At 27.9% G+C, this 57,671-nt stretch carries 60 protein-coding genes (2 of these 60 only partly in view); 23 read left to right on the forward strand and 37 right to left on the reverse strand.

Going from position 1 to position 57,671, the window contains the following annotated elements:
• Positions 1-212, reverse strand: the beginning of a protein-coding gene (gene prpB / locus AACT_RS02405) for a methylisocitrate lyase (RefSeq protein WP_172124642.1). Its footprint begins 673 nt before the window's first position; 212 of the gene's 885 nt are visible here — the first part of the coding sequence; it begins with the start codon at positions 210-212; its stop codon lies beyond the left edge, outside the window.
• Between the two features lie 174 nt (positions 213-386).
• On the opposite strand from prpB, the gene AACT_RS02410 reads away from it, so the two are divergent.
• The 4 genes from AACT_RS02410 to AACT_RS02425 are packed head-to-tail and all read left to right on the forward strand — an operon-like array spanning position 387 to position 3,733.
• A complete protein-coding gene (locus tag AACT_RS02410; RefSeq protein ID WP_172124644.1) occupies positions 387-1,364 on the forward strand; it encodes a hypothetical protein in 978 nt (325 codons plus the stop codon).
• Positions 1,365-1,415: 51 nt separating this feature from the next.
• On the forward strand, positions 1,416-2,279 hold the full coding sequence (locus tag AACT_RS02415) for a thymidylate synthase (RefSeq protein WP_172124646.1): 864 nt from the start codon (positions 1,416-1,418) through the stop codon (positions 2,277-2,279).
• A 19-nt stretch (positions 2,280-2,298) separates the two neighbouring features.
• On the forward strand, positions 2,299-2,802 hold the full coding sequence (locus tag AACT_RS02420) for a dihydrofolate reductase (protein WP_172124648.1): 504 nt from the start codon (positions 2,299-2,301) through the stop codon (positions 2,800-2,802).
• A gap of 4 nt (positions 2,803-2,806) precedes the next feature.
• A complete protein-coding gene (locus AACT_RS02425) occupies positions 2,807-3,733 on the forward strand; it encodes a D-2-hydroxyacid dehydrogenase (protein WP_172124650.1) in 927 nt (308 codons plus the stop codon).
• A 108-nt stretch (positions 3,734-3,841) separates the two neighbouring features.
• Here AACT_RS02425 and AACT_RS02430 read toward each other — a convergent pair whose 3' ends face one another.
• Both AACT_RS02430 and AACT_RS02435 read right to left on the reverse strand, forming a co-directional pair.
• Complete coding sequence (locus AACT_RS02430; RefSeq protein WP_172124652.1) at positions 3,842-4,915, reverse strand: OmpA family protein; 1,074 nt, start codon at positions 4,913-4,915, stop codon at positions 3,842-3,844.
• 6 nt (positions 4,916-4,921) lie between these two features.
• Positions 4,922-6,142, reverse strand: coding sequence for a MotA/TolQ/ExbB proton channel family protein (locus AACT_RS02435; protein WP_172124654.1), 1,221 nt, complete (start codon positions 6,140-6,142; stop codon positions 4,922-4,924).
• Positions 6,143-6,307: 165 nt separating this feature from the next.
• On the opposite strand from AACT_RS02435, the gene AACT_RS02440 reads away from it, so the two are divergent.
• Together AACT_RS02440 and AACT_RS02445 are read left to right on the forward strand one after the other, a co-directional pair.
• Positions 6,308-7,630, forward strand: coding sequence for a L,D-transpeptidase (locus AACT_RS02440; protein ID WP_172124656.1), 1,323 nt, complete (start codon positions 6,308-6,310; stop codon positions 7,628-7,630).
• A gap of 67 nt (positions 7,631-7,697) precedes the next feature.
• Positions 7,698-8,288 carry an EF-hand domain-containing protein gene (locus AACT_RS02445; RefSeq protein ID WP_172124658.1) on the forward strand — a complete coding sequence of 197 codons (591 nt, stop codon included), beginning with the start codon at positions 7,698-7,700 and terminating at the stop codon, positions 8,286-8,288.
• A gap of 400 nt (positions 8,289-8,688) precedes the next feature.
• Here AACT_RS02445 and AACT_RS02450 read toward each other — a convergent pair whose 3' ends face one another.
• Positions 8,689-9,672 (reverse strand): HTH domain-containing protein, encoded by a 984-nt coding sequence (locus tag AACT_RS02450; RefSeq protein ID WP_172124660.1) that lies wholly within the window; start codon positions 9,670-9,672, stop codon positions 8,689-8,691.
• Positions 9,673-9,808: 136 nt separating this feature from the next.
• Here AACT_RS02450 and recQ point away from each other — a divergent pair, with 136 nt between their 5' ends.
• The gene (gene recQ / locus AACT_RS02455; RefSeq protein ID WP_172124662.1) at positions 9,809-11,914 is read left to right on the forward strand and encodes a DNA helicase RecQ; all 2,106 of its coding nucleotides are present in this window, start codon (positions 9,809-9,811) and stop codon (positions 11,912-11,914) included.
• Between the two features lie 50 nt (positions 11,915-11,964).
• Here recQ and AACT_RS02460 read toward each other — a convergent pair whose 3' ends face one another.
• Positions 11,965-12,192, reverse strand: coding sequence for a hypothetical protein (locus AACT_RS02460; protein WP_172124664.1), 228 nt, complete (start codon positions 12,190-12,192; stop codon positions 11,965-11,967).
• Between the two features lie 214 nt (positions 12,193-12,406).
• On the opposite strand from AACT_RS02460, the gene AACT_RS15445 reads away from it, so the two are divergent.
• Positions 12,407-12,613, forward strand: coding sequence for a hypothetical protein (locus AACT_RS15445; protein ID WP_216658214.1), 207 nt, complete (start codon positions 12,407-12,409; stop codon positions 12,611-12,613).
• A gap of 37 nt (positions 12,614-12,650) precedes the next feature.
• Here AACT_RS15445 and AACT_RS02465 read toward each other — a convergent pair whose 3' ends face one another.
• From AACT_RS02465 to AACT_RS02475, 3 genes are all read right to left on the reverse strand, one after another.
• Positions 12,651-13,214, reverse strand: a complete 564-nt coding sequence (locus tag AACT_RS02465) for an HPP family protein (protein WP_172124666.1) — start codon at positions 13,212-13,214, stop codon at positions 12,651-12,653.
• 98 nt (positions 13,215-13,312) lie between these two features.
• Positions 13,313-14,425 (reverse strand): glycosyltransferase, encoded by a 1,113-nt coding sequence (locus AACT_RS02470; RefSeq protein WP_172124668.1) that lies wholly within the window; start codon positions 14,423-14,425, stop codon positions 13,313-13,315.
• Positions 14,426-14,503: 78 nt separating this feature from the next.
• Positions 14,504-14,995 carry a YgjP-like metallopeptidase domain-containing protein gene (locus AACT_RS02475; protein ID WP_172124670.1) on the reverse strand — a complete coding sequence of 164 codons (492 nt, stop codon included), beginning with the start codon at positions 14,993-14,995 and terminating at the stop codon, positions 14,504-14,506.
• A 59-nt stretch (positions 14,996-15,054) separates the two neighbouring features.
• Between AACT_RS02475 and AACT_RS02480 the strand changes: the two genes are divergently transcribed.
• Positions 15,055-15,609 carry a PhnA domain-containing protein gene (locus tag AACT_RS02480; protein WP_172124672.1) on the forward strand — a complete coding sequence of 185 codons (555 nt, stop codon included), beginning with the start codon at positions 15,055-15,057 and terminating at the stop codon, positions 15,607-15,609.
• 21 nt (positions 15,610-15,630) lie between these two features.
• On the opposite strand, the gene AACT_RS02485 is transcribed toward AACT_RS02480, so the two are convergent.
• The gene (locus AACT_RS02485) at positions 15,631-16,419 is read right to left on the reverse strand and encodes a hypothetical protein (RefSeq protein WP_228720518.1); all 789 of its coding nucleotides are present in this window, start codon (positions 16,417-16,419) and stop codon (positions 15,631-15,633) included.
• 270 nt (positions 16,420-16,689) lie between these two features.
• Between AACT_RS02485 and AACT_RS02490 the strand changes: the two genes are divergently transcribed.
• Entirely contained in the window at positions 16,690-18,291 is a 1,602-nt protein-coding gene (locus AACT_RS02490; protein ID WP_172124149.1) for an IS1634 family transposase, read from the forward strand.
• Here AACT_RS02490 and AACT_RS02495 read toward each other — a convergent pair.
• The 20 genes from AACT_RS02495 to AACT_RS02590 all read right to left on the reverse strand — a co-directional run bounded on the left by AACT_RS02495 (position 18,288) and on the right by AACT_RS02590 (position 41,500).
• On the reverse strand, positions 18,288-19,502 hold the full coding sequence (locus tag AACT_RS02495) for a dynamin family protein (RefSeq protein ID WP_228720519.1): 1,215 nt from the start codon (positions 19,500-19,502) through the stop codon (positions 18,288-18,290). The two genes, AACT_RS02490 and AACT_RS02495, sit on opposite strands and share 4 nt — an antisense overlap.
• Positions 19,502-21,856 carry a dynamin family protein gene (locus tag AACT_RS02500; protein WP_172124674.1) on the reverse strand — a complete coding sequence of 785 codons (2,355 nt, stop codon included), beginning with the start codon at positions 21,854-21,856 and terminating at the stop codon, positions 19,502-19,504. Before AACT_RS02500 ends, AACT_RS02495 begins: the two co-directional genes overlap by 1 nt.
• Before the next feature lie 95 nt (positions 21,857-21,951).
• Positions 21,952-22,683, reverse strand: coding sequence for a fumarate reductase iron-sulfur subunit (locus AACT_RS02505; protein WP_172124676.1), 732 nt, complete (start codon positions 22,681-22,683; stop codon positions 21,952-21,954).
• Positions 22,683-24,668, reverse strand: a complete 1,986-nt coding sequence (locus tag AACT_RS02510; RefSeq protein WP_172124678.1) for a fumarate reductase flavoprotein subunit — start codon at positions 24,666-24,668, stop codon at positions 22,683-22,685. The genes AACT_RS02505 and AACT_RS02510 overlap by 1 nt, the downstream gene beginning before the upstream one ends.
• Positions 24,668-25,468 (reverse strand): fumarate reductase cytochrome b subunit, encoded by an 801-nt coding sequence (locus tag AACT_RS02515; protein ID WP_172124680.1) that lies wholly within the window; start codon positions 25,466-25,468, stop codon positions 24,668-24,670. Before AACT_RS02515 ends, AACT_RS02510 begins: the two co-directional genes overlap by 1 nt.
• Before the next feature lie 211 nt (positions 25,469-25,679).
• Positions 25,680-27,200, reverse strand: coding sequence for an NADH-quinone oxidoreductase subunit N (locus AACT_RS02520; RefSeq protein WP_172124682.1), 1,521 nt, complete (start codon positions 27,198-27,200; stop codon positions 25,680-25,682).
• On the reverse strand, positions 27,197-28,684 hold the full coding sequence (locus AACT_RS02525; RefSeq protein WP_172124684.1) for a complex I subunit 4 family protein: 1,488 nt from the start codon (positions 28,682-28,684) through the stop codon (positions 27,197-27,199). The genes AACT_RS02520 and AACT_RS02525 overlap by 4 nt, the downstream gene beginning before the upstream one ends.
• A gap of 1 nt (position 28,685) precedes the next feature.
• Complete coding sequence (gene nuoL / locus AACT_RS02530) at positions 28,686-30,572, reverse strand: NADH-quinone oxidoreductase subunit L (protein ID WP_172124686.1); 1,887 nt, start codon at positions 30,570-30,572, stop codon at positions 28,686-28,688.
• On the reverse strand, positions 30,572-30,883 hold the full coding sequence (gene nuoK / locus AACT_RS02535; RefSeq protein ID WP_172124688.1) for an NADH-quinone oxidoreductase subunit NuoK: 312 nt from the start codon (positions 30,881-30,883) through the stop codon (positions 30,572-30,574). Before nuoK ends, nuoL begins: the two co-directional genes overlap by 1 nt.
• A complete protein-coding gene (locus tag AACT_RS02540; RefSeq protein WP_172124690.1) occupies positions 30,880-31,407 on the reverse strand; it encodes an NADH-quinone oxidoreductase subunit J family protein in 528 nt (175 codons plus the stop codon). The genes nuoK and AACT_RS02540 overlap by 4 nt, the downstream gene beginning before the upstream one ends.
• The gene (locus AACT_RS02545; RefSeq protein ID WP_172124692.1) at positions 31,400-31,906 is read right to left on the reverse strand and encodes a NuoI/complex I 23 kDa subunit family protein; all 507 of its coding nucleotides are present in this window, start codon (positions 31,904-31,906) and stop codon (positions 31,400-31,402) included. The genes AACT_RS02540 and AACT_RS02545 overlap by 8 nt, the downstream gene beginning before the upstream one ends.
• Before the next feature lies 1 nt (position 31,907).
• Positions 31,908-33,185, reverse strand: coding sequence for a complex I subunit 1/NuoH family protein (locus AACT_RS02550; RefSeq protein WP_172128489.1), 1,278 nt, complete (start codon positions 33,183-33,185; stop codon positions 31,908-31,910).
• Positions 33,186-33,187: 2 nt separating this feature from the next.
• A complete protein-coding gene (locus AACT_RS02555) occupies positions 33,188-34,624 on the reverse strand; it encodes an NADH-quinone oxidoreductase subunit G (protein ID WP_172124694.1) in 1,437 nt (478 codons plus the stop codon).
• A 32-nt stretch (positions 34,625-34,656) separates the two neighbouring features.
• Positions 34,657-35,943, reverse strand: coding sequence for a citrate synthase (locus tag AACT_RS02560; RefSeq protein ID WP_172124696.1), 1,287 nt, complete (start codon positions 35,941-35,943; stop codon positions 34,657-34,659).
• A gap of 34 nt (positions 35,944-35,977) precedes the next feature.
• Positions 35,978-37,228, reverse strand: coding sequence for an NADH-quinone oxidoreductase subunit NuoF (gene nuoF / locus AACT_RS02565; protein ID WP_172124698.1), 1,251 nt, complete (start codon positions 37,226-37,228; stop codon positions 35,978-35,980).
• Positions 37,225-37,704, reverse strand: a complete 480-nt coding sequence (locus AACT_RS02570; protein WP_172124700.1) for an NADH-quinone oxidoreductase subunit NuoE family protein — start codon at positions 37,702-37,704, stop codon at positions 37,225-37,227. The genes nuoF and AACT_RS02570 overlap by 4 nt, the downstream gene beginning before the upstream one ends.
• A complete protein-coding gene (locus AACT_RS02575) occupies positions 37,704-39,338 on the reverse strand; it encodes an NADH-quinone oxidoreductase subunit D (protein WP_172124702.1) in 1,635 nt (544 codons plus the stop codon). The genes AACT_RS02570 and AACT_RS02575 overlap by 1 nt, the downstream gene beginning before the upstream one ends.
• Entirely contained in the window at positions 39,331-39,846 is a 516-nt protein-coding gene (locus AACT_RS02580) for an NADH-quinone oxidoreductase subunit B (protein ID WP_172124704.1), read from the reverse strand. The genes AACT_RS02575 and AACT_RS02580 overlap by 8 nt, the downstream gene beginning before the upstream one ends.
• A complete protein-coding gene (locus tag AACT_RS02585) occupies positions 39,837-40,199 on the reverse strand; it encodes an NADH-quinone oxidoreductase subunit A (RefSeq protein WP_172124706.1) in 363 nt (120 codons plus the stop codon). The genes AACT_RS02580 and AACT_RS02585 overlap by 10 nt, the downstream gene beginning before the upstream one ends.
• 128 nt (positions 40,200-40,327) lie before the next feature.
• Positions 40,328-41,500: a MalY/PatB family protein gene (locus AACT_RS02590; protein ID WP_228720520.1), complete on the reverse strand. Its 1,173-nt coding sequence runs from the start codon at positions 41,498-41,500 to the stop codon at positions 40,328-40,330.
• A 90-nt stretch (positions 41,501-41,590) separates the two neighbouring features.
• Here AACT_RS02590 and AACT_RS02595 point away from each other — a divergent pair, with 90 nt between their 5' ends.
• On the forward strand, positions 41,591-43,402 hold the full coding sequence (locus tag AACT_RS02595) for a menaquinone biosynthesis decarboxylase (protein WP_172124708.1): 1,812 nt from the start codon (positions 41,591-41,593) through the stop codon (positions 43,400-43,402).
• 58 nt (positions 43,403-43,460) lie between these two features.
• Here the strand turns inward: AACT_RS02595 and AACT_RS02600 are convergent, their stop codons facing one another.
• Both AACT_RS02600 and AACT_RS02605 read right to left on the reverse strand, forming a co-directional pair.
• A complete protein-coding gene (locus AACT_RS02600) occupies positions 43,461-43,928 on the reverse strand; it encodes a threonine/serine exporter family protein (protein WP_172124710.1) in 468 nt (155 codons plus the stop codon).
• A 1-nt stretch (position 43,929) separates the two neighbouring features.
• Complete coding sequence (locus tag AACT_RS02605; protein ID WP_172124714.1) at positions 43,930-44,703, reverse strand: threonine/serine exporter family protein; 774 nt, start codon at positions 44,701-44,703, stop codon at positions 43,930-43,932.
• A gap of 126 nt (positions 44,704-44,829) precedes the next feature.
• Here AACT_RS02605 and AACT_RS02610 point away from each other — a divergent pair, with 126 nt between their 5' ends.
• Genes AACT_RS02610 through AACT_RS02630 form a run of 5 tightly spaced genes read left to right on the forward strand, consistent with a single transcriptional unit; the run spans position 44,830 to position 47,724 of the window.
• Positions 44,830-45,162, forward strand: a complete 333-nt coding sequence (locus AACT_RS02610; RefSeq protein ID WP_172124716.1) for a hypothetical protein — start codon at positions 44,830-44,832, stop codon at positions 45,160-45,162.
• A complete protein-coding gene (locus AACT_RS02615; protein ID WP_228720521.1) occupies positions 45,140-45,775 on the forward strand; it encodes a type III pantothenate kinase in 636 nt (211 codons plus the stop codon). Before AACT_RS02610 ends, AACT_RS02615 begins: the two co-directional genes overlap by 23 nt.
• A complete protein-coding gene (hisG, locus tag AACT_RS02620) occupies positions 45,753-46,361 on the forward strand; it encodes an ATP phosphoribosyltransferase (protein ID WP_172124718.1) in 609 nt (202 codons plus the stop codon). Before AACT_RS02615 ends, hisG begins: the two co-directional genes overlap by 23 nt.
• On the forward strand, positions 46,361-47,059 hold the full coding sequence (locus AACT_RS02625; protein WP_172124720.1) for a class I SAM-dependent DNA methyltransferase: 699 nt from the start codon (positions 46,361-46,363) through the stop codon (positions 47,057-47,059). Before hisG ends, AACT_RS02625 begins: the two co-directional genes overlap by 1 nt.
• A 59-nt stretch (positions 47,060-47,118) precedes the next feature.
• Complete coding sequence (locus AACT_RS02630; RefSeq protein WP_172124722.1) at positions 47,119-47,724, forward strand: FmdE family protein; 606 nt, start codon at positions 47,119-47,121, stop codon at positions 47,722-47,724.
• A 33-nt stretch (positions 47,725-47,757) separates the two neighbouring features.
• On the opposite strand, the gene trpS is transcribed toward AACT_RS02630, so the two are convergent.
• Positions 47,758-48,720 (reverse strand): tryptophan--tRNA ligase, encoded by a 963-nt coding sequence (gene trpS / locus AACT_RS02635; RefSeq protein ID WP_172124724.1) that lies wholly within the window; start codon positions 48,718-48,720, stop codon positions 47,758-47,760.
• 48 nt (positions 48,721-48,768) lie between these two features.
• Complete coding sequence (locus tag AACT_RS02640; protein WP_172124726.1) at positions 48,769-50,052, reverse strand: TAXI family TRAP transporter solute-binding subunit; 1,284 nt, start codon at positions 50,050-50,052, stop codon at positions 48,769-48,771.
• A gap of 146 nt (positions 50,053-50,198) precedes the next feature.
• On the opposite strand from AACT_RS02640, the gene AACT_RS02645 reads away from it, so the two are divergent.
• The 3 genes from AACT_RS02645 to serS all read left to right on the forward strand — a co-directional run bounded on the left by AACT_RS02645 (position 50,199) and on the right by serS (position 52,773).
• Positions 50,199-51,188, forward strand: coding sequence for a cation diffusion facilitator family transporter (locus tag AACT_RS02645; protein ID WP_172124728.1), 990 nt, complete (start codon positions 50,199-50,201; stop codon positions 51,186-51,188).
• Between the two features lie 64 nt (positions 51,189-51,252).
• Positions 51,253-51,459 carry a hypothetical protein gene (locus AACT_RS02650; protein ID WP_172124730.1) on the forward strand — a complete coding sequence of 69 codons (207 nt, stop codon included), beginning with the start codon at positions 51,253-51,255 and terminating at the stop codon, positions 51,457-51,459.
• A 75-nt stretch (positions 51,460-51,534) separates the two neighbouring features.
• Positions 51,535-52,773, forward strand: a complete 1,239-nt coding sequence (gene serS / locus AACT_RS02655) for a serine--tRNA ligase (RefSeq protein WP_172124732.1) — start codon at positions 51,535-51,537, stop codon at positions 52,771-52,773.
• A 323-nt stretch (positions 52,774-53,096) separates the two neighbouring features.
• On the opposite strand, the gene AACT_RS02660 is transcribed toward serS, so the two are convergent.
• The gene (locus tag AACT_RS02660; RefSeq protein ID WP_172124734.1) at positions 53,097-53,465 is read right to left on the reverse strand and encodes a hypothetical protein; all 369 of its coding nucleotides are present in this window, start codon (positions 53,463-53,465) and stop codon (positions 53,097-53,099) included.
• Positions 53,466-53,637: 172 nt separating this feature from the next.
• Here AACT_RS02660 and AACT_RS02665 point away from each other — a divergent pair, with 172 nt between their 5' ends.
• From AACT_RS02665 to AACT_RS02675, 3 genes are read left to right on the forward strand one after another with little or no spacing between them, the layout of a single operon-like run.
• Complete coding sequence (locus AACT_RS02665; protein ID WP_172124736.1) at positions 53,638-53,982, forward strand: hypothetical protein; 345 nt, start codon at positions 53,638-53,640, stop codon at positions 53,980-53,982.
• A 4-nt stretch (positions 53,983-53,986) separates the two neighbouring features.
• Positions 53,987-55,222 (forward strand): hypothetical protein, encoded by a 1,236-nt coding sequence (locus tag AACT_RS02670; RefSeq protein ID WP_172124738.1) that lies wholly within the window; start codon positions 53,987-53,989, stop codon positions 55,220-55,222.
• A 4-nt stretch (positions 55,223-55,226) separates the two neighbouring features.
• Complete coding sequence (locus tag AACT_RS02675; protein WP_172124740.1) at positions 55,227-55,526, forward strand: metal-sulfur cluster assembly factor; 300 nt, start codon at positions 55,227-55,229, stop codon at positions 55,524-55,526.
• 30 nt (positions 55,527-55,556) lie between these two features.
• Here AACT_RS02675 and AACT_RS02680 read toward each other — a convergent pair whose 3' ends face one another.
• Positions 55,557-56,135: a helix-turn-helix domain-containing protein gene (locus AACT_RS02680; RefSeq protein ID WP_172124742.1), complete on the reverse strand. Its 579-nt coding sequence runs from the start codon at positions 56,133-56,135 to the stop codon at positions 55,557-55,559.
• A gap of 166 nt (positions 56,136-56,301) precedes the next feature.
• On the opposite strand from AACT_RS02680, the gene AACT_RS02685 reads away from it, so the two are divergent.
• Positions 56,302-56,892 carry a LysE family translocator gene (locus tag AACT_RS02685; RefSeq protein ID WP_272953569.1) on the forward strand — a complete coding sequence of 197 codons (591 nt, stop codon included), beginning with the start codon at positions 56,302-56,304 and terminating at the stop codon, positions 56,890-56,892.
• 17 nt (positions 56,893-56,909) lie between these two features.
• Here AACT_RS02685 and AACT_RS02690 read toward each other — a convergent pair whose 3' ends face one another.
• Positions 56,910-57,524 carry a LysE family translocator gene (locus AACT_RS02690; protein WP_172124744.1) on the reverse strand — a complete coding sequence of 205 codons (615 nt, stop codon included), beginning with the start codon at positions 57,522-57,524 and terminating at the stop codon, positions 56,910-56,912.
• A 10-nt stretch (positions 57,525-57,534) separates the two neighbouring features.
• On the reverse strand, positions 57,535-57,671 hold the 3' end of the coding sequence (locus AACT_RS02695; RefSeq protein WP_283241285.1) for an amino acid ABC transporter ATP-binding protein. 610 nt of this gene lie beyond the right edge of the window; the window shows 137 of its 747 coding nt (coding positions 611-747); the start codon falls outside the window, past its right edge; it ends in the stop codon at positions 57,535-57,537.

Here is a 57,671-nt window from a genome sequence, read left to right on the forward strand (position 1 = left end):
ATTCTTCTAACATCAATACATACGTCCTCGATCATAGTCATACCTAAATCTGGTAAACCATAAGAAGCATTTGCAATCCCTCCACCTGATAGGTAAATTGCTTTATGTCCTACTTTTGTTGCTTGTAATGCTTGGTAAGCATTAATAGTTCCTACGATTTGTAAAGGAGACTCTTCTTTCAAGGCTTCTCTAAATTTTTTTCCTGCGCTCATACACATCCTTTAAATTTAAGTTGTAAGTTATTATACATAATTTTGACATAGTAGTAGTGTATGATATTTGTAAGATAAAATACAATTTTTTTATATTTATTGATAAAATGTACAATATTTGATTATTTCGTAAAAAATGGTACAATATTAAAAAAGTTATAATAAGGTGTTATTATGAATTATAAAAATTCTATAGAAAAATTTATAGAGATATTTAAAAGATCAAATTTGAGCATATCAAAATTTGCATCTCTTATAAATAAAGACAGACGTACGGTTACATCGTGGATTGATAAGATAACTGACATAGAACCAAATAAGGATATCAAAGATAAAATTTGTCAAACATTTAGATATCCTGATTATATTTGGGAAGAGGGTTGCAACGGCGAAGAGTTTTTAAAATCTATTACGCAAATACCTCAAAAAGAAGTAAGAATCATAGATGAAGATTATTATGGAAGACTAAAATATATAATGGAACAGGAACAAAATAGAAGATTTGTAATACAAGCACAGTTCCCAGGACCTATGTATAGGGATTCTGCTGTACAAAAAGTGTACAAGACTACTACTAGTAATGATATAGAAGAATTAAAACAAAGTAGAATAAGTCAGATGCTAAGATATGATTATGATACTACTGAATGGTATTCAATCAAATCAATTTTAACTTTTTGTTTTGCAAGTATTGGAAATTTTTATACAAAAGATGAAAAATTAAAAATCTTAGAATTGATTTATGAACTATTTAACAATAACTATAATAAAAAGCTTTTTTTATTTGATTCTTTTTCAAGAAAAATATATGGAATGGAAACAACATATATATCAATAAATGTTAAGCAAAAAGTTCTTTTCTTTAAATCACCAATTGAATCTGTATTTATAGAAATAAGAAATAAATCTTTAGTTGAAAGAATGCATAAATATTATTCTTCACCAATTGAAGCTCCTTCTCATGTTAACTTTTTAGAGTCTGTAAAAATCATAAAAATATTACAAGAAGCTTTAAAATATGGAAATGACATAAGACAAGCATATGAAACAATAAATAGACAGACTGATTATGGTGAACTTTTTTATAACAACCTAAGTATTGATTTGCAAAAAGAAGTTAGTAATCCAAAATCTGGGCAAAGAAGAAATTAAAAGATATAAGATGTTAGAATAAAAAAATAAAAAATATGTGAAGGAAAACCGTTGAAACAATATTTAGATTTATTACAACACATACTAGATAATGGAATAGTAAAAGAAGATAGAACAGGAACAGGAACTAAATCCGTGTTTGGATATCAAATGAGATTTGATTTAAGTAATGGTTTTCCATTGGTTACTACTAAGAAAACTTTTTTAAAAGGTATTATCTCTGAGCTTTTATGGTTTATTGAAGGAAGTACAGATGAAAGAAGACTTGCAGAAATTCATTATGGTGATAAGCGTGAAAATATTATAGGTAAAAATACAGTTTGGACTGCAAATGCAGACGCACAAGGTAATGCTCTAGGTTACACAAATACTGAAACTATAAAAGAACTTGGACCTGTTTATGGAGCTCAATGGAGATCTTGGATGGGTGCAAGTGGAAAAGCCTATGATCAATTAGCAGATGTTATAAATCAAATAAAAACAAATCCAGATAGCAGAAGAATTATCTTAAATGCTTGGAATGTGGCAGAAATTGATAATATGGCGCTTCCTCCATGTCATACTTTTTTCCAATTTTATGTAGCAAATGGCAAACTATCTTGTCAACTATATCAAAGAAGTGCAGATGTGTTTTTAGGAGTTCCTTTTAATATTGCTTCTTATGCACTTTTAACTATGATGATTGCTCAAGTTTGTGATTTAGAAGTTGGAGATTTTGTGCATACTTTTGGTGATGCACATATTTACTCAAATCATATGGACCAAGTAAACTTACAATTAAGTAGAACTCCTCACAACTTACCAAGTATGAAAATCAATTCAGAAGTTAAAGATATAAATGATTTTAAAATGAGCGATTTTGAACTTCTTGGATATGAGTGTGATGAATCAATTAAAGCTGTGATGGCTGTATAAAAAAAAGGAAAAATTTATTATGAAAATCTCAATGATAGTTGCCTATGGTAAAAACTGGGAAATTGGTTTAAATAATGAAATGTTATGGCATATAAGTGAAGATTTTAAAAACTTTAAAACTATAACTTCAGGGCATCATATTTTAATGGGTAGAAAAACTTTTGAAAGCATAGGAAAACCTCTTCCAAATAGAACTTCAATTGTTCTTTCAAATACTGGATTTAAACATGAAGGTGTTCATACTTTTAATGATATTCAAGAGGCATTTAATTTTGCAAGAGAATCAGCAGAAGAGGAACTATTTATAATAGGTGGAGCAAATATCTATGAAACACTTTTCCCTTATGTTGATAAAATGTATTTAAGTGAAGTTGATTTTGAAGGTGTTGCTGACGCTTTTTTAAAACCTATTGATTTCTCAATTTGGGATTTAGCAGAAGAAAAATCTTATGATGCGATAATTGAACATGGAAAAACTAAATCTCCAGCTTGGAAATTTAAAGTTTGGGTAAAGAAAGATTAATAATATGAAACTAGTAATTTTAGATAGAAAAACATTAGGTAATGATGTTGATATAAGTATTTTTGAGAAGTTTGGTGAAGTAGTTTCTTATGATATTACAAAAGAAAATGAAACACTTGATAGAATAAAAGATGCTGATATTGTTATTACAAATAAAGTTTTTATAAACTCAAATCATATGGATAATTCAGAAATGAAACTTATTTGTATCACTGCAACTGGTACTAATAATGTAGATTTGGTTTATGCAAAAGAAAAAAATATAGAAGTAAAAAACGTAGCTGGATATTCAAGTTCATCAGTTGCTCAAGTTGCTTTTTCTATGATTTTTCATTTTGTAACGAAGCTAAATTATTATAAAAAATATGTAGATGAGGGGAATTGGCAAAAATCACCAATATTTACCCATATAGACAATCCTTTTTTTGAACTAGACGGTAAAAGAGTTGGAATCATTGGTCTTGGAGATATTGGAAGAAATTTTGCTTTTAAAGCTAATGCTTTCGGATGTGAAGTTGTTTATTATTCAACATCGGGTAAAAATTCAAATAGTGAATATAAAAGAGTAGAACTAGATGAATTACTAAAAACAAGTGATATTATTTCAATTCATTGTCCATTAAATGAAAATACAAAAGATTTGTTAAATTATGAAAATATGAAAAATATAAAAGATGGTGCAATTTTACTAAACCTAGGTCGTGGTGGAATTATAAATGAATCTGATTTAGCAAAAATAATAGATGAAAAAGAGATTTACTGTGGTATTGATGTGGTTTCAGTTGAGCCAATCTTAGAATCTAATCCACTTTTAAAAGTAAAAAATAAAGAACAACTTCTATTAACTCCACATATAGGTTGGGCTTCAATAGAAGCCAGAAGGAAACTTATTTCACTTGTGGCTAAAAATATAGAAAGTTTTATTTTCTAAGAAAAAAGTTTATAAGTTTTCGAAAAAAAGAGAGTTTCTTTTTTTCGACTTTAGTTTTTATTTCATTACTTAATGCTTCTAGTTTTTTAGGTTCATAAAATGATTTACTCATTTTTTATCACCTAAAAAGTTTTGAAGTTCTTTTACTGCTTCTTCATTTTTTATTGCAAATTTAATCTCAATTCTTCTTGAAGCATCTTTATCTTCAGCTCCAGTTTTATCTAAAATTAAATCAGATGATGATCTTCCACTTGAGTTAACATAAGTACTTAAAAGATCTTTATCAATGATATTTGAATCATATAAAAACTGCATAACGGCAAGTGCTCTTTGTTGCGATAAAGCTAAGTTACTTAAATACGTACCATCACTATTTGTATGACCTTCAATAGTGATACTTTCAATGAATTTTCTCATCTCTTTATCACCAACCAATGTGTTTAAATATTTTTTTAGAACTATGCTTAACTCTTTTTTTGATTCCTCTTTTAATTTATACTCATTTTGGTCAAATAAAATATTTGAAGAGAATTTTATAGCTCCACTTTTTTCATCTATATTTATAGACTTCCCTAGTTTTTCCCTAAGTTTTGCAATAACATTTAATTTAATACCTGTTAAATTTTTGATTTTAACTTTTGTGATATCAAACTCTTCAACCATTTTTTGATGAATCTGTGTTTGAACTAAAAGCTTATCAGCTAATAAGGCTAACTCTTCATCTTTTAAACTTATGATATTTTGTCTATTTAAAAGCTCAGCAGATAGCTTTTCATTAGTATCCTTTTGCTCTTTTGTTTTTAAATCAAATTCTAATAATAAAGCTTTTAATTTTTCAATTTCAGCTAAATTAAGAGAGATACTTTTTGCTTTTTCATCAAGTGAAACATTTGCAGAATCAAGTTTTGTTTTTGTTTCTTCATAAATATTTCTAGCTTGTGCTAATTCATAAAATAGCTGAGCTTTTTCATCTTGGATTTTTTTTAGAGCACTATTTTTATTTAGTATCTCTTCTTGACTTAAATTTAATGCTTGTTTTTCTCTTTCTAAATTATTTTGAGTATAAAGATATTTTATTACAATAGCTCCAATTACTAAAATAAATACAAAAAGAAGTCCTGCCATTAAGTCAGCGTATGAAATCCAAAAATTCTCTTCATTTTTTTGTTCGTTGTTATACATTATTTACTACTTTGATAAATTTTTGAATTCAGTTAAATCTTCTATAATTTTTGTAGTTTGATTGTCAATTGATTCTAAAGAGTGATTTAATTTATCTGTAATTTTAACATCATAATCATCAAGCTCTTTTTTGAATTTCCACTCAATTTTTTCCATATCTGATTTCATAGTTTCTATACTTTTTACAATATTTGTGTAAATAGCTTTTAGATTATCAGAACTTAGATTATGTAAATGTGAATTTAATATTGAAACATTATTATTTAAAAGTTCAGTATTTAAAGCATATAAATCTTTTTGTTTTTCAAAACTTTTAATTGTTGTATTCATATTTAAAGTAACATCTCTTAACATAATGGATAAACTTTCATTATTATCAATATTTTCACTGATTTTAGTAGAAAGTAATAACTCTTTTTTCAAGATATCTTCAAGTAACTCAACTCTTTTTTCTATTAAAGTATTTATGTTATCCATCATATTGCTAGATGTTAGTTTTTCGAATACATCAGACATTTTTGCATAGTTATCTAAGTTACTTTTTATATGAATTGATTCAATATCAACTTTTGTCCAGAAAAATGATTTTGTATTTTCTTTGATGATATAAGTATCGTGTTCAAATCTACTCATTCCAATTTTTTCAAAGAAAGTCCACCAAATTGATAAAAAGATACCAAAAATTGAAACATAAAAGGCAGTTCCAACTCCACCTAAAAGTACAGTAATCTCTTTTTCTAAAGCATTTGAAGTTCCAGAAGAAAAATCAGGCATAGAAAATGCAATAGATATAAAAGTACCTAAAATACCAAGTGTTGGGAAAATACCAGATGCAATTGAAGAAAAGTTTGTATTTCTAATATTACTTGTATAGTCTTCTAAGAAATCATTAGCACTTCCATTTGCTTTTGTAATATCTCCAATAGTTAATAAATTATTATTAATATAATTTTTTAAATAAAAAAACAATTCTTCATATTGCGTTTTAAACTTGCAAGAAACATAATAAGCATTATGTCTTATAAAAAATAGGTAAATTAAATAAATAAATCCAATTAGAACAACACTATGAATTTCAACTTTTAAAGGGAAAAACCCAAAATAACACAATACAATTATTGCAAAAAGAGCAGTAGGTACTGTTAATAAAGTAAATATTCTCGACATGGGTTTACAAGTGGTATAAAATCTTGAATTTAAATCAATAAAATCGTCATCAGTCAACATAAACATTCCTTATGATGTTAAGTAATTTTAACTGGAAGTTTAGCATATTTATCGTTTTTACACATAAAATTTTGGATATTATTTAGAATATTACAAAAGATTTTAGCAGCTTAAAGAATTAAAAGATAAAATATGGATATATTTTGGAAGAGAATGAATTAAATTATGATAAAAATGTTTTTAACTCTGTTTGTAGTATTAGGTAGTTTGGTTTCTGTAGTTGCTGCAGAAAAATATACAATTTCTGTTTGTATGACTTTGAGTTTAGATAATGCGCTTGTTTGCAAAAAGAGAATTTTTGATAATATGGATGGAAAAGTCTTTATTGTAAAAGATAAAGATGAAAGATATTATACATATTTAGATATTTTTGATAATAAAAATGATGCATTACTTGTAATAAACAAAGCATCGCCTTATGTTAAACAACAAAAACCTTATATAAAAGAAATTTCTGAGGAAATAACAGCTCTTTACTCAAAAAAGAAAACCCTTATTGATTTAACTCAAACTGTAAAAAAAGATAGGATTCAAGAAGTATTCATAATTGACAATAATGAAAAGAAAATTGAAGAAAAAGTTAAACAAAAAAAAGCAGAAAATAATCAAGAGATAGTACTTGTATCAAGTAATCCTGAATTTGAAGAATTAAAATTAGTATCATCTTATCCTTTTTATGAGGGTCAAAAATTATCAGATGATGATTATTTAAAAGAACAAGCTCAAGAAGAAGCAAAAAAGATTGAAGAAATAAAATTAATAAGTATGGATGAATTTGATAAAGCAGATGATGAAAAAAGAGCAGTAGAAGAACAAGAAAGACAATTAGAAAAACCAATAGAAGAACCAAAGAAAAAAGTTTTACTAACAAATCAAATAATTGAAAAAACTCCAAATACTCAAATCTTAGATAAAGTAGAAAACAAAGTAGAAAATAAGATTGAAAATAAAAAAGAACAAAAAGAAATAGTTGAAGTTGTAATGAATAACCCAGAAGATGAGCCTACTATTTTAAATTATGAAGAGTTAATAATAGAAGTTAATGCAAATACAAATTTGATGACTGTTAATGCAAAAATTAATAATGAATTAAAAGAAATAAAAGAGTATGTTGTTTCAACTGCAAAAAAAGATGTGAAAAGGCCTTTTGGAGAAGGAAAAATCTCTAAAATATCATTAAATCCTATTTGGTATCCAACCCAAGATACTTTGAAAACTTTTAGAAAAAGAGGAATAAATCTTCCATCAGTTGTTCCTCCTGGGCACAAATACAACTATATGGGAGCAGCAAAAATAAACTTAACTCATATAGTTGATGGTAAAAACACATATAGAATACATGGAACTCTAAGTGAAAAAACAATAGGAACAAATGAATCAGCAGGTTGTATTAGAATGAAAAATAGTGATGTTCTTCAACTTGCAGCTTTGATAAATGATTTTTCACAGATAAAAAGTTTGAATGAGGTAAAAGTTATATTGAAATAACAAATAAAATTATAAAATTAAACAAATAAAGAGTATACTAAAGTACAAAAAAAGAGAGGACGAGATTATGAAAAATATAGTAAAAGCAATTAAGTTAAGTTTTGTTGTAGCTGGTTCTTTATCAATTCTAGGAAGTGCACTTATTGCAAAAGATTTACCAAATAGAGGTCCAATTGAATTTTCATCATATGATACAAATAAAGATGGATTTGTAAGTGAACAAGAGTTTAATGATTTAAGAGCAAAAAGAATGGAGCAAAAAGCAGAAGCAGCAATGCCTATGAAAAATGCAGGAAATGCTCCATCATTTGCCATGTTTGATACAAATAAAGATGGTAAATTAACAGAAGTTGAGTTACTAAAAGGTCAAAATAAACAAATGCAAAATAACCAAAAGAATATGGGAATGAGTCCAAATGGTATGAAACCTAAAGGAAAAATGCCTGCATTTGAAGATTTCGATTTAAATAAAGATGGAATGATTAGTCTAAAAGAAATGGAAGAATCAAGAGAAAAAAGAATGGAACAAAATGCATTAGATGGGAAAATGATGAAAAATATTGCTAATCAACCAGCCTTTTCAGATATAGATTTAAATAATGATGGAAATATTAGTAAAGAAGAGTTTTTAGCTCATAAACCTAAGCCAAGACAATAATTTTATTTGAGGGTGTTTTTTACCCTCGATATTTATAATGTTATTAAAACTAAGATTTTAAGAAATAGAAGCTCTCTTGAAAACTTTGAAGTTTCCGCTTTCTCTTACTTTTTGATCTCAAAAAAGTAAGCAAAAAAGACTGCCGAATTGATGAAGGTGGAGTTTCCTAATATTTTAATCTTTTTTTTCTGCGTTGCGGAACTCGTCGAAAAAGTGCATTTAGCACTTTTCTCTCCTCAAACAGTCCTCACTTTTCTCCGAAATAAAAGCCTAAAATCTTAGCTTCATCAAAGGCAGAAATCTCTAGTGTTCAAACTATCTTTTTTAAATTGAGTTTAGAAGAGGCAAGGAACTTTAAGTATTTATGAGAGAATAAATAGTTAAAATAACTTATTTTAGATTATTCAATTTTTTCATCTTCTTCAAATATTATATTATGTTTTTGACAATATTCTTTAATTTCTGAATCATTTTCAAAGTATTCATCACAAAAACTATTTAACTCATATTCTACAGACTGATAGTTTCTTTCATCTATAGTTAGCATTCTTTCAATTAACTCTATAAAATTTTCATATTTTTCATTTACCTTACATAGTTTATCAATAGTCTTAAAATCTAATTCTTTAAATTTTGATTGAAATAGTATTTCACTTTCATAAGGGTTTGATTTAAGTTCAATGATACCTATTCCAAAAGATTCATTAAGTCTTTGCATTTCATCTTTTAAATTATCATTTATTTCAAATGCAACTAAGTATCCATAATTTGCCCAACTTGAATTTGATACAGCTTGAAAATAATACTTCTTAAGTTCGTAATCTGTATTAATTTCTTTTTTTATTTCATAAGAAGTAAGTTTGAAAGTATCTGATTTATTAAGTATTTTCATAAATGCTTTATTGATTTTTGAACTTAAACTTAAAAATTCTATACCAATCATATCAGGATGAATCCATTTTTGATGGTCATCTTTAGAATTTTTTGATTCTTCATGTAAAATAGTTTTAGTATAAATATTTTTATTCTTTAGATAACTGCAAAGTAATTTATGTAAATCACGCTCTAGGTAAGTTTCATTTTTTTTAAGTTTTTTTGGCTCAATTTTTTCATTAATAATAGAAGCAACTTCATTAATATCTAAATCTTGTTCAAATTTTGCTAAGTAATATAAATATGTAGCTTTATCTCCTTTTATCCTTTTAACTCTTTGGTCATTTTTTCTAATAAAATCACCTAACAATGCAGAAATTGTTGCTGCAGGTGTTTTTGCATCTCCAAAATTATAGTAATTTTGGTTAATAATATGTTCATGTATTTCATTATGAGTTAAAAGTCTTTGTAAATCTTCAAGACTTTTTAGGATAGCTTCTTTTATTGTCATAGCATCTCTTTTATTTTTAACAAATTATATCAAGTTTAGTTTCAGTAATTACTTTAATAAAAAATTTGAATAATTATTTATATAAAACATCTTATCATTCATACACCCCTTACCCAAACTATGTTACCATCACATCATGAATAAAAAATACCAAATACTAAAAGATACTTTCGGACACGATAAATTTAGAAGCTTCCAAGAAGAGGTTGTTGATAATATTATCAATAAACAAGATGTATTGACTATATTGCCAACGGGTGGTGGAAAATCACTTTGTTACCAACTTCCTACACTTTTAATGGATGGAGTTACTGTTGTAATTTCTCCTTTGATTGCTTTAATGCAAGATCAGATAAAAGCTTTAAATGACTTAGATATAAAAGCAAAAATGATAAGTTCATCTCAATCAAATGATGAGAATAACTTTACTATGCAAAAGCTTTTAAATGGTGATTTAAAGTTTATTTATGTAGCTCCTGAGAGATTTACTTCAAATGAATTTGTTGGTGTATTACAACGAATAAATATAAATTATTTTGTAATAGATGAAGCTCACTGTGTATCTGCTTGGGGTCATGAGTTTAGGGCTGAATATAGAAATCTTGATAAATTAAAAAGATTTTTTCCTAATACTGCTATTTGCGCTTTTACTGCAACTGCTACAAAAAAAGTTGAAGCTGATATTGCTTCAAATTTAAATTTACAAAATGCAAAACATTTTAGAGCAAAAACGATAAGAGATAATATCGATATAAAAGTTGAACCACGAATTGCAAATGGTAAAACTCAAATTTTAAACTTTTTAAAAACTCACAAAGGTTTATGTGGAATTATTTATACTTTTACAAGAAAAGAGGCTGAAAGTACAGCTCAATTTTTAAGTGAAAATGGTTATAGCTCAAAAGCATATCATGCGGGACTTAGTCCTAAAGTAAAAGATGAAGTTTATGATGCTTTTGTATATGAAAAAATTGATATAGTAGTTGCAACCATTGCTTTTGGTATGGGAATTGATAAATCAAATATTAGATTTGTAATACATACCTCATTACCAAAAACACTTGAAAATTATTATCAAGAAATAGGGCGAGCTGGACGTGATGGTGAGATGTCTTATGTATATTTACTTTATTCAAAAAGCGATGAGGTAAAAAGAAAAATACAAATAGAGGAAGCAATAGATAACTCATATAAACAAACTGGCTTGGATAAACTTGAAGCTATGTATAGATATTGCGTTTCAAATAATTGCCGACATAAAATAATTGCTAACTATTTTGAAGATGAGATTGATGATTGTAAAACCTTGTGTGATAATTGCACTAAAGGTGAAATAGAGCAAGTAGATGTAAGCGTAGATGCTCAGAAGTTTTTATCTGCTGTTTATAGAAGTGAACAAAGATTTGGAACAAATCATATTATAGATATTTTAAGAGCTTCAAAAAATCAGAAAATTTTAGAGTTTGAACATGACAAATTAAAAGTATATGGTTTAGGTGTAGACAAAAGTAAAAACGAATGGATGGCAATAGCTGATAAACTAATAGATATTCAAGCTGTATTTTTAGGTGAATTTAGAGTTTTAAAACTAAATACTTTAGGAATGGAAATACTAAAAGGAAATGAAAAACTTTTCCTTGATAGTGATAAACTAGGAATTGCCCAAAAAATTCAAGAAGAAGAAACTGAACTTAGTTTTGATGAGCAGTTATATGAAAGATTTAGAGTTTTAAGAAGAGAAATAGCATTAGAACATGAAGTTCCAGCTTATGTAATATTTGGAGATAAAAGCTTAAAAGAGTTTGCATCAAAACTTCCTACAACAAAAGATGAAATGTTAGATATAAATGGAGTGGGTCTTGTAAAATATGAAAAATATGGAGAAGTATTTTTAAATCTAGCAAAAGAGATAAAATCAGAATTTAGTGAAAAACTAGAAACAAGAGCACCTCTAAAAAAACTAACAAAAACATATTTAGAAACTTTTGATTTAATTGAAGAAGGAAAAACACTAGAGCAAATTGCACAAATAAGAGATTTGGGATTAACTTCGGTTTTATCTCACCTTACTGTTTTAAATGAGCATGAAAAAGTTTCAAAAGAAAAAAAAGAAGATTTGTTAAAACCTCTTGAAATATCTAGTGAGATTAAATCTTGGATAGAGCAGGGATTAAAACTTGATTCTTTAAAAGAGTTAAGACAAAAACTATATTTATATGAGTACTTATCAAAAGAAAATTAATACAATAGAAAAAATTCTATTGTATTTTTATTTTGATAAATTGTATTAGATTATTTTAAATTATTCTTTGCATATTCTCTTACAATATCATTACTATCATTAGATAAAATTTTTAAAACATTCGCAGCAGTTTGCGGATCTTTTGCTAGAGTTGTTCTTACATTTAATGAAGCCTTTGTTGTTAAGTAATCTTCTGTAAGATTAGAGAATTTATTATCTGCATTTGCTACACTAAATAATGCCATTGTTAATAGGCTTATTGTTAAAATTTTTTTCATATTTTGTCCTTTTGGTTAAATTATAAATGGAGTATAATTAAATAGGATAAAAATTATCTTGATTTGAATCAATAAAATAGGATAAATTCTATCCTATTTAAAAAAATACTATAAATTAGGCTTATTTATTATTGAAAAGTATTAATTAATGTTAATAATTGATAAATGAGATAAGATTAATTATACTTCCAATATAATTTATAAAAGAGGTAATATGAAAAAATTCTATGGATCTTTAATTTTCTTTTTCTATTTTATTAAGTATCCAGTAGTTATATATATACTTGTGAATTACTATTATTTAGATGGAGAAAGTAGTTTGACACTAAATGTACTTGGAGTTATTTCACTAATACTTATTTTAAAAGATTTATTTTTCCCACATAAAAAATCTAAAAATTGCGCAGGAGTTAAGAAATAATATATAAGAGTAGGCTCTTTTTATTTGATATTATTTTCTAATCATCGGTAAACCATTTTTTATTATAGTCTTTTAATGATTCAGGATAATGTCTGTGTTTTGGAATATTATTTACTATCACTGCAATCACAAGTAATATAAATGCTCCTGATGTAACAGGAACAAAAACATATAAAAAACCTAAGTCATGGATTTGAGGACTTCCAATTACAGCAATAAGTGCAGTTGCACCTCCAGGAGGATGTAAGGTTAGTGTTAATTGCATTACTAAAATTGAAGTTGCAACAGAAAATGCAGAAGCTAATAATATATGCGAATGAAATAATTTAAATGAAATAACACCAATGATAGCTGATAAGATATGTCCACCTATTAGATTTCTAGGTTGGGCAAGTGGAGAGTTAACTGCTCCATAAACTAAAACAGCACTTGCACCAAAGGAACCTATTACTAGAGTTAAATCTCTATCATCTAAAAAATCACTATGGAAATAAGAGATTACTAATATTCCTAAAAAAGAACCTATCCATGACCAAATAATATTTGATTTTTCCATAGGTTCAGAGTTTACTTTTTTGAATTGTTTAAAAAATGTTTTCATGATTTAACTTTAATTTTAAATAAGCCTTATCTTAACAAAAAGATTAAAGTTAGTTCATGATTTGAGTCAAAGATTTTACTATAAGAAAAAAATTCTTCTTATAATATATTTAGTTGATGAGCTAAATCAGCTGCTATTCTTTCGTAGTTTCTTACATCAAGAAGTCTTTTTTGTCCATTAACTCCAACTTGTGCTATATCATCTTTTGAAAGAGAGATAATATATTCTAGTTTTTCTTTTATAGCATCTTTTGAAAAATCACTAAACCAAGCACTACTATTATCTTCAAAAATAGAAGTATTATTTTCATTTTTACTCATAATACATGGAACTGCACTTGAATAGTAATCTAATACTTTAATAGGTGTTGAGCTATTAAATAATGCAATATCAGGAAGAATTGATAATCCAACATCACAAAGAGCTATTAGTTTTAATAAATCCTCTCTATTTTTAGCATCACAAATCTCTATATTAGTTCTTAAGTTTGGATATAAAGATAACATATCATCTAAATATTCAGGATCTTTTGTTGAAATCATAAGTTTGTATTTGTCATTATCAATTGTACTAAAAGCTTCTAAAACAGTTTCAAATTCTCTTAATTTATCTAAAGTTCCTGCATAAAAGAATCTTTTTTCTTTTCCTTCATGTTGTATATTATCATGTAAAATATCAGGATCAATTGCAGATGGAATTACAAAAGTTCGTACTTTTACATCTTTGAAATAATCATTTTTCATTTGAAATGAAGTTGGAAGAAAAATATCACATTCATTAATCAAAGATACTTCACTATATGTTTGTATTTTATTGTTTATAACATCAAAAAGAGTTTTTTTGTGATTTGCTTCATCAGTTTGCAGTTTGGCAATTCTTTTTGGGAAAGATAGTCTAAATCCAACTTTATAATTGTATTTATTTTTCTTCTTAAGAATATCTTTTAATAGTGTTGTATTATTCCTTACAACAACAAAAGCATAATCACTAACATTTATGCCTTTATTTGTAAGTTCTTCTAAAAGGTTTGCACTTGATCTTTCAGGAATTATGATTCTTCCATCATCTTTTAATTCAATTTCATTTTTGAATTTAGAGAAAAATATAGTATTGATTTCAAAATGTCTATTTAAATATTTTTGGAATAAAGGGCCTATAAAACTATGATCTGTATATTCATCTTGGTCTGTTACATATAAAAACTTGCTCATTGTATGCTCCTAATATTTGTTAAAATATTTTAGCAATGAAAAGTCGCAATAAAAAAGCATTGTGGTTATTTTTTATACTTAATAAAGTTTTCCCTTTAAATCAATATGCATCATATAAACTCTTAAATCAAATTCTATTTGATGATAAGTAGGCATAATAAAAGTACATAGGTTATAAAAAGCCTTATCATGTTCTTTTTCTTTAAAGTGTGCTAGTTCATGAACTACTATCATTTGTAAAAACTCTTCAGGCATATTTTTAAATACAGAGGCAACTCTTATTTCATTTTTTGATTTTAATTTCCCACCTTGAACTCTTGAGACAATTGAGTGCATACCTAATGCGTTATTTATTACATTTATTTTTCCATCATACATAACTTTTGAAACTTGATGTTTTTTAAAATATTCATTTTTATAATCCATTACATAAGAGTATAAAGCCTTATCATTTGTGTATGAATGAGCATTTGGATATTTATTTTTTATATATGAGGATAATTTATCATTGTTAATTAAAACTTGAATTTTATCTTGTAAATCTTTTGGGTAATGGCTTAAATATTTCATAAAGAATTATAACCTATTGTGATATAATGCGCCCTTATTTTAACAAAAGAGGTTATATTATGAGTATTGAGCAAGAATTAATGCAAAGAAGTGAATCTTCATGTGAGCTTTGTAAATCAACAAACGATTTAAGTGTATATGAAGTTTCACCAAGCGATGGAAGTGCTGAACAATCAATATTATTATGTTCAACTTGTAAAGAACAATTTGAAGACGAATCAAAAATAGATGCAAATCACTGGTTTTGTCTAAATGATTCTATGTGGAGTACAGTTCCTGCTGTTCAAGTAGCTTCATATAGAATGCTTAAAAAAATTGGAAATCAAGATGCTCTTGATATGATGTATATGGAAGATGATGTAAAAGCATGGGCTGATGCTGGAATCTCTACAATTGATAGTTCAATTATTCACAAAGATTCAAATGGCGTTACTTTAAATGCAGGTGACACAGTAACTATTATCAAAGACTTAGAAGTAAAAGGTGCTGGATTTACTGCAAAAAGAGGAACAGCTGTAAGAAATATTTCACTTACAGAAAACCCTGAGCAAATCGAAGGAAGAGTAAATGGAGTTAAAATCGTTCTTTTAACTTGTTTTCTTAAAAAATCTTAATATTCTAATAAAAGAAGAGATTTAAATCTCTTCTTTTATTTTCTCTAAATCTTTAATTTTTTCTAAATATTGTTCTTTTTTAGATTTTACGAAACTTATTCTATCTTCATTTATTTCTAAATATTGCTCTTTTGAATATTTTACAATTTTAAATAGATAATTTCTTTTTGATGTTAAGAAATCTTCGATTTTTTCAAATCCAAAATTTGCCTTTAATTTTGCAACGATTTCATCTTCTCTTGGATGAGAAACAGAAAATTTAGAAGGCTCTTTTTTATATAACTCTTCTGATTCAAAAATTTGTTGTTCAAAATGTGCAATAGTAGCTTGTGTAGTTTGAATATAAGAGTATGATAATGCTCCATTAAAATAAGCAAACTTTTTTCTAAGAGCTGAGATATTTTCTAAAATAGCCTCTTGGTAAGTGTTTAAAACATTTTCATAAACTTTTGCTGCAAAGTGTCTTGTATTTGAAAATTCTAAGTCTGATGCTATTTCTCTATGTTTTCTAACTAGTTCATAAGGTTCTTGCCATTTATTAATTTCATTTTTAATAAGTTTAAATACATCTCTAAATGATTCATCTGTATCAAGCTCAATATTTTTTAGAAGTTTAATAGATCTTTTAAACATTTTATCTACAGTTTGATCATCATAAAAAAGACTTTTATAAATAGAATCAGAATCAATCCAGAAAGTTTCGTATTCAAACTTTTCTATTTTACCACCTAAAAAGCTTTTAGATTCTTCAAATCTATTAGATGTTTTTTTCTTGATATTTTTATATGTTTCATGGGCAATTTTTTCCATAATTGTTTCAAGTGAATTATAGATATTAAATAGCTCTTTTGAGTATTTTTTATAAATATTTTCAAAATGCTCAATAACTTTATTTTCGCAATCTTTTAAAACATCAACTAAAACATCATAAATTTTTGTAATAGTTTCATACTCCTGACTTTCTCATTTTTATCAAAAATCAATTTTTCTAAAAGTGATATCCCTTATTAAAGGGCTTTATAGACTATAAAATTCATAAAAGTGTGTGTCCTATAGTCTAAAACCTGCTACAATTTTAGTATGAGTTTACATATTAGACAGAAGAAAAATAGTAGTGGAACAATCAGTATTCAGATTATCGATAGAGTTCATAGGAAATATAAGGTTATAGAAACTATTGCTTGTGTAAAAAATGATTTAGATTTACAAATTTATTTAGATGTTGCAAATAAACGTTTAGAAGAACTGCGTCAACAAATGTATCCTACTTTATTTGATGAAAATAAAAATGAAGAGTTAATATTCATAGAACTTGGAAATAATGATTTAATACCAATAGGTGATGAATTAATCTATGGAAAATTATTTGAACGATTGGGATGTTCTAGTGTAGATTTGGATTGTAAAAGACTTCAGATGTTTAAAAATCTTGTTGTATCAAGATTACTGTATCCTGGTAGTAAATTATATTTGATTGATTATCTTGAATATTTTAAAAAAGAGAGTGTAGATAAAAATGCTATCTATAGATTTTTAGATACACTTTATGAAGAGAATTTAAAACTACAAATTGAAAAATGTGTATTTGATCATACTTATGCAAAAATGAACCAAACTATTGCATTTACATTTTATGATGTTACAACCCTGTACTTTGAATCTGAGAGTGAAGACGATCTTAGACGTATTGGATTTAGTAAAGAGGGTAAATTAGCACGTCCTCAGATACAACTGGGATTGTTTACAACACTACAAGGATATCCATTAAGCTTTGAGGTTTATGAGGGTAATAAATATGAGGGACATACTTTAGTTGATGTACTTAAAAAGTTTCAAAATAAATTTCAATTAAAAAATAAACCTGTAGTTGTAGCTGATAGAGGAATGCTAAACAATAATAATCTAGTATATCTTGAAAATAATGGATATAAATATATCCTTGCAGCCAAAATAAAAAATATATCAAATGATTTAAAAGAGCAAATATCAAACTTGATATTTTTAAATGATGGAGTAACTCATACACTTAAATTTAATAAAGATATACCATATACTGATGAGAATGACAATAAACAATCCATAAATATCAATCAAAGGTTAGTTCTTTCATATTCAACGGCAAGAGCTAAGAAAGATAAACATAATAGAGATAAAGCACTTGAAAGATTAAAGAAAAAAATTGAATTCTCAAAATCTATCACAAAAAAAGATTTAAAACTATCATACTATGCTAAATATCTTAACATCGATGATCATAAATGTGATATCACTTTTAATATCAATAATCAAAAAGTTGATAATGATTCAAAATTAGATGGTATAAAAGGTTTTATTACAAATGATTTTACACTAACACCAAGTGAAATTATAGAACACTATAATAATCAATATGCAGTAGAACAAGCATTTAGAATATCAAAAACTGATCTTAAAATCAGACCCATATACCATAGGCTAGAAACCAGAATAAAGGCTCATATTCTTATTTCATTTGTATCATACTCAATTTATAAAGAGTTTGATTCAAAACTTAAAGAAAATAATATTAAATTTAAATTCTCACAAAAACTTTTAAGAGATATAATTAAACATATGTTTGCACTTAGAACAAATGGAAAATTAGTCTACTTGAAATTTGATGAAATTCAACAACAAGTTTATAATGCAATTAAAAATAGTTAAAAAGTGTGTGTCCATATGAGAAAGTCAGGAATATTTTCAAAATGCTCAATAACTTTATTTTCGCAATCTTTTAAAACATCAACTAAAACATCATAAATTTTTGTAATAGTTTCATACTCTTTCACTAAAATATCACAAATACCTTTTAAATCTTTTTTAATAGCAAACTCTTTTGCTTCTGCTGCTTGTGGTCTGATTGTTTCATTAATAAAATCAATAACTTCTTGAATATTTGATTCTTGTAAAAGCTTTGTATTTGTTGTTGCATCTGAATCTTGAATTGCATGAATTTTACTTTTGTACTGTTTAAAGCTCTCTTCGAAAAAGTTTAAATCATCTACATCTTTTTCTAATAGCTCTTTTTTAAACTCATTTACAACTTTTGTATATTCATCATGTATTAAAATGTCTTTTTGATGTGCTCTTGATTCAAGTGCCATTCGAGCAGATATAGGAACAACTTTTGCAAAATATTTACCAAATTTTTCACTTACATAATTTGTTGTAGTGGTTACTTGATCAGGAGTTAATTTATCTTTTTGATTTAATACGCATAAAGATTTATTTTTAAAGTGTTGCATATATTCTTCTAAAACTTCAGCTTCTGACAGCTTTCCTGCGTTATCAATAAGTGTTAACCAAATAATTCCACCAACATCTCTTAGAACTTTTCTAGTGGTGTCTGTATCACTTTGAGATTGTGAATTAAGTCCTGGAGTATCTACAAATGAAATATCTTTTAAAATATCCATTGGTGCATAAAGTGTAAGATATTTTATATCTTTCATTTCATTTTGTCTTTGATCTGTAAAATCTGCAATTGCTTCAATTGGCGCGTATTCTTGTGCCCCTGAATAATAAGTGATTTTTAGTTTATACTCTTCCCCATAATTGATGAAATTTACTTTAGAAGTAACCGGTGTAATTCCAGTTGGTAAAATATTTCTTGAAAGTAGGGCATTTAAAAAAGTCGATTTTCCCGATGAAAATTGACCTGTAATTGCAACTTCCATTGGATATCTTGCTCGTCTAATTTGTTTATTTAAAATACCTACAAGCTGATTTGATGGAAAGAATTTTTCATCAAGTAATTTTGCTTGAATTTTTTTAATGTCCCCAACTAAACCTTCTTCATAAACAACTTCTTTTACTGAATAACTTTCTTTGTACTCATTTACAAAACTTTTTAGGATATTTAAATTTGCACTCATTAGTTTAATCCTTTTATTGTAACTGACATTGTCTCTAGTTTTTTAATATTTTTATGAATATCAATAGATAATTGAGCTTTATTTTTATCATTTTCTTCAAATGAATTTATTTGACTTTCTAAGGCCTTTTCATCATTTTTTAATTTTTGCTCAAAAGTTTTAAGTGGAGCATTTAATGTATCAAAAAATGAATCAATCAATAATCCACTTACTTTTTTTGCTTTTACTTTTATATCTTCTTCAATTGAAGAAAATTGATTTTTAATAAGGAGTTCGATTTCCCTATCAAGTTCATTTATTTTAGAATCTTTTGATTTTGAAACAGCAGCTACAATTTGTGTTATTAAAACTTCATTATTTGATGTTAAAAATCCAGCTTTAAAATCATCTTGGAAAAATCCTCTTGCATCAAAATTTTCATTTTTATGACCTATTGTAAAACCTAAATCATGATATTTTTGTTCACATTGTTCACCAATAGTTTGAGATTTTTTAATAAATTTATATCTATAATCTCTAATTACATCGATAATTCCATCTTTTATTGCCGTTTCAATTATAACTTTAATTCTTGAATTCTCAGGTCTTTTTTTAGTTTTTTCAAAAGAGTATCTAACATCATTTACAACTCTTTTTTTAATTACATTTTGAAGTTCTATTAACTCACTTTGTAAAAATGTTTCTAAAGAGTTGATATACTCTTTTGAGTCATTTTTATAATAATTGATATCTTCACTCATTGCTTGGAATATTCTTGTATTAACTGCTTTTCTTTTATTAAAATCAACAAGCTCTTTTTCTAATTCATCTTTTGATTTTGATAAAAGTTTTAATTCATAGTTATAAAAAGAGTTTTGTTTTTCTATGATTTTTTGTAATTGATTTTTAGAAGATTGAATTACTAATTCACCTTTTTGTGAGTTTGAACCAAAAAGTGTTTCATTTAAATATTGTTCAATTTCTAAAATTCCTGTATCTTCAATACTATATCCAGCATCAATTGCTTCTTGTTCTCTTCCTGTTCTATGTAATAAAGCCATTTTCCCAGAAATAGGAATAAACTTGATGGTTTTTAAAATATAATCAAGTTTTGAATCTTTATTTTGTGCTTTTAATTGTCTCTCAATTGATGATTTTGTATAGTTAATAACTTCTTCTAATTGCTCTTTTGAAACTGTATCTGCTCTTGTAATAACAACTAAAAGCTTAGAAATATTTTGATAAAGCAAGGCATCAATAATAAACTCAACATCTTTTAAAGTTGCACTTTGAGATACATTCATTAAATGTAGCATCATATCGCAAGCAGAGATATACTCTTTTGTAATCTCTTCCCTTTGAATAACAGGGTCATCAAGACCTGGAGTATCAACTATTTCAATACCATCAGATAAGAAATCAAGTTTAGAACCTAGTTCTACATATTTTACTAGATTACATTTTTTCCCGCTTGATTCAGCTGATGTATAAGATGATAAATCATTAATATCAACTTCGTCAAATCTTGAAACTGGTCTGATGTAGTTTTTTAATTCATCACCAAAAATTCTATTTGTTTCATTTACAAAATCTCTCATAGATTCAAGTTGTTCAGCAGACTTTAGAATTCTATCCCACTCTTGTTGATTCCAATAAAAAACTTTTGCATTATCAGTTGGATTGTGTTTTACAATTGTTAAGTTAGCAGTTTCAGGAACAACGGCACTTCCTAAGATTTCTCTTCCCATAAGAGCATTTAGCATAGTTGATTTACCAGCGTTCATAACACCTGTAATTCCTATAGAGAACTTTTGATTATCTAAATAATTTTGTGTTCCTTTTAGTTCATCTAATATTTCACTATTTGATAAATCATTTTTTAATTCACTTAATAAATCTTCTATTTTTGATTTAAGCACTTTAAATGAAGATTTTTTAGCATCATGTTTATTTATATTATTAGCTAAATTATTATTTTCTTCAATTAAATCTAATTCTTTGTAATCAAATAAAGAGATTAATTTATTGTAGTTTTCATTATTAATTATATTTTCACTTTTTAAATATTCAAAAGAAGAATGTAATATAGAAATATTTTGTTTTGATTTATTTGATAATATAGCTTGAACAATATTATGTTGTAAGTGATTTAATTCATTGTTACTTGAAGGACTTTTTACGTTTAATTGTTGGCATAATGTTTTAAATGAAGTTAGTGGCAAATACTTATCAAAGTTTTTTCTTGTTGCACTAACGATTAATGCAAAAATTGTAAAAGTATCTTCATCTATTGTAGCTTCAATTTCCTCTACATCTAAATTCTGTTCAAAGGTAATTCCGTGATACAACAGAAAGTAATCATTTACTAAACTCATTTTAAATCCCCCAAAATGTAAAAAGTTAAATATCATTTAATGATACTTAACTTTTTATATTTTATTATCAACGAAGGAAACCCTTCGTTAATAAACTATCTAAGTGCTACTAATTTTCTTCTTAAGTAAGCTATTTTATTTTGTAATGGTAAGTGTTTTGGACAATGGTCTTCACATGCCATTAAAGACATACAACCAAAAATCCCATTATCATCACCAATTAATTCATAGAAATCTTCAGCAGTTCTTTTATCATGAGGATCTACTTCAAATCTTGCAACTCTGTTTAATCCAACTGGACCAACGAAGTCAGGTCTCATTAATGCTGTTCCACAAGAAGCAACACAAATTCCACACTCAATACATCTATCTAATTCAAATGTTTCATTTGCAACATCTGGATCAATTCTGTCTTCTAGTTTAGTAATATCAACTTCATGATCATTATGAATCCAAGACTCAACTCTTTTTGACATTGAATCCATCCATTTACCTGTATTTACAGATAAATCTTTGATTAATTCAAATGCTGGCATAGGCATTAATTGTAATTTACCACTTGGATAATTTGCAATTAATGTTCTACAAGCAAGTGTAGGTTTACCATTTACAACCATACCACAAGATCCACAGATTCCAGCTCTACAAACGAAGTCAAAAGATAAATCTGCATCCATTGTTTCTCTAATTTTCATTAAAGCAATAAATAGAGTCATCCCTGGAGTTTCTTCTAAATGAAAATCCACAAAATGAGGTTTTGAAACCTTAGATCTTGGGTTGAATTTTAAAACAGATATTGTTATATCTCTACCTTTTTCAATACTCATTATAAATCTCCTGCTCTTTCATTTTTTTCTCTATAATTCATTGGTAAATCAAATGGCATTAAGGCATCTTGAATTTGGTGTCTATCTTTACCTTCTGCTTGCATTTTTTCAGTAATTTCATCAACTTGAGCTTGTCTAGTTTCTGATAATTCATTTTCTATAATCATACCTTTAGCACCATATCCTCTAAATGCTGGAGGCATTTCCATAGTCATGATATCTAATGGCTCATAATGGATTGTAGGTAAAGTATCAGATTCATTAGGCCAAGAAGTTAATGTTCTGTTTAACCAGTTTGCATCATCTCTTTTTAAGAAGTCTTCTCTATAGTGAGCACCTCTTGATTCAGTTCTTTGTAATGCACCTCTTGCAACACAAAGTGCAATTTTTAACATTCTTGGAACTCTATATGCTTCTTCAAGTTCTGGATTTCCAGCTCTTTCTTTTGATTTAACATTAATATGTTTTGTTTTCTTTAATAAATCTTCAAGTTCAGTTACAGCTTCTTGTAATCTGATACCATCTCTAAAGATACCAACTTTTTCATCCATTAATAATTGCATTCTATTTTTGATTTTAAAGATATCTTCACTACCTTCATAAGCTAAAATATCATTTAAATAAGTATCTTGTTTATCTAAAAAGTTTTGAACAGTTCTAGTTGGAATTGTTACATCGTTTGATAAACAGTAATCAGCAAAATAATTTCCAACAATCATACCTGCAACAACTGTTTCAGAAACAGAGTTTCCTCCAAGTCTATTAAATCCATGCATATCCCAACAAGAAGCTTCACCACAAACAAATAAACCATTTAAGTTTTGAGATTCACCTGTTGGTTTAGTTCTGATTCCACCCATAGAGTAATGTTGCATAGGAAGAACTGGAGCCCATCCTTTTTTACCTTCATCCGCTGGATCAATACCATTAAAGATTTGACAAATTTCTTGAACGTCTCTTAAGTTTTTCTCAATATGCTCTCTACCTAAAATAGAAATATCTAACCATACATGGTATCCATAAGGTGAAGGAACACCTTTACCATTTCTGATATGTTCAATCATTCTTCTAGAAACAACGTCTCTTGAAGCTAATTCTTTTTTCTCAGGTTCGTAATCTGGCATAAATCTATGACCATCAACGTCTCTTAAAATTCCACCATCTCCTCTACAACCTTCAGTTAATAAAATACCTGATGGTACGATTGGTGTTGGGTGAAATTGAACAGCTTCCATATTTCCTAAAGTTGCAACTCCAGTTTCAAGTGCAATAGCTGCACCAATACCTTCACAAATTACAGCATTAGTAGTTTGTTTAAATACTCTACCATATCCACCAGTAGCTATACAAGTTCCCTTAGCAACATAAGCTTCTAATTCACCTGTTATTAAATCTCTAACGATTGCTCCATAACATCTTCCATTTTCATGAATTAATGATAAAGCTTCTTTTCTATCTCTAATATCAACATTATGTCTTAATGCTTCATTTGCAACACCAAATAACATAGTATGACCAGTTGCATCAGCTGTATAACAAGTTCTCCATTTTTTAGTTCCACCAAAGTCTCTTGATGTAATTAATCCATGTCTATCTGCATCTTCAGTAATAGTAGTTTTTTTAGCATTAATAACAGCTTCTCTTGATCCTTCTTTAACTCTAGACCAAGGCACACCCCAAGATGCTAATTCTCTAATAGCTTTTGGAGCTGTATGTACGAACATTCTTGCAACAACTTGATCACATCCCCAGTCAGAACCTTTTACAGTATCTGCAAAGTGTAAATCTTCATTATCACCATCTGACATTTTAGAGTTACCTAAAGATGCCTGCATCCCACCTTGAGCAGCTGCTGAGTGTGATCTTTTAACAGGAACTAAAGATAAAACGATTGTATTTAAATCTTTTTTTTGTGCAGCAACAGCAGCTCTTAAACCTGCTAATCCACCACCAATAACTAACGCATCACAGTAATTAATTTTCATTATGCAATTCCCCTAACACTTTTATTTGTAATATTAAATTCCATTACTTTTGCAGTTGGAGTATATTTTTGACCAACTGTTCCATTTGCAGCATTTTCCATACCAATTTTCATATAAGCTGCAAGTGATGCAAAACCTAATACTAAGAAAAATACAGTAAGCGCCCATTTGATTTTTTTAAGTGCTTTTCTAGTAGCTTTTGGATTTTCTCCATCAAACCATCCCCATTTAACACAAAGTCTATAAAGACCAATTGTTCCATGGAATTCAACAGCTAATAATAAAAGAATATATAAAGGCCACATCCACTCAGACCAAATTCTATCAGCACTTTCATAAGGGCCAATAGCATCTGAATTAGTCATAATGATATATAAGTGAACAGAACCCAAGAAAAACATTGTAAAACCAGTAATTGCTTGGTAAAACCATAGTTTTGTATCATCATGATTCATACTCTTAGCGTGAGCTTTCATAACTTGATATTGTTTAAAGTTACTTGGCAATTTTCTCATTCCAAGTGCAGCGTGAACAATGAAAATTATGAATATAATAGCAGCGGCTATAGTAACTAAAATTGGGTTTCCACCCTCAAAAATAAAACTTCCTTCCAAAAGTTTTGTAACTGTGTACATAAAATCTTTTGATATTAATATCGATGATACTAATAACATATGTGCCCACATAAATAAAGCTAAAAATCCACCAGTAAAACTTTGCATAAAATCAAGTTTTGCAGGTAATCTACTTTTTCTTCCTTCTTCTGTTTTCCCTAAATAACCTTCTATTAGGTCACTCATTTGCTATCCTTTCTGCGATTTAGATTTTTTTGAATAATAGCGTAATAATAGCTTAAAAGTACTTCAATTGTGTTTATTTTATTAGGAAAAAATTGTAGAAAAAGTTGATTGATTTGAGTTTTAAAACCCCTAGAATAGGGGTTTTGTTTAAGATAAATAAAGTTTTTAAAATTTAAAAAAGAAGAGGGGCAATGTTACTTATTAACACATTCTATTTTATAAATAAAGACTGAACTGCAACTTGCGTTAAATTAATTATTGCATCAATATTCATAGCTGGGATGAAAAATACAATAGCTGAACCAATCCCACCTAATACAGTTAAAATTGCAACAAAAGCAATGGCATAAGTTGAAACTCTTTTGTCATTGAATCCTTTTGAAATACATGATTCTTTTGTAGGGTAGAAATACATCATTGCAATTAATTTAAAATAATAGTAAACCGAAACAATTGTTGCAAATATAGCAATAATAGTAAGGTTTGTATATCCAGCATTTATAGCTTCTGTAAATACATAAAATTTACCAATAAATCCAATAGTTGAAGGAATTCCTGCTAATGAAAATAAAAATATAGTCATCATAGCTGCTAAAAATGGTCTCTCTTTTGCTAAACCTTTAAAATCATCATATGTAACTCTTACGTTTGTTTCAGAAATAATATGTGATGCAAGTCCAAATGCTCCAAGAGCTGATAATAAATAAGCAATTAAATAAAACATAATTGCATAGGCTGAATCAATATTAATTAATTGACCATCTTTATATCCAAGAGCAATAAATGCTAAAAGTAAATATCCAGTATGTACTATTGACGAAGCTGCTAACATTTTTTTGATAATTTGTTGTGTAATTGCTAGCCAAGTTCCAATGATAAGGGTAAGTACTGTAATTACTGCAATTATAGTATCCCAAAAATCAATAATTGGTGTAAGATATTCTAGTATTGCTCTTAAAAAGAACGAAAATATAGCAATTTTAAATGTAGATGCCATATAAGAAGTGATAACCATTGGTGCACCTCTATATACATCAAGTACCCAAGATTGAAATGGAAATGCAGCAATTTTGAATAAAAATGTAAATAAAATTAGTGTTAATCCAATATAAACTAAAATCATATCATCAGAACTTGCAGTTGAAATAAATGAAGAAATCTCAGCTAAATTTGTACTTTGAGTTGCCCCATAAACTAAAACAACACCTAATAGGTAAAATGCTCCAATAAATGAACCTAAAACTAAGTATTTAAATATTGCTTCAATTCTTTTTGAATCTTCACTGTTGTATCCCACCATAATATAAACAGAGAAAGAAGCAATTTCAAGGGCAATATAAGCTGTTACTAACTCATTTGCATGGGCTAAAATCATCATTCCAAATAAAGCAAATAATAAAATTGAGAAAAACTCACCTTTAAAATAAGACCTATGTTGGAAATAATGTTCACCAATTAATAAAGTGAGTAAAGTACCAGTAATTAATAAAATATTGAAAAAATTTGAAAACGAATCAAATGTTAATACATTATTTAAAAAATGAGGAAATGGCTGAACTGAAAATGAGCTTCCAATATCACTTAATGTAAATCCTAATGCAATAACTAAAAAAATAGAAGATACTACAATAAAATTTTTTACACTGAATCTTTCATACATACTCATAAACATAAGTACAAGAGCACCTATTAATATTGTAAGTGCAGGAATTAAATATAAAAATTGACTCATTTTGTAGCTCCAATTTGTAAAATGTCATTTAAATAATGAGTAACTGTTGGTTCAAATTTGTTAATAAATATCTCAGGATATAAACCCATTAGAAATACTAAAATAATCCAAGGAATTAAACCAATGATTTCTTTTACTTTTAAATCTCTCATTTTTAATTCAACAGCACCTTCTGGTCTGTCTTGTAAAATTGCTCTTTGGAACATCCATAACATATAAGCAGCCCCAATAATAACTGTAAGTGCTCCAATATATCCTAATGTATGATTAAATTCATATATACCAAAGATAATTAAAAGTTCAGATACAAATCCATTTGTTCCTGGAAGTCCAACGTTAGCAAATAACATAATGGCAAAAACAAATGTAAAGATTGGAGCTTTTTTAGCAATTCCACCTAATTCTTTTATCGTTTTAAATCCTGTTTGTTCTTGCATTAAACCAACAAGTAAAAATAATGCTCCAGTTGCAATTGCATGGGCAATAATTAAGTATAAAGCTCCATTAACACCATAAGAGTTTAATGAAAAAATACCAGCAGAAATAAAACTTAAATGTGATGCTGATGAGTAAGCAAACATTCTTTTAATATCATCTTGCATAAGAGCTGCAATTCCAAAATAGATTAAACCAAATAATCCAATAGCCACAAACCAAGTAGAAAATTCAACATAAATTTCTGGGAAAATTGGAATCATAAATCTAACAATTGCATAAACTCCAAGTTTTGCCATTATAGATGATAGTAAAAAAACAGCTCCAGTTGGTGCGTTTTTATATGTTTCCATAATCCAAGTATGAAGAGGAAATATAGGAATTTTAATTGCAAATGCAGCTAAAAATGCTAGGAATAACCAAACTTTTGTATCATAAGGAATAGTTGTTATATACATTAATTTATCATAAGCAAATGACCAAACTCCAAATTCATTATGATATGCAACACCAAGATATAAAATAGCAATAAACATTAATAATGATCCAAGCATTGTATAAACAGTTACTTTAATAGTTGTAAATACCTTATCGCCAAATCCATATTGACCAATTAATAAAAATACAGGTAAAAGCATAACTTCCCAAAAGAAGTAGAAAAGAATCACATCTAAAGATAATAAAGTTCCTGTAACTCCTGTTTGAACTAAAAGCATATTTATCCAATATCCTTTAGTTTTTCCTTCCCATAATAATAAATAAGAAGTAGGAATTAAAATAGCAATCATTAGTAAAATAGTTAGAGAAAAACCATCTAATCCAACATAATAATTAATACCATAAGTTTCAATCCATGGAACATTTGTAACAAATTGCATTCCTGCACTTGGAACAAACTCTATATAAATTTTTAACACAAGAGCTAGAATAACAGTAGTAGTTAAAAAAGCTATATTTCTAATTGTATTAACATCTTTTGTTGTCATCATTAATCCAAATGCAACAACAGCAGGTAAAAATATAATAAACGAAAGTATATCTGAACTCATACTACAATCCTAATGTGATATATAAGTAGATAAATACACACGTCATACCAATAAGCATGAACGCCGCATAAAATCTAACATTTGCATTTTGTATCATGGCAACTCGTTTACCAATATTTACAAAACCTATAGATGAATTCATAATAAATGCATCAATAATTTTATCATCAACTACTTTATCAATAAAAGTTGATAATTTTTTACTTGATTTAACAAATAAGAAATCGTAAATTTCATCAATATAAAATTTATTTCCGATTAATCCTGTTTCTAGTTCAGGTTTTGTTACATCAAACTTTGCATATTTTTTATATGCTGCCATAATTCCAGTTGCTGCAACTATGATTGATAATGCCATTAACACATACTCAGTCGTATGGTCCATATGAATATGTTTTGAGTGTAGTTGAGCTAACCAAGTATCTACAAAATGATTTCCACCAAATATAGCTGGAAGATTTAAGAACCCAGCTCCAATAGCTCCAATTGCTAAAATTAAAAGTGGAATAGTAATTGTTTTTGAAGTATACACATACTCTTCATCGTGGTGATTTGGTGCCACAAAAACAATAAAATACATTCTAAACATATAAAATGCAGTTAAAAATGCTGTAAACATTGCTATTGCCCAAATTAAATATTGACCTTCTTGAAATGCCGCTGCTAAAATAGCATCTTTTGAAAAGAATCCAGAGAATGGAGGAATTCCTGAAATTGCAATAACACCAATTAAGAAAGTTGTAGCAATTATTGGTAAACTAGCCCTATGTTGTGCGATCTTAAATATATTTTGCTCGTGGTGAAGTGCCATTATAACTCCACCTGCACCCATAAATAACATAGCTTTAAAGAAAGCATGTGTAAATACATGGAAAAGTCCAGTTGAATAAAAACCAAGTCCAACAGCAATAAACATATAACCTAATTGACTCATAGTTGAATATGCAAGAATCTTTTTAATATCTGTTTGACGAGTTGCAATAATAGCTGCAAATAGGGCTGAAATAGCACCAATATAGGCTATAAATAATCCAATTTCTTCAATTCCAATATATAAAAAGTGAAATCTTGCAACCATATAAACACCAGCTGTTACCATTGTAGCTGCATGAATTAAAGCTGAAATTGGAGTAGGTCCTGCCATTGCATCAGGAAGCCAAACATAAAGTGGAATTTGTGCTGATTTTCCCATCGCTCCTACAAATAATAAGAAGCCTGAAAGAATTAATAATTCATTGCTTGCATTTGCTAAGTTTGCTTCAATAGAAGCAAATGATAAATCAACTTCTCCTAAAGCAAAAAATAGTGTTACAACTCCTAGTAAAAAACCAAAATCTCCAACTCTATTTACAATAAAAGCTTTATTTGCAGCTAATACATTTTCTTTGTTTCCATAGTAGAATTTAATTAAAAGGTATGAACAAACTCCAACACCTTCCCAACCTATAAATAAAATTATTGGATTATCTGCTAAAACTAATATTAACATTGAAGCTAAGAATAGATTGAAATAAGCAAAAAACTTACCAAAACCATTATCACCTTTCATATATCCAATTGCATAAATATGAATTAACCAACCAACAAAAGTTACGAACATAGACATAAATATAGAAAGGTTATCTCCTAGAAATGCCATTTCGATATTTAACTTATCAACATTTAACCAAGTAAAAAGATGTTGTTTAAAGATAATATTTTCATCATTCATTCTTAAAAATAAGTAAAGAGTTATTAAAAATGAAATAAATGGAGTTATTGTTCCAATTAAAGAGAAATAAATATCAGATACTTTTTCCTTTTTGATATGGTAAAAATATAATAAACCATTCATAATAGCACCTAATAAAGGAGCTAAAACAATCCATACTAATAGTGATGTATCCATTATTTTTCTCCTTGTCTAAGTGTGTTGAAAATATCTGTATCTAAAGATTTTCTTGATCTGTATAATAAAATTATAACTGATAAGAAAATCGCAGCTTCCGCAGCAGCAATTGATATAACCATAATTGTAATAACTTGAGGATCCATATTAAAATGATATCTAGCAAATGTTACTAAAAATAGATTTATTCCATTTAACATCATTTCTATTGACATATAAATAACAAAGATATTTCTTCTTGCAATTACTCCAATGGCACCAATTGAAAATAACATCATTGATACAAAAGCATAAGCTGTTAATGAAATCATAATTGCTCTCCTTTGTTATTGATTTTAGACTTTCTTTTTTTAGCAAGAACAACAGAACCAATAAGTGCTATTAAAAGTAAAATAGAGATTAACTCAAAAGCAATAATCCAATTATTATAAAGCTCAAGTCCAATAGGTTTTATATCACCAAAATCAGTATTAGAAATAGTTAAATCTTTTGCAGGAAGTTTTGATACAGCTTTTAAAATTAAAATATTTAAAGGTATCATAATAACTGCACCAACAGCAATCAACTTAAATTTATTAGGCTCTTTTGGTAAATCTTCTTCTTTTATATTTAAAAACATTAAAATAAAAAGAATCAAAGTCATAATAGCACCTGCGTAAACTATGATTTGAACAAGGAATAAAAATGTTGCATTTAAAAGTGCAAACATACCAGCAACACTTAGCATAGAAATTAAAACACCAAGAGCGCTATACATTGGATTTGCATACACAATCATGGCAATAGCTCCGCTTATTGCTAAAAATGCTAATGCAATAAAAATTAAATCAGCCATTGTCTAAATCCTTTGATCTTTCATTTGCCATTAAAGCTTTTTTATCTAATACAAAATCTTCTCTTTTACTAGATGTAAATGAAAAAATTCCAGTATCCATTCTAATTGCATCACAAGGACATGCTTCAACACAATATCCACAGAATACACATTCTAATAGATCTATTTTAAACTCTTTTGGTCTTTTTTCATCAACACCATCAAATCTTTCTTCTGCTTCAATAAAAATACAATCAGCAGGGCAAGCAGTTGCACACATAAAACAAGCAACACATTTTTCTGTATTGTCTTCATGTTTTGTAAGTCTATGAACACCTCTATATCTTTCATTCAAATCATCTGGTTGAACTTCTGGATATTGCATTGTCTTTAGATTATTTACATCTTTTAAATTCTTCATAAAGTGTTTAAAAGTTGTTTTCATTCCCCCTGCAATTGCAGGAAGATATAATTTGTCTTTGAATGATTTACCGTGTCTTGGTACTACTTTTATTCCCATGTTAATTATTCCCCACTACTATAACAATCGCTGTTACTACGATATTTAAAAGAGCTAATGGAATAAGCACTTTCCAACCTAACATTTGTAATTGATCATATCTAAATCTTAAAACAGTCCATCTAATCCAGATAAAAACAAATGCCATCATAAAGAATTTAATTAAAAAAGTTCCAACTTGTATTACTGTTGTTACAATATTAATTCCGTTTGTTCCAAGTCCTGTTATTAAAAATAGAACTAAAATAGCCATTATAAATAGACTTAAACCCCAAAATGCAAAAGTTAATATTTTTGTTTCTTTAGCTCTTGAAGTATCGTCATTTTTTGATCTATTATTTTTTTTCATCCAAGTTGTAAGAATATAAGCTTTGATAGGAAGAATAACGATAATCGCCATAATTACATAAGTAATATTACTTTGAATTGCGCTTGTATCTAACCAAGGAATTTGATATCCACCAAAAAATAGTGTTACAATAATCGCACTTGATGCACTCATCGCTGCATATTCACCAACTTGGAAAAGTCCAAATTTCATAGCTGAGTATTCTGTATGATAACCAGCAACTAACTCTGATTCACCTTCTGCTAAATCAAATGGAGCTCTGTTTGTTTCAGCAAAAGCACAAACAATAAAGATAATAGCAGCAAGTGGTTGTATAAATATCCCCCACATTGGAATTACACCAAGGTAAGTTCCTGCTTGTGCATTTACCATATCTGTTAAGTGAATTGAACCATAAGATAAAATCATAGAAATAATTGCTAATCCCATTGCAGCTTCGTATGAGATAACTTGAGCTGATGCTCTAATTGAACCTAGAAGTCCATATTTACTTCCTGAAGAATAACCACCAAGAATAATTCCATAAACAGATAATCCTGCAAATGCGATAAACCACATGATTCCAAGTTCACTTGGAATCGCTTGCATAATATTTTCTTTTCCATCTATTACTAAAACATCTGCAAATGGGATAACTGCAAAAGTTAAAAATGAACAAAAAAATACGATTATTGGGGCTATTGTAAAGAAAAATTTGTATTTAATATGAGAAGGAGTGAAGTCTTCCTTAAATACAAGTTTTAGCATATCTGCAAAACTTTGAATTAATCCACCTAATCTAAATGGCCCAATATTACATCTATTTGGTCCAGTTCTATCTTGCATAAATCCAGATACTCTTCTTTCCCACCAAACAAAAACAGGTGTCATACCTACAGCTAGGATAATTGCAAGAAAAATATTTATTACAATGATAATTATTGATTCAATACTCATACAGTTCCTTTTTCAATCATTGATTTTAGATCTTCAATTACAGTGGTAATAGATTGCATAGGATTATTTTTATTCATTTTTGAAATAACTTTTTGCTTAATTCCATTTATATTTATATAAGTTCCTGATTTTTCATAAAAAGAAGCAACTGGAATTGCTACATTTGAATATCCAATTGTCATACAATGATGAGAAAATAGAGATATTACTTTTTTGTTTTCTAGCAAGTTCGCATTATTTTCAAAATAGCTATTTTCAACTATTATTACCAATGACGCTTTATTTAATTTTTCATCAAAATACTCTTTTGACTCATCAATTTGCAGTTCTTTAAAAGCTGCTCTATTTGCAGTTCTATCATTTGTTCTTAAATAATCATCAGCAAAGCTTTCATCAAAAGTATTTGGAGAATATCCTGATACATCAACATTTAATTTTGATGCTAAATTTTTTACATTTTGCATTTCTTCTATTGAAAGATTTGCACTTAATACGAATAAGATATTTTTGTTTGTTGTTAGTTCTTTAAACATATTAGTAATAGTATTATCCACATTAGTTTCATTTTTATTTACTAATGGTGTTTCAAATCTATTATTAGCTTCATTTGTATAAGAAAGTCTTCCTTCATCACAAATGAAATGTCCATTAACATTTTTATTTACTTTTGGTCTAAATCTGAAAATTTGGTCATCTTTATATTTTTCTTTTCTATGATCAACATAAATACTACATCCTTTTGAACAACCATTACAAATGGCATCAAAAGTTTCTAAAAACCAAACTCTTTGTTTAAATCTAAAATCTTTATTTGTTAATGCTCCAACTGGACAAATATCAATAACATTCATAGCATAAGGATTATCAAGTGGCTTTCCAGGGAAAGTTCCAATAACTGAGTGATCAGCTCTACTGATTACTCCTAGTTCATTTGTTTTTGTTATTTGTGAACAAAATCTTACGCATCTAGTACAAAGTACACATCTTTCTTGATCAAGCATTACATTAGAGCCTAAATCAACTCTTTTTCTTGCATGATTTTTTGCATTTACATTTACTCTTGAATCATAAAAACCTGATTCCATATAGTAGTCTTGAAGTTTACACTCTCCTGCTTGATCACAAGTAGGGCAATCTATTGGATGATTTATAAGTTCAAGTTCAAGAATATCACGTCTTACTTTTTCAATATTCTCACCTTGAGTTCTTACAATCATTCCAGCTTTTACAGGTGTGTCACATGCAATTTGAGGTCTTTTTTGACCTTCAATTTCAACCATACACATTCTACAGTTTCCATCTTTTCCTAGGGCTTGATGATAACAAAAATGAGGAATATGAATATTTTCATCCAATAATTTATCAATTAGCAAGCTGCCTTTTGCAGCTTGCATTTGTGCTCCATTGATTGTAATATCTACAATTTCACTCATATATCATTCCTTGCCTTAAGTTTTATTTTTTCTTAGTTTCCTGTGTATAATTGTCTTGGTCTTGCAATTTTATGTTTTGGATCTTGTTTTAATTCAGACCATTGTGCTAACCATCCTGGAGTTCTACCAATAACAAAGATTGGTGTAAACATTGCAGTTGGGATTCTAAGTGCAGTTAAGATAACTCCTGAATAGAAGTCGATATTTGGATATAGTCCTCTTTCAATAAAGTACTCGTCACTTAAAGCAGCTTTTTCAACAGCAGCAGCAATATCAAGTAATTTAGAATCAAGTTTTAACTCTTCTCTTAATTTATCTTGTAATCCTTTTAAAGTTTCAGCTCTTGGATCTCTGTTTTTATAAACTCTATGTCCGAATCCCATTAATCTGAATGGGTCATTTCTATCTTTTGCTTTAGCAATATAAGTTGGTACATTTTTAACATCACCAATTAATCTTAATTGATCCATTACTTTTTCATTTGCACCACCATGCGCAGATCCCCATAATGCAGAAATACCAGAAGCAATAGCAACATAAGGGTGAGCTTCAGTTGAACCTACGTTTCTTACAGTTGTTGTAGATGCATTTTGCTCATGATCTGCATGTAAAGTTAAAATTGCATCAAGTGCATCAATTTCAACTTGTTTGATTTCGTCATTTACACCATCACCTAAATATTTCATTTTTCCACCTGGATATGCTCTTAACATATATAAGAAGTTTTCTGTGAAGTATTTATTTACATCTGGGTAAATTAGTGGAGTACCAATAGAATTTCTATAAGCCATCGCAGCAATAACAGGCATTTTAGCTAAAATTCTTCTTCTCATCATTTTAAATTCTTCTTCATCTTCTAAATGTAAGTGATCTTTGTAAAATGCTGATAAAGCCATAGTAGCAGCTCCCATTGTTGCCATTGGGTGAGCACCATCTGGTAATGCATCAAATAATCTAATAATTCCTTCATTTAAGAAAGATCTATGTCTAATTTCTAAATCAAAGTTTTTTGAAGCTTCAGGAGTTGGAAGTTTCCCTCTCATTAATAAATAAGAAACATCTAAGAAAGAGTGTTTACCAGCAAGATCTGCAATATCATAACCTCTATATCTTAACTCTGAGTTTTCCCCATCAATAAATGTGATTTTAGATTCACAAGATGCAGTTGAAGTATAACCTGGGTCGTAAGTAAACATTCCAGAATCTTTGTAAAATGTAGAAATATCTACAACGCTAGGTCCTCTTGTTCCATCAATAATATTATATTCGAATGATTTGCCATTTCTGTTGTCAGTTAATGTCATTGTGCTTTTTGCCATAAATTTCTCCTGTTTATTAAATTAAATTTTAGTTTTAGTTTTTAAAATATATATTAAATTCTTGTGGGAATTTTCTTACAATACTTTCAATAATATCTTTTACCGCTGGAGCAAATACACAGATTGTTTTACCATTCATTGTACTGCACACATCAAGTATTGTATTTAAATCTTCACTTGAACCATCACCATTTAAGATTTTTCCTAAAATCTTATCAATCCATCCTGTACCCTCTCTACAAGGTGTACATTGTCCACATGACTCGTGGTGATAAAATTCAATTAGATTTTTAGCTACATCAACCATAGATGTATCTTCATCAATAACTATCATCCCTCCTGTACCTAAAGTTGAACCAATATCCCACATAGATTCATAATCTAATACTGCCTTTTCCACTTCATCTGCAGTTAAGATAGGGCAAGATGAACCTCCTGGAATGATTGCTTTTAATTTTTTTCCTTCAATCATTCCACCACCTAGAACGTTTAGAAAATCAATCATTTTGTTTCCATATGCCATTTCATAAACACCTGGGTTTTTCACAGGCCCTGAAATTGCAAATAGCATTGTTCCAGGTGATTTAGGAGTTCCATATTTTGTATACCCCTCAGCTCCATTTTCTACAATATTTGGCACACTTGCTATTGTTTCAACATTATTTACAGTTGCTGGATTATCAAAGAACCATTCACACTCTTTACCATGTGGTTTAAGTCTTGGATGTCCACGTTTTCCCTCAAGTGATTCAATTAATGCTGATTTTTCTCCACAAATATAAGCTCCACCACCTCTATGAACTGTGATGTCTAGTTTAAAGTCATATTTGTTCATGATTTTATCACCAATTATTCCAGCTTCGTAGGCTTCTTTTATCGCAACATTCACTCTATCTGAGAAAAATTTATATTCACCTCTGATATAAATATATGCATGATGTGCATTTATTGCATAACAAGTGCAAATAATTCCTTCTATTAAAAGATGTGGGTCATATTGAAAAATTTGTCTATCTTTAAAAGTCCCTGGTTCTGATTCATCCCCATTTACAATTAAATATGCAGGTCTTGGATCATTTTTAGGCATTAGTTCCCATTTTGGACCACAAGCAGCTCCCCCTCCACCTTTTCCTCTTAATCCTGATTTTGTAACTTCAGCAGTTACTGCATCAGGAGTCATAGAAAATAGTTTATCTATAGAAGAATATCTTCCATTTGCAAGAGCAACTTCAAGTTTATGTGAATCTGGAATATCAAAATTTTGACTTACTATTTTTGTTATCATTTTTTACACTCCGCAATTAACTCATCAACTTTTTGATTAGTTAATTTTTCATGATATTGTCCATCAAGTGCAAACATTGGTGCTCCACCACAAGCACCAAGACATTCAACTTCGCTTAGATGAAACAATCCATCTTCACTTGTTTGACCTGGTTCTATGCCTATTGTTTGTTTTATATGATTTTTAATATCTTTTGAACCACATAACATACATGATAGAGTTTTACAAAGTTCAATATGGTGTTTTCCAATTGGTTTTAAATTAAACATAGTATAAAAAGTTGCTACTTCATATACTTGAATTGGAGTTTTTCCTAATCTATCCGCCACATAAACCATAGCTTCAGGACTCACCCAAGCTTCTTGCTCTTGAACTAGCCATAATGCTGGTAACATAACTGAATCAATTACAGGATATCTACTTACGTATTCTTGAAATTTTATTTCATTTTCGCTTGAAAATTTAAATGTACTCATTATCTATCAAACTCCCCTGCAATAAAATTCATACTTGCCATTGTAACAACAGCATCTGCTAACATTCCACCTTCAACTATTTTTGCATAAGCTCCAAGTGCATAAAAACAAGGAGGTCTGCATTTAACTTTATAAGGTCTACCACTTCCATCACTTACAATGAAAAATCCTAATTCACCATTTCCACCTTCAGTTGAAGAATAATATTCACCTTTTGGAACTTTTATACCTTCAAATGTAAGTTTAAATTGATTCATTAAACCCTCAATATTTCCATAAACATCTTTTTTAGAAGGAAGTAAAATTCCAGGAGCATTTACATTTATAGCACCATCTGGTAATTCACGCATAGCCTGTCTAATAATTCTGATTGATTGTCTCATCTCTTCAAATCGACACATCATTCTGTCATAAACATCACCATGACTTCCAATTACCATATCAAAATCAAAATTTTCATAACCATAATAAGGTTTGTCTTTTCTTAAATCATGAGCAACACCGGCTGCTCTTAAATTTGGTCCAGTAATTCCATAATCAAGTGCAAAATCAGCTTTTATAACGCCAACATCTTGCGTTCTATCATGGAAAATCTTATTATGTGCAATTAATGATAAAGCATCATCAATAGCTGTTTCTGTTTCTTTTAATACAACTGCTAAATCTTCATTAAAGCCATCATATAAATCAAACTCTAAACCACCAATTCTTGTATAAGTATTTGTTAGCCGTGCACCTGTTAATTTTGATAATAAATCATAAGCTTTATCACGTGGTGCGAATAAATACCAGAAATTTGTAAGTCCACCAAGGTCAACCATATTTGCAGCATTACAAACAAGATGATCTATTATTCTACTTAACTCACCAATGATTACTCTTATCATTTTAGCTCTTGGCGTAATATCAATTTTTAGCATTTCTTCAACTGCTTTTGAATAACCAATATTATTTAAAATAGCACTACAATAGTTTAATCTATCTGTATATGGAATAATTTGAGAATAAGTATGATTTTCACAAGATTTTTCAAAACCTCTATGTAAATATCCAATCTCTGTTACACAAGCTGTGATTGTTTCACCTTCCATAGCAACAAAGTTTCTAATTGTTCCATGTGATGCTGGATGTGATGGTCCAACATTTAAAAGCATTAAGTCATTGATATCTTCAGCTGTATAACCTTTTGAAGTAAGTAGTGGATGCATTTCATCCATTAAATCTTCAGTTTGAGTACAGATTTGACCCTTTGTGATTTCATAATCTTTTCTTAAAGGATGCCCAACAAATTGATGATGATTTAAAACTCTTTTTAAATTTGGATGACCTTTAAATTTAATACCATATTGATCAAAAGCTTCTCTTTCAGCCCAATTTGCAGCAGCATATATATCACTAATTGTCTCAAGTTCTAAAGTATCATCATCAATAAATGACTTTACAGAAATTTGATTTTTAAAACTTGTATCTCTTAAAATATAAACTGCTGCAAATCTACTAGGTGTAACATCTGGAAATTTCAAATAATCAATAATAGTAATATCTAATAAAGTCGTGTAATTATCTTCATTTTTTAATTTAGAAATTGTAGATTTAATATCATTAGCTTCAATTAACATATCACATTTAAGCATCTAAAATTCCTTTAAACTCTTTAACTCTATCTTTTATAACTGAATCGCTTTGAGCTTTTTCTTGAATTCTCATAATTGCATCAAGAACAGCTTCAGGACGAGGTGGACAACCTGCAATATACTCATCAACAGGAATTATTTGATCAATTCCTTGCAAAGTAGTATAGTTATCATAAAATCCACCAGAACAAGCACATGCTCCCATAGAAATAACCCATTTAGGTTCACACATTTGTTCATATATTTTTTGTAAAATTGGTGCTTGTTTATATGAGATTGTTCCAGCAACAATAAGTAAGTCTGCTTGTCTTGGCGAAAATCTTACAACTTCTGCTCCAAATCTTGAAAGGTCATATTTAGCCCCTGCAACACTCATAAATTCAATACCACAACAAGCTGTTCCAAAAACCATTGGCCATAAAGAATAAGATCTTCCCCAGTTTACTGCGTGATCAAGTCTAGTAGTAACGATAGAATCGCCAAATTTTGATTCAACTCCTAATCCCATGATAATGCCTTTTTCTTGTAGATATAAATTAAACCTGCAAATAATAATCCCATAAAAATAAACATTTTAAATAGTCCATAATAACCAAGTTCTAAAATATTTATTGCCCAAGGAAACATGAAAATAATTTCCACATCAAATAGTAAAAATGAAATTGCAACTAAATAAAATTTAACTGAGAATCTTATATTTGTTGTTCCCACCGGATTAGAAACACCACTTTCATAAACAGTGTTTTTAATTTTTGAATTCTCATTATTTGGTCCCACAAATTTTGACAATGCGAACACAGAAACAAGAATTAGGCCAATGGCTACAAAAATAACAGAGGCTAGAATTAATTCAGTTGACATTTTCTTCCCTATTCATTAATTTTAATATTTGATTGTACACTATTTTCTATACATAATAAAGTTTTTCAATTATTTATAATTGATAATCCTAATAGTGAGAAAAAAGGTAATACTTTGCTATCTTATTGCTACTTAAAACTAACAGATAACTGATTTAATGCTATCTCTAGGGCTTTTCTACTAAGTGCAGTGTTCAATCTAAAATATTTATTTCCATTGTTACCAAAAGAAACACCATCATTTAAAGCAATTTTTGATTTTCTTAATAATAGTTCTTTTATCTCTTCATGGGATAGATTTGTCTGTATAAAATTTAACCAAATTAGATAAGTTGCTTCAGGAATTTGAAAATCAATTTTCAAATTGTTTTCTTCTAAATATTTTTTTATAAATAAAATATTACCCATAATATAATCTTTTAATTGTTCAACAAATAAAGCTCCATTTTCATAAGCTGCTTTTGTTGAAATGTATCCAAAAAAGTTCACTGAATGAATCTCTCTTTTATGTGCTATTTTTTTAAATCTATCTAAAATAAAACTATTTTTACTTATAGCATATGCGCAGTTTAAACCTGCAATGTTAAATGTTTTTCCTGCACTATTTAAAGTAATTGTTTTTTGTGCTATTTTTTCGCTAATTGAGGCAAGTGGAATAAACTTTTTAAAAGTAATATCACTATGAATTTCATCTGAAACAATTATAATATCGTTCTTTATACAAATATCAGCTAGTTCTTCAAGTTCTTCTTTAGACCAAACACGGCCAACTGGATTGTGTGGAGAACAAAGAGCTAAGATTTTTGTTTTAGGTGTAATTTTACTTTTTAAATCTTCTAAATCCATAGTGTAATAACCATTATCATTTTTTAGCTCATTAATTACTACTTGTCTATTATTTGCACTTATACATTTAAATAATGGTGGGTAAATTGGAGTTTGAACTATTACTTCATCCCCTTCTTCACTAAATGCTTCAATGCAGGCACTATAAGCTGGAACAACACCATTTATCATAAAAATATCTTCTTTATCTATATTCCAATTATGTTGATTTTTTTGCCATGAAATAATTGATTGAAATAATCCATCACTTTCTACACTATATCCATAAGAAGCATTTTGTGCTGCTTTTATGATTTCATTATTTATAAAATCAGGTGTTTTAAAGTCCATGTCTGCAACCCAAAGTGGATTTAAATCTTTATATCCAAAATATTTTTCTAATCCATCCCATTTTGTACAATTTGTATTTTTTCTAATTATCTCTTCATCAAAATTGTATTTAATATTATCAAGCATATTCAAAACCCCTATTATAAACTATTTTTTATTGATAAAATGATATAAGATTTATACTAATTACCTTATTAGGTTTACTTTGGGGAAGAAATGAAAGAAGCAATTGAACTACTAAAAAAGAATAATTTACTAAAAATTATAGATGATGAACTAGATATTTATTTAGAAATTCCACATGTTGCATATGTTGAAGTTAAGACAGATGATTCTAAAGCAATTTTATTTACAAATGTTGTAGACAGAAAAAACAATAAAAAATTTGATATTCCAGTTTTAATGAATGTATTTTGTAATGAAAAAGCTGTAGAACTTTTTATAGGTGATGGAGATAAAATAGGAAATGAAATTCAAAGCCTATTAAAAATGAAACCACCAACAACTTTTAGTGAGAAACTATCAACTTTTGGAAAACTATTTGCTCTTAAAAATACAATTCCTAAAAAAAATAAAGGGAAAGGTGAGTGTCAAGAAGTTATAAAACTTGGAAGTGATGCAAAACTTTCAGATTTACCAATCCTTACTACTTGGGAACAAGATGGTGGCCCTTTTATTACTATGGGACAAGTTTATACAACATCTTTAAATGGAGAGTTGAAAAACCTTGGAATGTATAGACTTCAAGTTTATTCTGATAATACTTTAGGTCTTCATTGGCAAATACATAAAGACTCAAATCACTTTTTCCATGAGTTTAAAAAAGCAGGTAAAAAAATGCCAGTTTCTATTGGTATTGGTGGAGATCCTATGTATATTTGGTGTGGACAAGCACCACTTCCTATTGGAATTTTTGAGTTAATGCTTTATGGTTTTGTAAAAAATAAAAGTGCACAACTTGTAAAATCAATTACAAATGATATTTGGGTACCTAAAGATAATGATTTTATTATTGAAGGTTTTGTAGACCCTTCAAAAATGAGAATAGAAGGACCATTTGGTGATCATACAGGTTATTATACACTTGAAGAAGAGTATCCATTTATGGAAATTACTGCAATTACAAGTAAAGCAAAACCTACATTTTTAGCTACAGTTGTTGGAAAACCTCCTTTAGAAGATAAATATATGGGACATGCAACAGAGAGAATTTTTTTACCATTATTAAAAACAACTGCACCTGATTTAATAGATTATTATATGCCTGAAAATGGTGTTTTTCATAATTTGATTTTGGCTAAAATTAAAACACTATATCCAGGACATGCATCTCAAATGATGCACGCATTTTGGGGAGTAGGGCAAATGAGTTTTGTAAAACATGCAGTTTTTGTAAATGAAGATGCACCATTACTTACAGATCATCAAGGAATAATGAAACATATTTTAAATAGATTAAATATTGATGATATGTTAGTTACAAAAGGTGTAGTAGATGCCCTTGACCACTCAAGCCCAAAATTTGCTGTTGGTGGAAAACTAGGACTTGATTGTACGGGTGATGAAATAGCAGAATTAGGAATTACTCTTTTAGAAGATAATGAACTTTTAGAAAGAATGAAAGCAATTACAAGTGAAGTAAAAGATTTAAAACAATACTTTACTGATACAAAAAACCCAATTGCAGTAATAAGTGTAGAAAAAACAAGAAATCAAAAATATCTTTTTGAAGATTTAAAACCATTATTTGAACATATTAAAGTTTTAATAATTGTTGAAAGTAATAAAAATGATGTAAATAACTCTTATATGTTAGTTTGGAGAGTAGCAAATAATATAGATTCAAATAGAGATTTATTTATTGATGGACATACTATGTGTTTAGATGCAACAAATAAAAATGCCTTTGATAATTTTAATAGAAGATGGCCTGATGATGTTGATTGTTCAAAAGAGGTTATTGAGTCACTAAGAGAGCGAAAAATTATAGATGTAAGTGATGAGTTTATAAATAAATTTTATCTTTAAAACAAAAATCAAACACTAAGGAATAAAAGAGAAGAGCATTGCTTTTCTCTTTTTTTTACTAAATTACGGGTCTGTTTAATCTCATATAATACAAAGATGTAAGAGCCAATCCAAATGTAATAGCTCCTAAAATAGATAATGCTTTTAGAAAGTTTTCAATAAATAATTCTATTAATTCAGGGCTAACTCCATGAGAATTCATATCAACTAAGCTTATCATTGCAGTAAATGCATAAGTTCCTGGAATCATGGGAATTATGGATGCAACTGAATAAACAGGTCTTGGAATTAGAAATTTTCTTGACCAGCTAAGTGTAATAAAACCAATAGAAGATGATGCTATAAAAGTTGATAGTTCAATTGAAAGACCAAGCTCCATTGAAATATTTCTAATAATATAAGTTATTGCTCCACCTAATGCACAAAAAATCAAAGTATGCTTTGGAACATTAAATAGCATTGCAAAACCAGTTGAAGCAATACTTGCAAATATAGATTTAATTAAAATATCAAAAATTATTTCCATCTTACCATCCTTTGATATTTAAAAGTGACATAGCTAATACAATTCCTGATGAAGAAGCTATTGTTAAAATAATCGCTTGTAACCATCTTCCCCATCCCATACTTAAATAACCTTTGAAGGCATCTAAAAAAGAGTTTACAAAAGGAACCCCAGGCACTAATAGTAAAACACTTGAAGCTAAGACAACATTTGGAGTTGTACTTAAATTAAATAAAATTGACAAACTAGCAAGGCAAGTTGCAAGAAAAGCAGTTATTCCAAAAGTAATAATCATTACAAATCTTTTTCTATTTAGTTCTTGTCTAATAAACATAGCAATACTTGCAACTGCAAAGGTTATAAAAAATGCATTAAAATCGCCATTTTGTAGATTTGAAAATGATGCACATGCAAAACCTACCATAAATACAACTAACCATCTATTATAAAGATTTGGTTTTATATTTTTCAAATAATTCATCACATAATTTGCATCGTAATTATTTCTCTCGATTTGAATAACCATTTTTTGAACATCACAAACTATAGACATATTAATAGGTTTATGATGAACTCTTCTAGTTGTTGTAACAGATTGATTATTGTATAAAGTTGTTAATACAATGGCAGCTGGAATTAATGACATTTCAACAGAATTCATTCCTAAAGCAGTACCTAATCTTTGGGCTGTTTGTTCTATTAAAATACTCTCTGCACCAAACTCTAGCATCAGAACTGCTGCTTTTATAATGGCTTGTGTGATTTTTGTTTGTTCTTCTTGTGTTATTTCTTGCATATTTCTTTATTTTTAATATTAATTTTTTAGAATTATAACTAAATAAGTTAGCAAATATATTTGCTTTGTGTATAAAATTTAATAAAAAGAGTTAATTAGATATAATTTTTTAAATAAAGGGATATATTGAAAAAATTAACAACATACTATACAAATAAAAATATACTTTTTAAAGATATAAAACAAGTACTACCAAAAGAATTAGATTCTAGAAAAAAAATAGATATTTACGCTGCAACAAGTGTTGATTCAAATTTTCATGCAATATTTATTGTTGATTCTAAAAGTAGATTTATTAGAAAAAGTGCAAATGATTTGATGGAACTTTGTGAAAAATTAGCAAGTCATTTAGACCATAATTTTAAAAAGAAAGAACTATTGATTTCTAGCCCATTATGCTCAAAAGCAAAAGAGTATTTAAAACAAAATAATTGGAGTGTTAGAGTTGATTTTATGTGATATTGGAAATACAACTTTTCATTTTTTAATAAATGGAAAACATAAAAAATATTTTCTTGATGAAAAGATTCCTGTCTTTGATGATGAAGTATATTATATATCGGTAAATGAAAAAGCAAGTAAAAAATTGCTAAAAAATAATCCCACATCAAAAAACATAGAAGAAATAATCAATTTTAAAACTTCATATAAAGGTTTAGGAATAGATAGAGCGGTTGCATGTTGTTCTTATGAAGATATTGTAATTGTAGATGCCGGAAGTGCAATTACTGTTGATATTATGGAAAAAGGAATTCATCAAGGGGGATTTATACTTCTTGGAATTAGAAGTTTTATATCAAGTTATCCGAAAATATCAAAAAAATTGAAATTTTCTTTTGAAAAAGATATAAATTTAGATAAAATACCGCTTCAAACAAAAGATGCCATACAATATGCTATGTTAAAATCTATCATTTTACCAATCAAAGAAGTAAGTTTTAATAAAAATATTATATTTACAGGTGGTGATGGACTAGTTTTGAGTAAATATTTTGAAAATAGTGTATATAAAAAAGATTTAATATTTGAAAATATGAAAAGGATAATTGATGCTAACAATTGCATTGCCTAAGGGAAGAATTGCTGAAGAAACTCTTGATAAATTTGAAAAAGCTTTTGGTGAAAAATTTATTTTTGAAGACAGAAAATTAATACTAGAAAAAGCTGGATTTAGATTTTTAAATGTAAGAAATCAAGATGTACCAACTTATGTAATGCATGGAGCAGCTGATTTAGGTGTTGTTGGCCTTGATGTACTTGAAGAAAAAGAGTACGACTTAATTAAGCTTTTAGATTTACAACTTGGACGTTGTAAAGTTGCTTTTGGATTAAGAGCAGGTGAACAATTAGACTTTAATAAAAGTAAAATTACGATTGCTACAAAACACGAAGTAATTGCAAAAAAATATTTTGAACAAAAAGCAATGGCTGTTGAAATTATTAAACTTTATGGTTCTATTGAATTAGCACCTTTAGTTGGCCTTTGTGATTGTATTGTTGATATTGTAGAAACAGGTGAAACAATGAAACAAAATGGACTTGAAGTTGGTCCTACTATTATGGAAAGTAGCGCACATTTAATTGCAAATAAAAACTCTTTTTATGCTAAAAAAGATTTAATTTTAGACTTAAAAGAAAGAATAGAAGCACACTTATAATGGGCTTAGATTTATACGCAAGGGTTGAGCCTTTTTTAAGTTTCGAAGAAGAAATTTATACATTACATAAAGAATTTCTAAAATTTATTATGGTGAATGATCTTGATAATATTATTGATATTGGATGTGGTCAAGGATATTTTTTAGAAAATTTAATGGTAAATAAAAAAACTGCTTTTGGAATTGATTTAAGTGTTGAGCAAATAAAAGCTTGTGAAGAGCGAAATTTAAATGCCAAAGTTATAGATTTAGCTGATGTAAAAGAGAAATTTGATTGTGCAACAGCTATTTTTGATGTATTAAATTATATTCCAAAAGAAGATTTAAAATCATTCATAACTCAAGTAAATATTGTTTTAAATCAAGGTGCTTATTTTATTTTTGATGTAAACTCTCTCTTTGGATTTGAAGAAGTTGCTCAAGGATGTATTACTATTGACCTTGAAGATAAATTTATATCAATAGATGCAAACTTTGAAAACAATAAACTCCAAACGGATATCACTCTTTTTACCAAAGAAAATGGCGGCCTGTTTTCTAAAGAGAGTGATTCTATAATCCAAGAATATCACACAAAAGAGTTTTTAAGAAAACTTCTAAAAGAGTGTAATTTTGAAATTCAAGAGATAAAAAAGTTTAATTTACATACAGATGAACATGCTGATAAATTAATCTTTATTTGTAAAAAAATAGCCTAACACAAAATATTTTGAACTTTGTTGTTAGTGCAAATAATACTAACAAAAAGGTTTAAAATATGACTTATCCACAATTTTTCAATAATATCCCAACAATAAAACTACAAGACGATTTAGCTTACCTTCTAGGCGCTTTTGAAGATGGACTAATAGAATTTTCATATTTGGATGTAGTAAAAAGTGCAGGGCATTCATGTCCTACTGTTCTTGGAGCTTATCTTATGACACTTCAAGGTTTAAAAGCCTTACATGAAAATGAAATAGCAAAACGTGGTAATATCTTAGTTGAATTTAAAGAAAAGCAAATAGATGGAGTTGCAGGCGTAATTGGAAGTGTAATTACAAATATAACGGGCTCTACAACTACAAATGGTTTTAAAGGACTAGCAGGAAAACATGATAGAAATAATTTAATGAATTTTGAAAAAGATATAAGTGGAGCAAGTGTAAGATTTACAAGACTTGATACACAAAAAAGTGTTGATGTTTTTTATAATGCAAGTATGATTTTACCACATCCTTCTATGAACTCTTTAATGCAAAAATGTATTCAAGGAAGTGCAACAAATGAAGAAAAAATAGAGTTTGGAAAAGTTTGGCAAAAAAGAGTTGAAGATATTTCAAATAATATCGAAGAGGTTATAAAAGTAAATATAAAAGAGTAAAACTCTTTTATATTTTAACTTTTACATTTTAATTTAAATTAACCCCACAGCATCTCTAATAATTTCCATTTTAGCAGCTGCAATTTTTTTAGCTTTACTAGCTCCAAAAGCTAAAATATCTTTTACTTCTTTTGGATTATTTAAAAGATGTTCTCTTTTTTGAGCATATGGCTCAAAGTGTTCATTGATTTTATCTAATAGTGTCATTTTAAAATGACCATAACCTTCACCTGGCGTTGCATATCTTTGTCTTAAAGATGCTAATTCGTCTTCTTTCATAAATAGCTTAGATAAAGTATAGATATTACAGTTTTCCCACTCTTTTGCTTCATTTAATTCTTTTGAGTCAGTTACTATCCCCATAACTTGTTTTTTTATTGTTTTTGCTGGACCAAACATATCAATTGTATTGTTATAAGATTTTGACATTTTAGCTCCATCAGTTCCTGGAACTGTTGCAACATTCTCATCTACTTTTGATTCAGGTAATACTAAAATATCTCCATAAGTATGATTAAAACTTGTTGCAATATCTCTTGTCATTTCAACGTGTTGAATTTGATCTTTTCCAACTGGAACTATATTTGAATCAAATAATAAAATATCAGCAGCCATTAAAACAGGATATGAAAATAGCCCATGATTTGCTTGAATTCCTCTTGTTGTTTTATCTTTGTAAGAGTGGGCTCTTTCTAAAAGTCCCATAGAAGTATGATTTGATAAAAGCCAGTAAAGCTCTAAAACTTCTTTTACATCATGTTGTACCCAAAAAGTTGATTTTTCTGGATCCATTCCAAGTGCTAAAAAATTCACGGCTGCTTCAAAGATGTTTCTTTCTAAAAACTCTTTATCTTTTACTGAAGTTAATGCATGATAAGAAGCAATAAATGCAAATAACTCTCCATCATTTTGAGATTCAACCATTTTTTTAATCATTCCAAAATAGTTTCCTATATGAATTGTTCCTGATGGTTGAATACCTGATAAAATTCTCAAATCAAATTCCTTATAATTTTTGGTTTATTATATCTAAAGTAGCTAAAATTAATTAGAAGCTAATTTCATATTTATCTTTGAAATTATTAACTCTAAATGCATTATTAAATCATAATATTCACCCATATAAGAAAGTGGAACTTTTGTTTCTGCTTTTATCTCTTTTTTTAATGCGATAATTTTTTCTAAATATTTTTTTAACTCTTCATTTTTAGCATCTTCTGCTTCTAAATCAATTTTATGTATTTCTTCATACCATTTATAGATTTTTGATCTAATACTCCATCTATAAAGTGGGAAAAATCCTTTTGATAAAGGAATCATCAAAGTAATAAGTGGAATTAATAAAATCTTTAATCTATCAATATTTGAAGCAATCCAGTATGGAAATATTTTCTCAAGCCAAGTATCACCATAAGTGAAATACCTTTGTGCATCTTCATTTATCTCAATAGTCAAGTTATCAATATTTGGGAACTGATTTTGTGTTTCAAATAAGCCTTTTTTATTATGAATTCTTTTTATTTCTTTTAAAATAAGTCTAGTTAATTCATCTGAAAAATCATCTCTTACAATAAGATTTGCAGTTGTAGAAAGAAGATTTATATCTTGGCTTGGAAGATTTTTATATAAATCAATTGTTCCTTCATAAATTGGAGTAGCTTCTAAAAAAGAGTATTTTCTACTATAAGCTTTTGCTCTTTTAAAACTAAACAGACTTATATCTGGATTTTCTAACAACTCTTTTATAACATTTGAATTTGGAGAACTAACTATAAACATAGCATCAATTTCGCCTTTTATTAGTAAATCTTTTGCTTCTTGTGTTGAATTATAAAGAAGTTGTGAATTTTTTTTATTTATTCCGTTGTCATTTAATATTTTTAAAGCTAAATCTTCTGTTCCACTTTTTTCTTTTCCAATTGATATTTTTTTTGAAATTAATTGAATAAGATAATCCATTTTGTATGTATCATTTTTATAAAATATCCATAAAGGTTCATAATATATTGAAGCAATAGCTTTTATATGTGTTTGTTCTTTTAACTCATCGATTCCATTTTGAATAAAAGCTATATCAGCTTTTTTATCATTTAGAAGTTGAATATTCTCCATAGAACCATTTGATGTAAGAATATTTACTTTAACTTTTTGTTTTTCTAATATCTCTTTATATTTAAGTGCAGTTTGATAGTATTCTCCATCAATTGAACCTGTAGCAATTGTGATTTCTTTTTTTGAACTGGGTTCTATAAACTTTGAAGTTAAATAAAAAGATGCAATAACTAAAAGCAAAATAGGAATTGATACAGTAAAAAAATTATATTTCATAGGAACTCTTTAATAATTTGAATTTTTATCTCTTTTACTTTAGTTAAATATTTATTAGATATTACTAAAATATAAGGGAATAGATTATGTAAACATTAAGTATTAGTAATATAATATGGGAAAAATCGAATAAAACGGAAAATAAAATGTACAACTGTAAATTTGGATTAAATGAGCATAAACCTCATTTAGAAAATAAACATTCACATGATTGTTCTCATTCTCATCATAAACATGACAATCTTACACATACACATGAACATCATCACGAGCATGATCATGGACATTCTCATGATCATAGAGGAACTGATAAAAAATTACTAAAAATTGCACTTGTAATAACTATTATAACAATGCTAGCAGAATTTATTGCAGGTTTTATATCAAACTCTTTAGCATTAGTTTCAGATGCAATTCATATGTTTACACACTCATTTGCCCTTTTAATCTCTTTAATAGCAATAATAATTGCAAGTAAAAAAGCGCCTTTGAGTAAAACGTTTGGATTTTATAGGGCTGAGGTTTTAGCTGCATTTATAAATGGAATTACTATTGTTCTATCAATAGTTTGGATTTTGTATGAAGCAATACATAGATTTCTGAACCCAGGTGTAATAGATATAAAAATAGCAATGATAGTGGCAATTATAGGTTTAGTTGTAAATATTATTACAGGTGTTATATTAATGCAAGGTGATAAACATAATGTAAATTTAAAATCTGCATTTGTACATATGTTAAGTGATGCTTTATCATCTGTGGCTATTATTATAGGCTATATTATAATTTATTTTACTTCATGGTATTTTATTGATATTATTTTAGCAATAATTGTAGCGATAGTTATTGGAAAATGGGCCTTGGATATACTTAAAAGTTCCACTAATACTTTGATGGAAAGTTCACCTATTGATATACAAGAGGTTCAACAATTTATTGAAAAAAATGAAAATGTTATTGAACTTCATGATATACATATTTGGGAGATTACTCAAGATATGTATAATATGACAGCCCATGTGAAAATAGATAAAAAATCATTAGATAAATATGAAGAACTTTTACATGAAATAAATCATGGCTTGAAAGAAAAGTATAAAATTGTTCATACAACATTCCAATTTGAATGGGAATAAACTTTATTAAAAGAAAGTTTTATTTCTTTATGATACAATTGCGAAAATTTAATAAAGGATAATAATGGCAGCTATAATAGTTGAAAGAGCATGTGGATGCTTTAGAAATTCAGATTTCCAACAAGAAACACAATGTGAAACTGTAGACGAAGCATTAGCAAAAGCGGATGAAATGTGTATAATAATGAATGAAGATTTTTGTCACAAACATAAATTCAAAACTGAATATGTTGATGGAAATGTAATGATTAAAATGGTAATGAACGGATAAATTTAGAATATCATCTAATCTCTTTGTAGAATTTTTTAGTTATAATTCAAAAAAATATAATTACAAAGAGCAAAGATGATAGATATTAAACTACTACAAAAAGACTTCGAGTATGTTGTAAATGCCTTACAAAGAAAAGGTGTAGACAACGAGCTTTTAAATAACCTAAAAACACTTGCATCTAATACAAAAGAAAAACGACAAGAGATGGAAGACGTTACAGCTGAGCAAAACTTACTTTCAAAAGAGTTTGGAAGATATAAAAAAGAGAAGCTAGATGTTGCTCCACTTCAAGAAAATATAAACAATCTAAAAAATAAAAAACAAGAGTTAGAAGAACAAGTACGAGTTTTAGAAGATGAATTAACTTCTATTATTTTAGGTGTTCCAAATATGCCTGATGAGTCTGTTCCAAGTGGTGCGGATGAAAATGAAAATATTATTTTAGAAGTAGTTGGCGCAAAACCAACTTTTTCTTTTGAGCCAAAAGAGCATTGGGATTTAAATAATGGTTGGATTGACTTTGAAAGAGGTGTAAAAATTGCAAAATCTAGATTTGCAGCATTAAGAGGTGATGGAGCAAGACTAGAACGTGCTTTAATTAACTATATGCTTGATTTTAATCGTGAGCGAGGTTTCCAAGAGTGGTATGTTCCATTTATGGCAAACTCAAATACTCTTCAAGGAACAGGGCAACTTCCAAAATTTGCTGATGATTTATTTAAAATTGAAGGTGAAGATTTATATTTAATCCCAACTGCTGAGGTTTCTTTAACTAACTTATTTAATGATGAGATTTTAGAAATTGAAGAACTTCCAATGTTACTTACTTCTTATACTCCTTGTTTTAGAAAAGAAGCAGGAAGTGCAGGGCGAGATACAAGAGGATTAATTAGGCAACATCAATTTGATAAAGTAGAAATGGTAGCAATCACATCACAAGAACAATCAAATGAAGTATTTGAAAAAATGGTAGCATGCGCAAGTGATTTATTAACATCATTAGGACTTCCTCACCAAAAAATGCAATTATGTACAGGCGATTTAGGATTTAGTGCTGCTACAACTATCGACTTAGAAGTTTGGTTACCTGGACAAAATAAATATAGAGAAATTTCATCAATTTCAAATACAAGAGATTTCCAATCAAGACGTGCAAAAATCAGATATAAAGAGGGTAAGAAAAATATCTTAGCTCACACTTTAAATGGTTCATCACTAGCAGTTGGAAGAACATTAGTAGCTATTATGGAAAATTATCAAAACGAAGATGGAAGTGTTAGAATTCCAGAAGTACTTAAAAAATATATGTAAATTAATTTTTACATATAAAGCAAAAAGGGAAAAGTTATTAAAACTTTTCCCTTTTTTTATTTTTATTCTGAATTTTCATAAAATAATAAATTGTATAAAAATAAAATCCAAAATATTTTGTTTTTATCTAAATTGAAAAAGAAGTTCTATCTTAAAAAAAATCGTCACAAGTGCTATAATTTTTAACTAAGGAGAGAGTAAGTAGACAAAACTTCTTATCTGATGAAAGTATACACACTTGAAACTTAAAGAATGCTATTTTAATGCTACGTTTCTAAAGAAATATTTAAATTTGTGAATTAATATTCATCTTTGATAATAACTTATTTGATAAAAACCTTTGTGTCATATAATTTATTATTAATTCTTACTTCAAAATAACCCTTTTCAACAGTATAATGTTTAAAAGTTATTTCTTCTGCTATTTTTATTTTATGTTTATTATAAACAAAAATAGATTTTTCAAAGTGACCTAATGAATTTCCTATTTTTACTTGGACTCTTGCATGTGGGATATTCCCAAAAACTACGATTCTTGAATAGCAAATATTATTGTAATCCTTGTTTGTTATTCTTTTATGTTGAATATTTTCACCCTCTCCTTTTTCATCAAAAATTCCAATGGCATAAGCTTTAATATCAGAAGCATTTAAAAAAAGGTTTATAAATAAAATGAGTGTTAATATTTTCATAGGATTATTTTACAATTTATTTGTGAAGAGTTTGTATAAATTGTATATAATTTATAAGAAGCTTAAGTTAAATAAATATTTTCATATTAATTCTGAATATATTGATAGTTATCAATGAATTAATTATTTTAATGGGTTATCATTCTTGTAATTTATATTATAAGGATAGAAAATGATTATTCCACAAAATGCAAAAGAAATAAATGTTGAAGGTGCAACAGTTCCATTTTTTAAAGATGAAGATGCTTATTATTTTGATTCAAGTTTAACAGGACCACCAGAACCTATGGTTAATGCAATGGTTGGACTTCAACTACTTGATGATAAACACAAATTAGTAATGATAAATCACAAACCTCCTATGGGATTATTCCCAAAAATTCAGAATTCATTTAAATATGAAATTGTTGAATTAGAAAATGATAAAGTAGCAGTGACATTTATAAAAAAAACTAATACAACTGTTAATTTAAAAAATATTGATACTTCTTGTAGTGGGACAGGGTGTTCTCACTAATATTATGAATATTTCACAGCAATTTGCCCCACCATTTAAATTAGTAGGTTCTTTTTTTGTAAGTGCAATGCTTATACTATTTATAAGTGTTGCTTTGCTATTTGATTTTGATATAAATTCTTTGCATAGCCAAAATACTTTTGTTTTATCATGGGTGCATTTATTTTTATTAGGTTTTGTGATGATGAGCATATTTGCTTCTATGGCACAATTATTACCTGTTGTTTTAGAAGTGGAGCATTTTTCTATTGATTTATATTATGTTGTAAATCCTTTACTAGTTCTTGGTACGATTTTAATATTTCTTGGATTTTATAAATATCCTATGATTTTATCATATGGTGGTGTTATTGTATTTATATCATTTTTTATTTTTTTATTTGAAAGTTTTTTGACAATTAAAAAAGTAAAGAAATTAAATTTTTTATCAAGCACTGTTTTAGTTGCTAATATTTTTTTATTATTTGGGTTGATAGTTGCAATTATTTTATCATTTGCTTATAGTGGAAATTTGCAATTAAATATAAAAGCTTTGATGCTTTCTCATATTTACTTAGTATTTGTGGGATATTTAGGTATTACTATTCTTTCAATGAGTTATATATTGATTCCTATGTTTTGGCTTTCCCATTCATTTAATAATATATATTTAAAATTGGCATTTTATAATATTAGTATTGGTGTTATTTTAGTAGTTTTTAGCCAATTATTTGAATTTGAAATTATTGAATATCTGGGCTATTTTGAAGTTTTACTTGGATTTATACTTTTTATTTATCAGTTATATCTGATTTTTATAACAAAAGTTAGAAAACAAAAAGATATATATTATAAATATATTGTTGTTTCAGTTGTGAATTTTATAGCAGCTTTGATTTTAGTATGTGTTTATTTTATTGTTTTAAATGATTATATTTTAGTTGTTGCTGGATTTATATTTTTACTTGGGTTTTTAACTCCAATTATTACAGCACATTTATATAAAATAATTCCATTTTTAGTATGGTTTCACAGATTCGCACCATTAGTAGGTAAACAAAAAGTTCCTATGTTAGCTGATATGGTACCTGAAAAAAGTTCTGAATTTGGCTTTGTTTTTTATATCATAGGTTTTGTTTTGAGTTTAATAGCATTTAGTTTAAGTAGCGATATTATATTTAAATCAGCTGTTAGTTTTTTATTTATTGGAACATCTTTTATAATTAAAGATGTTTTTTATATCATAAATTTTAAAGGATAATTTTATGTACACAAAAGAAGAAATTTTTAAAGCAGTATCAACTGTAAATGACCCAGAAGTTGGCTTTAATCTTGTAGAGATGGGTCTTATTTATGATGCTGTTTGTGATGAAAAAATGAATGTAATTGTTACCATGACACTTAGTACAAAAGCTTGTCCTCTTCATCAAATGATTATTCAATGGGTTGAAGAAGCAGTTATGAGAGAGCTTGATAAAGTTGAACATGTGGAAATAGATTTAGTTTGGGAGCCAGCTTGGAATATTTCAATGGCAAGTGATGAAGTAAAACAAAAACTATCTTAGTTTGTTTTACTTAGATTTTAAATAAGTATTTTAGAAAGAAACAGGTGTTATAACTGATAAATATGAAGCTTTTTCATCTGTTTTATTTTCTATTTTATGGGGGATTTCTGGATTGAACCTAATACAATCACCTTCTTCTAAAATATATTTTTTATCTTTTAAAGTAATTGTGATTTCTCCTTTTAATACATAATCACATTCTTCTTTACCTTTAATGTGAGGAAGAATATCTTCTGTTATTCTATTAGCTTCTAAATTTACTAATACAAATTCAATATCTCCTTGTAAATCAGGAACTAATAATTCGCAATTATACAAAGGATCAGGAAAAGATATTTTTTTTCTTTTATCTTTTCTTACAATTAGCATAGATTCATCTGTAATCATCTCGTCTATATTATCTTCATTTGTAAATAGCTGAGATAATGTTGTATCTAAAACCTTTGCAATTTTTCTTAATGTTTCAACAGAACCTTGAGTTGAACCATTTTCTAATAAAGATAACATGCCATAAGATATACCTGCATTTTGGGCTAAATCTTTTGCATTCATATTTTTTAGTTTTCTTAATCTTTTTATTTTTTTACCAACATTAAGTTCTTCAAGCATAAATACACCTTTTTTTATACTATTTGTAAATATTATATCACAATTATAGCTGATGAAAAACTATAATAATTAGTTTTTTTTGTTTAATTGTTGTATACTCTTCTCTTAATTTTTTAAAGGATTTCAAATTTTAGATTATATTAACTTATCAATTTTAGCGATATTTATACCAACTTTCTTTTTTGTTTCAATAACTCCTGGAATGTGTATGACATTATCATTGAGCATGGGAATGAGTATAGGCTTAAAAAAAACTTTCTACATGATGTATGGTGAGCTTTTAGGAGTTGGTTTAGTTGCAACTTCTTCTGTTATTGGAGTAGCTACAATAATGCTTAAATATCCTACTATATTTATGATTTTAAAATATGGTGGAGGAGCTTATTTAATATATTTAGGTGTTTCAATGTGGTTATCACGTGGAAAAATGGCTTTGAATTTAGAAGGCTGCAATTTTAATGTATCAAAGAAGAATCTCGCAATGCAAGGATTTGTAACAGCAATTGCAAATCCAAAAGGTTGGGCATTTTTTATAGCATTATTACCACCATTTATTGATGCTAATTTAGCTTTTGCTCCACAGTTGTCGGTACTTATTTTATTGATACTTTCTTTGGAATTTACTTGTTTGATTATATATGCAAGTGGTGGAAGTACTTTGAGAAAATTATTGCAAAACTCATCAAATGTAAAACTATTAAATAAAATTGCTGGTTCTATGATGATAGGTATAGGAATCTGGTTAGCTTTAACCTAATTCCTACTTCTTAGGTTTTATGCCTTTATTATTAGAACTGCCCCTGCACTTATCATTACGCTTCCTGCTGCTATATTCATTTTTCTTTTTGAAGATTTACTTTTAAATAAATTTTTCGCGCTACTTGCACTATAGGCATATGCTAACATTACTCCACCCAGAACAATAGTAACAACTGTAGAAATAATAAAAATATCAATAGCCGTTAAAGTTTGAAGATTTATAAAAGTAGGTAGAAATCCTAAGTAAAATAGTATAACCTTTGGATTACTAAGTGTTATTATAAGTCCTGTTAAAAAGTTCTTTTTCCATGATAGTTCATAAATACCCTTTAAATTTGTCTCTTGTTCTTTAGAAGTTAATATTTTATATCCTAAAAATAAAAGATAAATTCCACCTAGATATTTAACTAAGATAAAAAAATCTCCAAGGATAGAGGCAATTGCGCTAAGACCAAAAATAGCTAATAATAAAAATATTATATCACCAATTACTATTCCAATTAATACAAAAGATGCATTTAAAAAGCCTGAAGATAAAGCCCTTGAGATTGTTGCAAATACCCCAGGGCCTGGAGTAATTGCTAATAAAAACATTGCTAAACTAAATGCAAAAATATTTAAAAGTGACATATTTTTTCTTTTAATGATCTAATATTTGTTCTAAAAATTGTTTTAATCTAGGAGATTGTGGGTTTCCGAAAAACTCTGCTGGAGTATTCTCTTCTACAATTTGACCTGCATCCATAAAAATTACTCTATCTGCTACTTTTTTTGCAA

Origin of the sequence: Arcobacter acticola, assembly GCF_013177675.1 — a bacterium.
In the GTDB taxonomy this organism is placed as follows: domain Bacteria; phylum Campylobacterota; class Campylobacteria; order Campylobacterales; family Arcobacteraceae; genus Aliarcobacter; species Aliarcobacter acticola.

What these genes read in the sequence shown, in the direction of transcription:
- AACT_RS02580 (WP_172124704.1), bottom strand. Translation starts at nt 39,846, where the DNA reads ATGGGATTAGGAGTTGAATCAAAATTTGGCGATTCTATCGTTACTACT.
- AACT_RS02665 (WP_172124736.1), top strand. Translation starts at nt 53,638, where the DNA reads ATGATTATTCCACAAAATGCAAAAGAAATAAATGTTGAAGGTGCAACA.
- AACT_RS02505 (WP_172124676.1), bottom strand. Translation starts at nt 22,683, where the DNA reads ATGAGTATTGAAAAAGGTAGAGATATAACAATATCTGTTTTAAAATTC.
- AACT_RS02645 (WP_172124728.1), top strand. Translation starts at nt 50,199, where the DNA reads ATGTACAACTGTAAATTTGGATTAAATGAGCATAAACCTCATTTAGAA.
- AACT_RS02465 (WP_172124666.1), bottom strand. Translation starts at nt 13,214, where the DNA reads ATGAAAACATTTTTTAAACAATTCAAAAAAGTAAACTCTGAACCTATG.
- AACT_RS02515 (WP_172124680.1), bottom strand. Translation starts at nt 25,468, where the DNA reads ATGAGTGACCTAATAGAAGGTTATTTAGGGAAAACAGAAGAAGGAAGA.
- AACT_RS02630 (WP_172124722.1), top strand. Translation starts at nt 47,119, where the DNA reads ATGACTTATCCACAATTTTTCAATAATATCCCAACAATAAAACTACAA.
- hisG (WP_172124718.1), top strand. Translation starts at nt 45,753, where the DNA reads ATGCTAACAATTGCATTGCCTAAGGGAAGAATTGCTGAAGAAACTCTT.
- AACT_RS02555 (WP_172124694.1), bottom strand. Translation starts at nt 34,624, where the DNA reads ATGAGTGAAATTGTAGATATTACAATCAATGGAGCACAAATGCAAGCT.
- AACT_RS02450 (WP_172124660.1), bottom strand. Translation starts at nt 9,672, where the DNA reads ATGACAATAAAAGAAGCTATCCTAAAAAGTCTTGAAGATTTACAAAGA.
- AACT_RS02480 (WP_172124672.1), top strand. Translation starts at nt 15,055, where the DNA reads ATGAGTATTGAGCAAGAATTAATGCAAAGAAGTGAATCTTCATGTGAG.
- AACT_RS02540 (WP_172124690.1), bottom strand. Translation starts at nt 31,407, where the DNA reads ATGGCTGATTTAATTTTTATTGCATTAGCATTTTTAGCAATAAGCGGA.
- AACT_RS02490 (WP_172124149.1), top strand. Translation starts at nt 16,690, where the DNA reads ATGAGTTTACATATTAGACAGAAGAAAAATAGTAGTGGAACAATCAGT.
- AACT_RS02595 (WP_172124708.1), top strand. Translation starts at nt 41,591, where the DNA reads ATGAAAGAAGCAATTGAACTACTAAAAAAGAATAATTTACTAAAAATT.
- AACT_RS02485 (WP_228720518.1), bottom strand. Translation starts at nt 16,419, where the DNA reads ATGGAAAAAATTGCCCATGAAACATATAAAAATATCAAGAAAAAAACA.
- nuoF (WP_172124698.1), bottom strand. Translation starts at nt 37,228, where the DNA reads ATGATAACAAAAATAGTAAGTCAAAATTTTGATATTCCAGATTCACAT.
- AACT_RS02460 (WP_172124664.1), bottom strand. Translation starts at nt 12,192, where the DNA reads ATGAAAAAAATTTTAACAATAAGCCTATTAACAATGGCATTATTTAGT.
- nuoL (WP_172124686.1), bottom strand. Translation starts at nt 30,572, where the DNA reads ATGGATACATCACTATTAGTATGGATTGTTTTAGCTCCTTTATTAGGT.
- nuoK (WP_172124688.1), bottom strand. Translation starts at nt 30,883, where the DNA reads ATGATTTCATTAACAGCTTATGCTTTTGTATCAATGATGTTATTTTCA.
- serS (WP_172124732.1), top strand. Translation starts at nt 51,535, where the DNA reads ATGATAGATATTAAACTACTACAAAAAGACTTCGAGTATGTTGTAAAT.
- AACT_RS02670 (WP_172124738.1), top strand. Translation starts at nt 53,987, where the DNA reads ATGAATATTTCACAGCAATTTGCCCCACCATTTAAATTAGTAGGTTCT.
- AACT_RS02445 (WP_172124658.1), top strand. Translation starts at nt 7,698, where the DNA reads ATGAAAAATATAGTAAAAGCAATTAAGTTAAGTTTTGTTGTAGCTGGT.
- AACT_RS02525 (WP_172124684.1), bottom strand. Translation starts at nt 28,684, where the DNA reads ATGAGTTCAGATATACTTTCGTTTATTATATTTTTACCTGCTGTTGTT.
- AACT_RS02430 (WP_172124652.1), bottom strand. Translation starts at nt 4,915, where the DNA reads ATGTATAACAACGAACAAAAAAATGAAGAGAATTTTTGGATTTCATAC.
- AACT_RS02590 (WP_228720520.1), bottom strand. Translation starts at nt 41,500, where the DNA reads ATGCTTGATAATATTAAATACAATTTTGATGAAGAGATAATTAGAAAA.
- AACT_RS02435 (WP_172124654.1), bottom strand. Translation starts at nt 6,142, where the DNA reads ATGTTGACTGATGACGATTTTATTGATTTAAATTCAAGATTTTATACC.
- AACT_RS02660 (WP_172124734.1), bottom strand. Translation starts at nt 53,465, where the DNA reads ATGAAAATATTAACACTCATTTTATTTATAAACCTTTTTTTAAATGCT.
- AACT_RS02510 (WP_172124678.1), bottom strand. Translation starts at nt 24,668, where the DNA reads ATGAAAATTAATTACTGTGATGCGTTAGTTATTGGTGGTGGATTAGCA.
- AACT_RS02585 (WP_172124706.1), bottom strand. Translation starts at nt 40,199, where the DNA reads ATGTCAACTGAATTAATTCTAGCCTCTGTTATTTTTGTAGCCATTGGC.
- AACT_RS02520 (WP_172124682.1), bottom strand. Translation starts at nt 27,200, where the DNA reads ATGAGTCAATTTTTATATTTAATTCCTGCACTTACAATATTAATAGGT.
- AACT_RS02560 (WP_172124696.1), bottom strand. Translation starts at nt 35,943, where the DNA reads ATGGCAAAAAGCACAATGACATTAACTGACAACAGAAATGGCAAATCA.
- AACT_RS02420 (WP_172124648.1), top strand. Translation starts at nt 2,299, where the DNA reads ATGAAAATCTCAATGATAGTTGCCTATGGTAAAAACTGGGAAATTGGT.
- AACT_RS02425 (WP_172124650.1), top strand. Translation starts at nt 2,807, where the DNA reads ATGAAACTAGTAATTTTAGATAGAAAAACATTAGGTAATGATGTTGAT.
- AACT_RS02640 (WP_172124726.1), bottom strand. Translation starts at nt 50,052, where the DNA reads ATGAAATATAATTTTTTTACTGTATCAATTCCTATTTTGCTTTTAGTT.
- recQ (WP_172124662.1), top strand. Translation starts at nt 9,809, where the DNA reads ATGAATAAAAAATACCAAATACTAAAAGATACTTTCGGACACGATAAA.
- AACT_RS02675 (WP_172124740.1), top strand. Translation starts at nt 55,227, where the DNA reads ATGTACACAAAAGAAGAAATTTTTAAAGCAGTATCAACTGTAAATGAC.
- AACT_RS02545 (WP_172124692.1), bottom strand. Translation starts at nt 31,906, where the DNA reads ATGGGAATAAAAGTAGTACCAAGACACGGTAAATCATTCAAAGACAAA.
- AACT_RS02690 (WP_172124744.1), bottom strand. Translation starts at nt 57,524, where the DNA reads ATGTCACTTTTAAATATTTTTGCATTTAGTTTAGCAATGTTTTTATTA.
- AACT_RS02650 (WP_172124730.1), top strand. Translation starts at nt 51,253, where the DNA reads ATGGCAGCTATAATAGTTGAAAGAGCATGTGGATGCTTTAGAAATTCA.
- AACT_RS02410 (WP_172124644.1), top strand. Translation starts at nt 387, where the DNA reads ATGAATTATAAAAATTCTATAGAAAAATTTATAGAGATATTTAAAAGA.
- AACT_RS02570 (WP_172124700.1), bottom strand. Translation starts at nt 37,704, where the DNA reads ATGAGTACATTTAAATTTTCAAGCGAAAATGAAATAAAATTTCAAGAA.
- AACT_RS02575 (WP_172124702.1), bottom strand. Translation starts at nt 39,338, where the DNA reads ATGCTTAAATGTGATATGTTAATTGAAGCTAATGATATTAAATCTACA.
- AACT_RS02470 (WP_172124668.1), bottom strand. Translation starts at nt 14,425, where the DNA reads ATGAGCAAGTTTTTATATGTAACAGACCAAGATGAATATACAGATCAT.
- AACT_RS02605 (WP_172124714.1), bottom strand. Translation starts at nt 44,703, where the DNA reads ATGCAAGAAATAACACAAGAAGAACAAACAAAAATCACACAAGCCATT.
- AACT_RS02600 (WP_172124710.1), bottom strand. Translation starts at nt 43,928, where the DNA reads ATGGAAATAATTTTTGATATTTTAATTAAATCTATATTTGCAAGTATT.
- AACT_RS15445 (WP_216658214.1), top strand. Translation starts at nt 12,407, where the DNA reads ATGAAAAAATTCTATGGATCTTTAATTTTCTTTTTCTATTTTATTAAG.
- AACT_RS02680 (WP_172124742.1), bottom strand. Translation starts at nt 56,135, where the DNA reads ATGCTTGAAGAACTTAATGTTGGTAAAAAAATAAAAAGATTAAGAAAA.
- AACT_RS02440 (WP_172124656.1), top strand. Translation starts at nt 6,308, where the DNA reads ATGATAAAAATGTTTTTAACTCTGTTTGTAGTATTAGGTAGTTTGGTT.
- AACT_RS02500 (WP_172124674.1), bottom strand. Translation starts at nt 21,856, where the DNA reads ATGAGTTTAGTAAATGATTACTTTCTGTTGTATCACGGAATTACCTTT.
- AACT_RS02625 (WP_172124720.1), top strand. Translation starts at nt 46,361, where the DNA reads ATGGGCTTAGATTTATACGCAAGGGTTGAGCCTTTTTTAAGTTTCGAA.
- AACT_RS02475 (WP_172124670.1), bottom strand. Translation starts at nt 14,995, where the DNA reads ATGAAATATTTAAGCCATTACCCAAAAGATTTACAAGATAAAATTCAA.
- AACT_RS02495 (WP_228720519.1), bottom strand. Translation starts at nt 19,502, where the DNA reads ATGAGTGCAAATTTAAATATCCTAAAAAGTTTTGTAAATGAGTACAAA.